This window comes from uncultured Sphingobacterium sp. (genome assembly GCF_964277905.1).
Taxonomy (GTDB): domain Bacteria; phylum Bacteroidota; class Bacteroidia; order Sphingobacteriales; family Sphingobacteriaceae; genus Sphingobacterium; species Sphingobacterium siyangense.
Map to the genome: position 1 here is coordinate 57,672 of NZ_CAXYKD010000003.1, position 57,671 is coordinate 115,342.

Genomic DNA, 57,671 nt, shown 5'->3' on the forward strand with positions numbered 1-57,671 from the left:
GTAGACAGAATGACCGTTCCTCTTGTCTAAATGCTGAAATTACCTCATGCTCTTCTGACGAAGTGTGCAACACGATCAAAGGGATACCTTCTTCTTGTTTTTTAAAGAGTTCTTTGATTTTTTCTATCGTTTCGAGCCCCGATAAGATCGGCATATGGTAGTCCATTAAAATAACATCGAAACGTTCCCCTTTCATCAGCAACTGTAAGGCTTCCATACCGTTTTCTGCGAGGACAGATTCGACGTTTTTATAGGCCAACATATGCTGCAGGATAATCCGGTTATTCGCGTTGTCATCGACAACGAGAACACGATTTAAAGGTAAAGCTGTATCTTCATCCTCCATTTCTTCACATCGAACCTCGATATCAAAATAGAAGGTCGATCCGACGCCCAGTTCGCTTTCCAGATTCAATTTACTTCCCATGTATTTCAAAAGGTTATTGGAGATTGTCAAACCGAGTCCAGTGCCGCCGTATCGTTTACTTACGGAGCTATCTTCTTGCGTAAAGGCATCAAAGATGCGTTGTTGTTTCTCTGGCGGAATTCCTATCCCGGTATCTCTAACCGCAAAACGTAAGGTTAATTTATTCTCATCATTGCGAAGTTTACTGATCTTAAATTCGATTTCGCCTTTTTCCGTAAACTTAACGGCGTTACCTAACAAATTCACCAACACTTGCTTAATACGTGCCTCATCAATCCAAACGAAAGCTGGCAGTCCCTGCTCAATGTTCAAAAGCAGTTCGACTTCTTTTCGTTGTGCTTGATAGAGAACAACATTAATAACCTGATTGGCTACATCATATACGTTATACTTATCGACAAATAGTTCGAGTTTACCCGATTCAATTTTTGAAAAGTCTAAAATGTCATTAATAATATTGAGTAAGCTATTTCCAGATTCATTGATATAGCCAAGGTATTGAACCTGTGTATCATTTAATGGTGTTTTTAACAGCAAATCAGAGAATCCAATCACACCGTTTAAAGGCGTTCGAATTTCGTGACTCATATTGGCAAGGAATTCGGACTTTGCTCTACTCGCCAGATCGGCCAGTTCCTTCGCTAACTTTAATTCATCATTTATTTTTACCGAATCCGTGATATTTTGTGTAAAAATAATGATCCCACCTATACTTCCATCCGCAAGATGCCAAGGTCTTACTTCCCAATTGAAATGTTGCGCTTCGGCAAGTCCACCAGCCTGTATGACCTCATCCATATTCTTATAAGGTATTCCCTTCAGCGCATCAAGGTAGATTTTTTTTCGATTTTCCGGGATATTTGGAAAAAGTTCAAAAAAGTTACTATTTGGCGGCAAACTTACACCCTCGTGAAAATCTTCTAACCATTGATTACTGACCGAAATATAGTTAAAGTCTCGGTCAAACATAGCAACCGAAGCAGGAACATAATCCACAAACGCACGTAACATCGATTCTTTGCGTTCCAGCTCCAAGAATAGCGATTTACTTTGATCGATATCCTGAATAATTCCAAAAACACGCTTACATACATCGTTTTCAAATTCGGGAATACCTTTTACGCGTACCCAAATTGATTCGCCATTTCGCTTTAATAGACGCAATTCGGTATCGTAAGGTGTTCTTGATGTAATGGCGTCTTCAAAAACCCTACGCAAAATAACCTGGCTTTCAGGCTCATAAAATCCGATTGCATGTTCAAAATCAGGTGTAAAATCAGGAGCCACACCATGAATTAGCTTCGTGGAGTCGGACCAATAAACCTTGTTTTCAACTAAGTTGACCTCCCATCCGCCAACCTGAGCGACAGCATTGGTCTGCTCCAGGATCTGTTTGGTATGCAAAAGATCATTTTCAAGTCGCAATCGATCCGTCATATTCAAGGCTGTACTGACAACATAAGATCGCCCATTTTCATCCGTTTCCAACATATTGTGGTATAGCCAAGAAATATCTTCACCATCTTTTGTTTGGAGAACCATCATTCCAGAATCCTCTTTATTGCTGGCAATGCGCTTGAGATATTCTTCAACCAGACCCACATGATGAGACGGAACCAATTTCTTGAGGTTAAGTCCTTTTACCTCTTCTTTGGCATACCGCAATATCTCTCTTCCTTTTTCATTGACGGATAGAATATTACCGTCCAAATCATGCATACTCATGAGGCCGATCGCATTTTCAAAAAAGCTACGAAATCTACGTTCGGAATTCTCCAACTTGAGTTTTTCTTCGCGCTCCTTTGTTACGTTTCTGCCAAAGGCCAAAATATCATGATTTATCGGATCATATTTGAAATGCCATTCAATTTCGACAACTTGACCATTTTCTATTTTAGTCCTACTCGTAGATTGAATGCCGTATTTTGTTTCCTCAACTCGACCTAAGTCCGACACCAACTCCCTTTCAGTATCGCCCAATAATGTAAAAATAGATTTTCCTAAACTATTCGATCTGGACAATCCCAAGACTTTACTAAATGCAGGGTTAACTTCTTTAACCTTGCGCGCCTCATCCAATACACAAATAATATTGTTCGTCAAGTGAAAAATTTCGGAGAAATAACCAGCCTGTACTTTTCGTTTTTTTCCCAATAATATTTTGGTCACCGCCTTGCCTAGCTCCTCCAACGAGTCTTTTTGCTTATCCGAAAGCTTTTTCGGATGGAAATCAATGACACAGATTGTTCCAAGAGCATCGCCATCATCATCCAAAAGAGGAACTCCGGCATAAAAACGGATATTTCCTTCGCGAATCAATGGATTGGAAGACGAGCGTGGATCTTCAAAAGTATCTTCAATAACAAGGACCTCCTTACTCATTATGGTGTATTGACAGACCGTATTCTTCCTTTCAACGGTATCCAGCTCCATCCCAACACAACTTTGAATGCGTTGTGTTTCTTCTTCCATCATGGCAATTAAAGCTGCAGGGCAATCTGTAATCAAACAGGCTGCCTGCGCAAAAACATCCAGCTCAGGGTCTTTCCCGAGTCCCATTAACTCATAGGACTTTAATTTTTCTATCCTTCTTAACTCATTTTCAGGAAAAACATTATTTGCCATTCACTTCTAATATTTAGATCTGGTTTATTGTGACCGTGAAGTTAATAAAAACATTGTTTAACGCCTAAACAATAAGGAAATATTGATCAGATAATGTTTTATAAAGAACAAACAACTGGTAAATTAGTTGATGCAATAAAAAGATTTACCAGACATCCTTTTCATAATTTAGTTATTTACTAAATTGAATTTTATAAAGCTTGACCTTATTAGGAAAGACAACTGTACATTTTAGGAAGTCTGTACAAACTGATCAAATAAATAGCTTAAAAACGAAAGAGCCCCGCTAGATGTGATAGCGGGGCTCTTCAATATGTCTAAATTAAAAAAGTTTTCCAATACTCTGTTCGGCATAACCCGCACTTGCTGTCATTCCCTTCCCTCCAATACCGGTTCTGACATGTATTCTTGCGCTAACGTCGATTTCAAGAATATGATCTTTGTGCTGCGAATAATAACCTGCCCAAGAAGATGAAATCCAGGTACGGTCCATTGGCATGATACGGTTGGCTTCCGCAATCATCAATTCATTGATATAGGAGCTTACTGAGAAGCCCAGTTCATCCAGTCTGTTGCCCGCTGCATATTCATGCGAATCACCGATAATAATACTACCATCCGTGGCCTGTTTAAATAGGATATGAATTCCATAATTGCGCAGCTCCTGATAGTAATCAGGCATTGGAATTGTCTGAAACGATGGACAATATTCTTCAAAACTCTCGTATCGACGAATGGTCAACCCAGTTAAGATATTCCCGGGAAGATGAATATGAGCCAAAGGCTTTGTACGCATCATTTGCAACTTACTAATTTCAAGCCCACTATTATCAAACAAGGAACGATATAAAATTTTAAACTCGTATCCATTGCAGATAAGCAATTTCTTCCCTTCAAAGTTTTCTAGCGTACTGCTCGTGACAACAACGGCATCATTTTTATCCTCGCAGGCAACAATTGTCGTATCGTATTTCAACGTATAGTCCACAAACTTATTTTGCATATAAATATGCAGCTGTCTAATCATTGACTCGGGTTCTACACTGAGTTCCTGCGGAAAAAAGATAGCTTCTTTAACATAATCAGCATTCATTACGGGATATTTCAATAAAACCTGTTCCTTTGAACAAAGTTCATGATCATATCCTTTTCCCTGATAGTGCTTAGATAGCTCGTGAAGCACCTGAACTTCATCATTATCCGAAGCAATATAGATGCTGCCGTTATTTCTAACGGATATATCCATCTCTTTCTGAATAGACTGATATATTTCAAGTCCTCGCACACCATAATCAAACCATTCGCCTGCCATCCCCGATGGCACTACTTGTCCGAAATTACGAACAGTAGATCCCACGGGGAAATTATCTTTTTCGAGTTGGAGCACGCGTAATCCCATTTGTAACGCATGATAGGCATGAAAGGTCCCTAAAATCCCCCCCCCAACAATAATTAAATCATATGTATTTGTTTTCATCTTTATAAATAGAATATCATAAAAAAGTATAGTTAACTAATTTGCACTTCTCCTTTTGTCGCATGCCAAGGAGCCAACAACTCATCGTCGCTTCCTTTCATCTGTTCCTTCTTTCGAATAAAATAGAGTAGAGAGAAGATACCCAAAATAGCTCCGATAATAGAGGCTAAAAAGACCAATTGAATGAAGTAATTTCCCCAAGTAACAGAATTTGGCATAAATTCTTTGTTTACCAATATCAGAAAACTACCCAAATAACCGATTGAGTCAGCCATATACATAACAAAGCCGATGTTACTTTTCATACGATATGTTGCGATCATTCGCTCAAAAAATATCGCATTGTAAGGGATGTATGCCATATACAAGCCCAAACCCACGAGCAACATCCAACTTAAACCGTCAATCCATTGTTGCGTAAACAAATAGGTAGAAATACCTGCAGTCAGAAAACCTATAATGATCATATAATGGATCAACTTAAATGCTTTAAGATTATTTTTAACCATGATTAGACAACTTACCAGCAGCAGTACAATCAAGGAGATAGTCCCATCAACTTTTGCAAAAATGCCCGCCCCTTTCACATGTAACATCTGCCAGATTTCAACCTCAAAATTATCGCGTACATCACGTAAAATAGTAAGCATGGTGTAAACGATAATAGTCAAAACGATACCCGGCATAAAGGTTTTAAAAAAGTGTTTTCGCATTTTACTATCCATCGCAATGCGTTCCGTCCGTAGCTTCTTGTCCTCTTCTGTTGGCCCTGGAACATTTTCCAATATCCATACACACAAAACAAAGGGCAGAAAAAACAGTAAACCCGTCAAAAATGGCATCCAAAACTCGTTAACATGAAAAGAAGACATCAACCACCGCCCAACTGTTTTTATCAGTCCTGACGCGAAAATCAAGCTCACAGACATCACTGCCCCCATAATCTCTGTAAACCGCCTTCCTTCTAAATAACTAAATACCAAGCCCCAAACCATTCCCAATGGAAAGCCATTGATAAAAAGAAAGACAACATTCCAAGGTCTCGGACAAACTGCAAATGCCAAAAGCCCTATCCATGAAATACAAATCAAACCGATTAAATACCGCCCTCTATTACGTTGTTTACTTTCAGAGATAAATTTAATGCCATAAAACTTGGACAACAAATACCCCAGCATTTGAATGACCACCATACAGACTTTATAATCGACACCAAAAATAGTATCATTTGCAAAAGCAGATGCCGTAAATGACTTTCTAAATGAATACATACTCGTGTAACATAAAAATGCTGTAACAGCCAGAACGATAGCCACAGATTTCTCATCCAGTCTATTTATGCGTCTTTTTATTCGTTGGTTTAACTCCATCATTTAAACTTGTTAACAGACCTCATTGTCCGCAATCAAAAGTAAATTTTGGAAATTAACACAAGACTAAACTTTTGTTAAGTATTTATAAACAAATATAAGCATCCCTTTGTGATAAAGAAAAGTATAAAATAAAAAAAGCATCACTGAATGACTCAATGATGCTCTGACAATTAACATGTTATCCTCTATTTCTTATTTTCAAAAAAGTATACAATTAGCATGACGGCCTTTTCACTCCCCACATTACGCGGTGTATGTGACAATCGCCCATTAAAAAAGATCGAATCACCCTCTTCTAAGCTAATTTTTTGATCATTGAAGATGTACTCAACCTGCCCGCTAATGATATATTTATATTCATAAGCTTCGGTCTCAACCATTGGTCGCTGTGCATCTGGAAGCAACTCCAAAAGAACAATGTCCATGGTCGAACTATCCATCGCAGATGTAAAAATCCTTTTATAATGGAAACCTATCGCCGACTCTTTTTCAAACGGACTATAAGTATCTTTTTTCCGAACGACCACGGGGCCTGAATCCAATTCAGAATTAAAATCTTTAAAAAACTCATTAAGATCAATATTCAGTGCATTGATGATATTAATCAACACCAGCAAGGAGGGTATTGTTCTGTTATTTTCAATCTGCGAAATAAGTCCCTTGCTTACCCCCGCTCTATCAGCAACTTCCTGTATGGTAATTCCTTTTTCTTTTCGAATTTCCTTAATCTTATTGCTAATCTTGAATATCGTATTATCTTCCATAATTTGGCCAAAAGTAAACATTTTTCCTATGTCGCGTATATTAAGTTTTTATCACCTAATCATAGGTCACCTCTAAAATTAGGATATTTCACTGTTATCAGAAAACTGCGGTTCAATAGTCGGCGATCTTTTTTATCTTTTACCCTTCCGAGAATTGGTGGAGCACTATTGGTAAACTTTAACCCAGTCAACACGCATCTCAACAGGTAGCTGGTCTTGATTTACCTCACCAACCCAGCTCCCGCCCAACTGTTGATCAATCAATAGATAAAAGGGCTGATCATAAGGCCACTGAGAAGGATCGACCCCATTAACTCTTGGATAAGTAAAGGTGTCAACACCATTCAACTGAAATACGATACGATCGGGATACCAGCTTATACCATATGTATTGTACTCTTCGGATTTGATCGAAGCGGTACCAAAATGTTTGGGATTCTCCTTTTGCCCCAGATCTAAGGTATAGTATGAATGTGTTGTCTGGTAAATGATATGATCAAAATTAAGATGTTCCATAATATCGATTTCACCATTTCTCGGATACTTTCCATACTTGTCCAACTCTGCCAACATCCACATGGCGGGCCATGCCCCTTTTGCACTTCCAAGTTTAGCTCGGATTTCTATGCGTCCGTACTGAAAAGCAAACTTTCCCTTACTCCATATCCCACCTGTCAAAAATGGTCTTGAATCTTTATTTTTGTCTGTATTTTTTATTCCTTTAAGAATTAACGCACCATTTTCCCATCCAAAACAGGCATCATCCATACTCATATGCCGGTTCCAATCAGCTCCTCCCGCTGGAATCCGGGACCATTTACTACTGTCTAGCTTAGGGGAATTAAAGTGCTCTTCCCATACTAGCTTCCATTCCTTAACCTCTCGATCTTTCTTTTGCACATATACATACGGATGATCTTTGGGACGATAATGCACACTACATGCAGAAAACAACAGATAAAAACAACTTAGGCCTAAGACTCTTTTCATGATTAAAATTAATGGTTTGCTCAGAAAAATGATTTAGGTCTAAATGTATATATAATTTACCATACCTGATAGATTCCCGAACAATTAAGAGGGACTAAAACGCAAAGGAAAAAGGAAATGCGATTTTTTGCTATCCTTAAAACATAGGATGTGCGTTTGCTGCATTTTTAGGAACATCTTGCTGTGCATCCCAATGCTCCACAATTTTACCTTTTTCTAGCCTAAATATATCAATAGTCGATTTAAAACTACCATCTGGATTCTTATTTTTTAGGTGAATGAAGACCAAATCTCCATCCGAAGCAATGTGTTGCACATCAATCTTCGTTTTAGGTTGTCCTTCAAACCATTTCGTCGCAGCGAGCTTAAATGCTGCCGCTCCATCCGCAACAGAGGGATTATGTTGGATATACTGAGGGGAAATGTACTTATCAACTGCAGAGACATCCTTATCACCAAACATTTGCTGATAAAAATCTAAAACGATTCTTTTATTCTCTTTGTTTTCGTCAAGTTGTTTTTGTGCAGCCTCCTTTGATTCATTTGTATGCGGCTGCTGACAACCCAGCGTTAGCAATAAAACAGAGAAAGTCATGACCTTAACCATTGTTCTATTTTTCATCTTTAAATCTATTTTTAATTGAAGTCTTCAATTCCCACCTCACATTAGTACAATCCAATTTACCTAAATTATACAATATATAAGGCTTTTATCTGAGATCATTTACACTATTAAATATTGGCATGATAATTGGCTTTACTGTTGTAGTATAATATTCAGAAATATACATTTCATAAATTTAGGTTAATAATTGGTTAGGTTAAACACCTGAAGTCCCCAACTTCAGGTGTTTTTTTATATATTTTCGAAAATCACTATTCCCTAAAAAACAAAATTGCCAATTATCGCTTTTATTAATCTAGTTCAATAAAATTCCCTGTTGGTCGGCGTAACTTTACATGAGTTAAGAAAATAAAATTATCAGATATGGAAAATAAAATATTAGGGTTACACCACATTACTGCGATAGCAGACAACGCAAAGCGAAATCTCGATTTTTACACGAAAGTACTGGGTGTACGCCTTGTCAAAAAAACAGTTAATTTCGACGACCCTGGCACCTACCACTTCTACTTCGGCAATGAACAGGGGGACCCCGGAACGATCCTCACTTTTTTCCCATGGGAAGGTATCGGAAAAGGTACCGCAGGAGCAGGAATGGCGACTCATATTGGCTATGCCGTACCTCAAGGGAGTTTGGATTTTTGGAAAAATCGCTTAGGGGAACATCAGATTAGTTTACAGGAAAGTGAAATTTTTGGAGAGAAGCTAATTTCATTTAATGATCCTGATGGATTACAGCTTCAGTTTATTGAAACGAAAGATGATAGAAAGACATGGACAACGACTGACATCAATAGCGAACATGCACTAAAAGGCTTCCATAATATCACGCTTTCTTTAAAAGAAGCAGATCCGACGCTAAAAGTATTGACCGATATTTTGGGTTATTCGCTCCAACAACAGCATGATAATCGTTATAGGTTAACAACGGATAGCATTGATACGGCTAACATCGTTGACATAATAGCGGATAAAAATCTACCATACGGCAAAAATGCAGCCGGTACAAACCATCATGTCGCATTTCGGGTAAAGGACGACAATGTTTTGATGGAGTATCGTGAAAAGGTGCTTTCAGCAGGGTTAGATATCACACCAAAAATAGATCGAGATTACTTTTTCTCACTCTATTTTCGTGAACCTGGTGGTGTCTTATTTGAAATCGCGACAGACAATCCCGGATTTACGGTAGACGAACCGCTATCCAGCTTAGGATCGGCACTCAAACTGCCAAAGCAATATGAAAGCTACCGTTCGCAGATTGAACAGACATTGCCAAAAATCGATTAATTAAATTATACAAACATCATTATACAAACGAGGAAGTTATGGAAAGAACTGAAATTGTATTAGACAAAAATCAACGTGGAGAGCTCCAATTATTCTCCGATGAACGCAAAGCAGGTTTGATGAGTATCGCTATCATTGACGGTAATCTCGTTGTTTACCATACAGAGGTGGACGAAGCCTATGAGGGAAGAGGATTTGCAAAAATACTATTCGAGAAATTGGTATCTCATGCGCGCGAAAACAACATGAAAATTGTTCCATTATGTCCTTATGTAAATGCGCAGTTTCATCGTCATCCAGAACTATATCAAGACGTTTGGTTTAAAAAAACGGTATAAACTACCCTACATGAAAGCATAAAATGAGTCATTCAATAAATATTAAAACAGCTGGTAAAAATTTAGAACAGGCAGAAAAAGCCATTGTCATGATCCATGGTCGTGGGGGGAGTGCAGAAGACATCCTTGGCATGTCATCCTATCTTCACGTCGATAATTTTACACTACTTGCACCGCAGGCAGAAAATCACACTTGGTACCCCTATTCTTTTATTGCTCCCGTACAAGAGAACGAACCCTGGTTGAGTTCCGCAATTGATCTGATCGATCATACAGTTAAACTAGCTTTAGACAATGGGATCCGCGCCGAAAATATCTATTTTTTTGGTTTTTCTCAGGGTGCCTGTTTAACACTAGAATATCTTGCACGCCATGGGCAGCGCTATGGTGGTGCTATAGCAATTATTGGCGGAGTAATAGGTGAAGAAATTAACAGGGATAATTACAAGGGTGACTTCGCACAAACGCCTATTTTTATTGGCACTAGCAATCCTGATTTCCATGTTCCTCTTGAACGCGTTGAAGATACAGTATCCATATTAGCACAAATGAATGCCAATGTAAAGCTCATGGTATATCAAAACGCGGGGCACTCCATCAATCGCGAGGAGATCGATCTTGCAAATGAATTTGTTCTTTAAGAAATAAAGGAGTGAATCATCAGTAAGGAATGATCCATTGGTTGTTGATTATAATAATTAATCAACAACCAATTTTAAGGCATTATACTTTTGGGTATTTATAGCCGTTATGATAAACCGAAGCTAAGTATTTATTTGCTTTCTGATCGGTAAAATGCTGTTTGTCTTTATCCCAATAGAGTTTTTGTCCAGTTCTGAATGCTATATTTCCGAGCTGAGAAAAGATGGCAATATGTGCCCCTACTTCAATTGGTGCATGAAGTACCTGTGGATTACGTTGGCGAATGGCGGCTACAAAATTTTCCATATGTTTGTCCAGTCCATTATCTAAAGAAGGTTGGATAGAGACCGCTTCCATCCTTCCTTTTTCTGGAATGACCTCCCAGCCCGATCTATTCAAGACCAGCGTACCATTGTTACCAATAAATGCGACACCGTGATTGCGGTTATAAGGTCCGAGATCAATTCCTTTGGCATGTTCCCATTGGATATTGAAGCCATCAAACTCGTACACAGCAGTCATCGTATCAGGTGTTTGGCCTGCATCGTCCGGGAACGCAAACTTACCTCCTGAGGCCATAATAGATTTTGGATCGGAAACCTTCATCCCAAGTAAAGCATAATCCAACATATGCACGCCCCAATCTGTCATCAAACCTCCTGCATAGTCCCAAAACCATCGAAAATTAAAATGGAATCGATTCGAATTAAATGGTCTTTGTTGTGCCGGACCTAGCCATTCCGTATAATGTACACCTGCGGGAACCGGTTCATCGGGCACGATGGGAATAGCACTTTTCCACCCTTGATAAGACCAAGCTTTTACCAATCTTATTTTGCCCAATTTACCGGAATGAACAAAATCAATGGCGTCCTTAAAATGTTGCTGACTTCTTTGCCATTGCCCGACTTGTACAATAGTCTTATTCTTTTTTGCTGCCTGAACCATTAATTGACATTCAACAATAGAGTTACCGATGGGCTTTTCGACATATACATGCTTTCCAGCATTTACGGCATCTACCATTTGCAGGCAATGCCAATGATCCGGAGTTGCAATAATGACCGCATCCACAATCGAGCTATTGAGCATCTTCTTATAATCTACAAACGTTTCGACCTGTATATTTCTTTTTTGAAGTTCTTCTGCTCTCTTTTTAAGAATATTTTCATCCACATCACAAAGAGCGGTACACACCAAACCATCATTCTTTAACAATGCATTCAAATCAGACCAGCCCATACCATTTACACCGATTAATCCAACCCGAATGGATTGATCTAAAAAGGTTGAACCTTTAGCATTAAAAAAAAATGACGATGCAGCTAAAACAGTGGACGTTTTGATAAAATCTTTTCTATTCATTGGATATTGGTTTAAGTTTTGTTTTTAGCGGATATCATCTAAATTCTCAATACGAAAAAGAATACACACGCTTGGATGAATGCCCTAAATAAGAATGCTTTCTTTATTATTAAAAACAAATTGCTTCGATGAAAATACAAAAATGAATCTAGGTGCTCGCAAAAAGCATTGTAAAATATATATAGACAAACCTAGCGTAACCCTATAAAAAAACGAAAAAATGGTCGAGTTAGAATCACTCGACCATACATCTACCTATGAAAAACATGCCCTTGGGAGGGGCGGTTGAAGTTAATACTAATTTCCCTAAGAACAAACATTTTAAAAAAAATATTTATCCAAATAATTAATAATAACATTACCAACAACAAGATAAGTTGATCATGTTACATTGGTTGACGAGATTGTGTTTTATTATATATTTTTGTTCGATAAATTCCTTCCTTTAACGCAGTTCCAATCAACATCTCGTTCAAAAAAAGACTCAGTTACACAACGCATTTTATAATTCATTAAAAAAAATAAAAGATTAATCATTTATTATGCCTACCTTGCCGCACTTAATTAAAAATAATGAATACAGGTAAAATTAAATTTTTCAATGAAACTAAAGGTTTTGGTTTTATTACACCAGAGGATGGTAGTGCAGATGTTTTCGTACACGTTTCTGCGCTTAAAAACCAAGTATCTGAAGGCGACGTTGTTACTTATGATGTAGAAAGAACTCCAAAGGGGATCAGCGCTACAAATGTAAAATTGGCGTAATCCAAAAAATACACTTTCTTGTTAATGGGGTAATTCTTAATGACTTATCCCATTTCTTTTTCCTATTCTTCCTTTACAATTTTTTAGCAATCTTTTACTTTTCCGTTGAAGACTTTTAGTTTTCAAATAAAAAGCATAAAAAGGATTCTCAAAGGTTTTATTTAAGACAAATTCGAACATACTATTTATGGAATTTAAACAACTCAGTTTAATCGCTCCGCTTTTAAAAGCAATAACAGAAACAGGCTATACACACCCTACTGCAATTCAACAAAAAGCCATTCCAATTGTATTGCAAGGCAACGACCTTATTGGTTGTGCACAAACGGGAACCGGTAAAACGGCCGCTTTTGCACTTCCGCTTTTACAACGTCTTGAAGAAACTAAGACATCAGGTAAACTCGTTCCCATTAGAGCTTTGATTCTTACACCAACACGTGAACTAGCCATTCAAATTGGAGACAATATCAACTTATACCGAAAATATCTAAAACTAAACTATTGCACTATTTTCGGTGGAGTAAGCCAAGAAAAGCAAGTTAAAGAAATTAAAAAAGGTGTTGATATTCTTGTTGCTACCCCAGGCCGGTTACTGGATTTAATGAATCAAAAGATAGTTTCTCTAGATAAAATCGAGATCTTGATATTGGACGAGGCGGACAACATGCTGGACATGGGCTTTATTCATGATATCAAAAAGATCCTGACCAAAGTCCCGTCAAAAAGACAGACATTATTCTTCTCGGCAACGATGCCGCCCAATATCCGTAAATTTGCACATGGCATATTACACAAGCCTATTGAAGTTGACGTCACCCCAGTAAGCTCAACAGCCGAGAAAGTAAATCAATCTGTATTTTTTGTTGAAAAGAAGGAGAAGATCAAATTATTGACGAGCATATTAAAAAAGCTGAAGCATGAGCGCACTATTGTATTCTCCCGAACAAAACACGGAGCGGATAAAATCGTCAAGTTGCTTGCAAAAAATGGCTTGAGAGCAGCGGCCATTCACGGAAATAAATCGCAAAATGCAAGACAAAAAGCTTTAGGTGAATTTAAGGACAGTCATCTTAAAATTTTGATCGCTACCGATATTGCAGCAAGAGGAATCGATATCGAACAACTACCGCTTGTGATTAATTATGATCTCCCAAATGTACCGGAAACCTATGTTCATCGTATTGGTAGAACAGGAAGAGCTGGTCAGGAAGGAAAAGCCATCTCTTTTTGCGATGTAGAAGAAAGACCGTATTTAGCTGATATTGAAAAATTGATCGGGTTAAAAATCAAGATAGAAAAGATCAATAAATAGATCTTTATAACACCATAAATAAAAAGCCCCTAAATGATTTAAATTAGGGGCTTTTTATTTATGGTTTGCGATCCGCCATCAACAATGTCGATGGCGTGAAAGGAAGCCAATGTACTTTTTTATTGACAATTTTGTTCCAGCTAGGCAGGCTGATCACCATTAAGTCCTGGTCCTGCCAGGTCTCACTGTTTAACTCTTTTTCAGTTATTGTAAGGTGGTTTGGAACAAGCTGTTCCAATTGTCTCAATTTCTCTTTGAAGCTTTCATTGGTTCTCAGCACTTCATTGAGATCCCAAACTATGATCTGAGCATCTGAATGCTGAATCAGGCGCTGTATCATTTCACATAGAAATTCATCATTTTTCAAAACAACAGGAACGATCACTCGCTTCGCCTTCACAAAGTCTTTATCAATTAAAATGCCTACCATTGCATTCACTTTGGCGTTGATCTGCTGATTTCTGTCAAATGTCGTAAAGGGAGACTCGGCATTTGTAACCGTATGGAATAACTTTTCAGGATTTACAATCCGCGTAGTAAAATCTAAAAATCGTCCCAATAAACTCCCCTCATAAATGGATTCGCTGACACCCAAAAGTAATAAATCCTGATCGCGCTCATTGGAAGTTTGAACAATCTCGCTATCGATATCACTAGAAATTTTAAATACTGTCTGAATAGGCTGTTCGAGTTGCTGAGCGACCTGCTTGATTTCACGAAAACTATCCAGTTCCTGGGTTTCCACCTCATAATGATGTAATTCGTTTGAAGGTTCAATATGTAATGCAGTAATTTCAGCATTCTTTTTCGATTTCAACGTTAACGCATCAGCTAGATACAGTAGCGAAATCCCAGTATTACTTTTCGCAAAAGACAATAGAATCTTAAATTTCGATTTATCCTGGATGTCTTCCTGTAATAAACTCTTCTTTGGTCGATAGAGAAAATTGATGAGATCTAAGGATGGCCCTGTCATAAAGGTGGTCACCAAGGCCATAACGACCATCATCGAAAATAATTCAGCGCTTAAAACGCCAAGATCGTATCCAATATTGAGGACGATAAGTTCCATCAAACCCCGCGTATTCATTAACGCGCCGATACTCAAACTATCTTTCCAGCTTTGACCGACAAAACGCGCCGCCAACGTACTACCTGCAAATTTCCCAATAACCGCGACCAAAATAATACCAATGGTAATCATCCATAACTGAGGATCATTAAGTAGACCGATCTGCGTACGAAGTCCAGTATAGACAAAAAATAAAGGCAATAACAACAAAGTAGAGACATCGTCGATTTTTTCGATAAATGCTGTTCGGAATCGACTTCCTTCGGGCATGATTGCTCCTGCCATAAATGCACCAAAAAGCGCATGGATACCGATAACTTCGGTCGCATAAGCTGACAATAACAGCACAATAAAGAAAATAGCAACAACAGGTTTACTCAAAGCTTCCTTACTCCCTTTTACCTCTCCAACGCGCATCAAAAATGGACGAACAATCTTAATCATAATGAGCACATATGCTACAGCAAGCCCGATTGTATACAATGCACTGGCGAAATCACCGGCCTTGACGATTGCAATTACGACAGCGAGTATACACCATGCCGTAATATCGTCCGCAGCCGCGCAGGTAATCGCCATTGCACCTAGCTTACTTTTTTGCAACCCCCTTTCCTGTATAATTCTAGCAAGTACAGGAAATGCTGTGATACTCATGGAAATACCAATAAACAAGCTATAGGATAGAAACTCTACATTTGTAGGTGGATGGAATAGGTATAAAAAATAAGCCAATGAAATTCCCAACGTAAATGGGATCACAATGCTTGCATGAGAAATGACAACGGCATCATGCGCTTTATTTCGCAGCACATTTAAATCTAGCTCCATTCCAATGATAAACATAAATAAGATTAGCCCAATTTGACTCAAAAACTGCAAATTACTGAGCGATTCTACAGGAAAAAGTGTATGCGAAAATTCCGGAAAATAGAGCCCCAGCAATGATGGTCCCAATATGATACCTGCGAGCATCTCTCCGATTACCACAGGCTGCTTAATCTTAATGCAAATCCATCCCATAATACGTGCCGCGATAATGATCGTCACGATTTGTGCCAATAATATCGCTAGCGGATGCTGCAGACTATGGAATAAAGTTGATGTAAAATCCTTCCAGGCACCTTGACTTGTTTTCTCCCCACGCAGTAGTTCTGGAGCCTCTAGCTGTGCCCCCAAATGAATCACCCAATACATCACCCCAAGTAATGTACCAACTAAAACTACATAGAAAATTGTATTCCTATATTTCCTCATCTTCAATAGCAATTAAAATAAATATAATGACAATAGCATACTAAGTCCCGACCAATATTCTCTAAACAAGGAGGGATAAAATACAGTCTCAACAAAAATATAATTCTGTAAGAGTTTTAGTGCTTTTTAGCTGCTAGGTGGAAGGAAATATGTAATGAAACAAAAAAATTTTGTAATCAACTGAATTTCTCGAAAAACATTTTCTTGTACGATTCCCCCAAATTAAACAAAAGAGGCATATCTTGTTCGTCAAACAAGTTGCTCGTCATTTGATCAGCGGAGAAAAATTTAACGATCTTGGTTGCAATGATCTCTTTTTTATTGATGCGTATAAAGTCATGCTCAGGCAAAATCTCCATCAACTTATCGAAGCTTATATTTTTCAACAAAATGAACGAACCATCAGCCAAATAAACTGTTTTATCGCGGCTGTCTACTTCAGCTATTTGAACATAGTTAATCTGATCGAAATACAATACCGTTTTTCCTTTATTGGTATTAAACTGTGCAAACGAGACAATTTCAGCTTTATTATTGATTATTTGTTCTACTTTCGCAATGGCCTGCTGGAGACGTTGCAGGGATATTGGTTTACGCATGTAATCTACTGCATTAATATCAAAAGCATCGCTCGCATATTGTTTATATGCGGTAGAAAACACAATCGGAAAATCCTTGAGTTCTCTGGCTACATCAAATCCATTAAATTCCGGCATTTCGATATCCAGAATACAAAAATCAAAACTTAGTGAACGGTATTCTCTCAACAATGCTGCTGGTTCATTAAAGGTTTTCACCACCTCTACCCCTGGAATTTGCTCACAGAGCATTTTCAAGAACCTCAAGCTTGGTATTTCATCATCCAGAAGAACACATTTCAAACTTCTTTCAATCCGCATACAATCTGATTTGAAGGTGGGCACTATATACATCATTTTCTACAAACCTGCGCAGTTGATGTCTACCTGGATAGTACAACATGAGCCGCTCTTCCAACGTTTTGCTGCCTATTCCACTTTTGGCCTTTTGTAGGGGCGAACGTTTTGAAATTCGATTGCTCACAATGAGCTCCAGCAAACCATTCTTAAAGGTCAGCATGATAGAAATAAAAGAATCAGGGCCATGGAAATCTGCATGTTTAAATGCGTTTTCAATTAAATCCACAGACATCAAAGGAACCAATGAAGGTGTATTCAACAAGGAACTATTTAGTTCATCAATATCAAACTTAACGCGTATATCAAATAAGGGACTCAGTTTTACCTTATTAATCTCAATGAGATTACGCGCAAACTCAATCTCTGCTTTAGGTGAAACGAGTTCATCTTCACTTTCATACAAAACGTAGTCCAATACCATGGCCAACTTGTCCATGGTATAATAAGTTTGATAGGCATGTGAAAGTATTCCGTTCAATGAATTTTTAAGCAAGTGGGGATTTAATTGGGCCCGATGGAAATCGTCAATCTTCTGATTGTCCATACGATTAAAAAGCTCCTTTTGTCGTTTATTTTCTACCTCAAGTTTTCTATACTTTTGTCTTAACAAGAGGTACAAACCCGATATTAAAGCAACAATTGCCAGCAATAACAGAATGATTATATTCGAGGTCTCAGTCGTCATGTTCATTTCAAACTTACTTAAAATTTCAATACCAATGAAAACGTAGTATTAGAAAATCCAAAATCCACATATAAACTTGTTCGATTACAATAAAATGAAATCCGGCATTTTAAAGGCAATCTAACGACTATAAAATTTCTATATATTTATTACAAAAATTAACAGTTTCATTACAATTTAGTCATTTCAAAGCATTAATTTAAGATTATTATCCTTATATTGAGACTATTGTAATTAGCCGATCAAATGATTGTCTACGCTATTTTGGTTAAACCCGCCTGATTTCTAATCAGGCCTAATATGAAACACTATGGAAAAGCTCATTTTCGAAACTAATGCACAACACCCCAGTCTTGTAGACAAAATCAAACAAGCTGTTGAAAAACTGAATGGCATCCACGAATGGAAGATCGACTTGGATTCTATTTATAATCTGTTAACCATAGAGGGCATTCGACTCAACCCAACGGAAATCGAATCAGAACTGGCGCTCCATGGTGTCGAGGCAAGCCGTCTATATGAGGAGTAGAAGTACGACCTTGTATAAATAAAATAAGTTTCCTGGAAGCTATGTGGTTAAAAACACCCGAATTCAATAAGCGTGAGCTTCTTCCAGATAAAATTAAAGCAATCTTATCTGGAAGAAGCATCAAATCTTTTTAATAATCATTGCAGAGGCACCACCGCCACCATTACATATCGCTGCCAGCCCTACTGATCCCCCCTCCTGTCTTAAGATGCTGCTTAGTGTTACAACAATTCTAGCGCCCGAACATCCCAATGGGTGCCCCAAAGATACCGCTCCTCCATAAACATTTACTTTGTTCATGGGTAAACCCAAAATTTGTGCATTCACTAAAGCTACGACGGAAAAAGCTTCATTATATTCAAAATAATCAATGTCTTCTAGTCTCAATCCCGCTTTTTTTAACACCTTTTCCGTGGCTACACTTGGTGTAGTCGTAAACCATTCCGGAGCCTGTTCAGCATCAGCATAAGCAATAATCTCTGCTAAGGGGACAAGTCCAAGTTCTTCTAATTTCTCGCCAGACATGAGCAGCACCGCAGCAGCCCCATCACTTATTGTCGATGCATTTGCGGCAGTTACAGTCCCCTCTTTTTTAAAGGCAGGCTTAAGCTCGGGTATCTTATCAAAATTGACCTGCGAAAACTCTTCGTCGCGCGAAACGACGACGTCTCCTTTACGACTTTGTATCGTTAGAGGTTGAACCTCGTTTAAAAACTTATTTTTTTGCCAAGCGTCCAGGCTTCTTTTATAGGAACTTATCGCATAACCATCCTGTTCTTCACGGCTAATATGATATTTCTCGGCACACAACTCTGCAAACATTCCCATTGCATCATTCGAATAAGCATCGCTCAAACCATCACGTTGTAAACCATCAACCAGACTCTGAGCTCCAAATTTGGCTCCCCAACGCATACTATTCGTATAATATGGCACCCTACTCATGCTCTCCATCCCACCAGCAATCACTATATCAGCATCTCCCAATAGAATACTTTGCGCAGCAACAGCTATTGCTTTCATTCCACTAGCACATACTTTATTAAGGGTAGTTGCAGCGGTATGATCCGACAAACCTGCTAACCGGGCTACCTGCCGGGCAGGCGCTTGTCCCAAATCAGCTTGCAAAACAGCACCAATAATAATCTCATCCACTATATCGCGGGAAATACCCGCCTCATCAACTACAGCCCCAACAACCTGGGCCGCAAGACTTGGTGCCGAAATAGATGACAAGGCACCACCAAAACTTCCAATTGGTGTGCGTTTCGCTGCAACGATAAATACACTCTTTGACATGATATAAAAAGTTTATAATTGTTCTGCTAAAATTTTGGAGGCTTATCGCTAGCATATCCCCAACAACCCTTCCTAATCTTAAAGATAAAAAATATAACAGATAACCCACAACAAGTTGGTTTTATTTTTTTTTATCAAAACAGAATAAATAGAAAAAAAATAATGCAAAAACTTCCCTACTTAACCAATTGAACGAAAAATAAAGAATAAAAATTTGCAAAAAGCCAAGGCTTTTCGTTAAATTCGTTTAGATAACATCCTACTAGATGGTCATTCAAAAGACCGCCTTACATAAGATAACCAAAAGCAAGATAAACGATTATGCAGACAATCAAGTTTACAGCTGAACATCAGATTTTTCGCGATACACTTCGCGCATTTATTCGAAAAGAAATTACACCTTACGTCGATGATTGGGAAAAACGCGGCGAGATCGACCGAAATGTATGGAAGAAAATGGGTGATATGGGATTGATGGGACTCAATTACCCAGAAGTGTATGGTGGACTAGAGCTTGATTTTTATTATTCCTTGATACTCTGCGAAGAATTATCGTATTGTTTTTCTGGAGGATTTACCATTTCCGCACTTGTCATTCAGTTTATGTCGGCTCCATACCTATTGAAATATGGATCAGAAGATCTGAAAATACGCTATCTTAAACCAGTTATTGCCGGTGATATGGTCAGTGCTGTTGCTATTACTGAACCCGGGGCTGGTTCTGACGTAAAGCAGATCAAAACAACAGCTGTCCGGGATGGCGATTTTTATATTGTCAATGGATCTAAAACATTTATTACCAACGGTTATTACGGTGATTTCTTCATTACAGCAGTCAAAACTGCTTCTGACCAGGGAACAAAGGGTATAAGCTTATTACTTATTGACAGAAATGCAACTGGAGTCTCGTCAAGCAAAATCAATAAATTAGGCTGGCACGCCTCTGATACCGCCGAGCTAGGGTTTAATAACGTACGAGTCCCTATTTCTCATCTCATCGGCATGGAGGGAGAAGGATTTCGCTATTTAATGGATGGACTTCAATTGGAAAGGCTTACCGCAGCTATTCATAGTCTCGCTACCGCAGAATCCGCATTTCAGTATACACTTGATTATATCGCACAACGTGAAGCCTTTGGAAAAAAAATCCAGGAATTTCAAACAATACGGCACCGAATCGCACAAATGGCAGCAGATATCGCTACCACGAAAGCCTTTGTCTACATTGTTGTGACCTCCAGGACCAAAACGAATACGCAGTCCAAGAATGTTCCATAGCGAAGCTACAAGCAAGTGAGCTCGCCGTCAATGTCGTAAACCAATGTCTCCAATTATTTGGTGGTTATGGGTTTACAGAAGATTATAAAATCGCACGTTTATATCGCGATGTCCGTGTCGGCACCATTATCGGGGGAACCTCAGAAATAATGCTTGAAATTATCGCGAAAATGACAATAGATCATGTGACTTATCAATCAGGAAAGTCAAAACAATAGAAAGCTTTTTAAAAATTATCACCAAGTACAATGGATGAAAATAAATCTTATATGACCCACACGCTCTTTCGTGTAGAACAGGATAATCATCACATCATTACAATCCATCCGCTATCGACAGCAGCTCCCGAGCAGTTGGACATTATAGACTATCTCACGCAATTTGTTGATTTGGTTACGTTCATTCTCGAACGGGAAGATACCATAGGTGTCGTATATAGCTGCCCGATTCAAGACAAAGAAATCGAATATACGCAATTATTTGAGCAGTTTTCTTCAAGCCGCTCAAGACCTTCGGACTTATACAAGCTTACATCAAAAGTATTGCATTGGGAAACGTTTAAAAAACCCATTGTATCTATTATTTCAGACAATTGTACAGCTATGGCCCTAGCGACGATGCTATGGTCTAATTGTCGTATCGCCTCCGAAAAACTTCAGTTTGGCTTTCCGGAGAGTAAGTATGGTTTGTTTACAGCTTTTGGTACAACGATCTATTTACCAGCATTGATAGGTACTGAAAATGCCCTAAATCTGCTGACACAAAGCAAACTTCTGAGCAGTGAAGAAGCGTATAAACTTGGGTTAATCAATGAATTGACGCAGAAGCCAAGCGACAGCCTATCATTAGCAATAAACTGGATACTTAATCTACCCAACACCAATGCTGGCCATCACACGAAACAAACTGACGAACTGAAGCCTGAAGCAATTCTTACTATCCAAAAAAAAGCACGCGGTTTGTACCCCGGCACAAACGCAGTTATTGAATTACTAAGAAAAAACCCGTCATCTACAGCGGTTGAAGCTAGTGAGAGAGAAGCAATTTTATACCTGGAAGTCTTAAATCGCCCCGAACCACTCAGCATGGTCCGTACACTTCACTATGCTGTCCAATTGGCAAAATCACCGAATAGAATAAAACATATCGACAACTATAAGTTAAATAAAATAGGTGTACTGGGTGCTGGGATGATGGGCTCGGGGATTGCTTATGAGGCCGCCCGGGCAGGAATAGAAGTTGCTTTAAAAGACGTTACACTTCCCCAAGCCGAACGGGGCAAAGCCTATTCTAGCCAGGTTTGTGAAAAATCATTGGCTTTAGGGGCCATGAGCCCATCACAACGGGAGCAATTGCTTGCACGCATAAAACCAACTGACCAAGTCGATGACCTTAATGGATCTGACTGCATTATAGAAGCTGTATTTGAAGATTTCCACCTAAAGGCTGAGGTTACAAAAGAAAGCCTACCCTATTTAAACGAAAATGGCTTTTTCGCTACAAATACCACTTCATTGCCTATTACTGAGCTTGCTAAAGCAACCAATGATCCTAAAAAATTTATAGGAATGCATTTCTTTTCGCCTGTTGACCGCATGCCCCTTGTCGAAATCATCTGCGGTAAACAAACCGAGCAAAAAACCTTAGAGAAAGCACTTATCACAGCTTTACGCCTCAATAAAATTCCAATAGTCGTGCAGGATGGTCCGGGTTTTTTCACCTCACGTATTTTCTTCAATTATTTACTCGAAGGTATTACAATGGTACTGGAAGGCATCTCACCGACACTGGTCGAAGAGGAAGCGATGGCTGCAGGATTTGCCGTGGGCCCATTGGCAGTATTGGATGAGATATCATTGGAATTGATGCTACACGTTTATGATCAATTACCCGGTCTGCATGCCAGCCAAAAACGTGCATATACCTACCTCAAAGGAATGGTCGATCAGGAACGAAAAGGGAAAAAATCGGGCGCTGGATTTTACGATTATGACGTTGAAACCAAAAAGAAAACCATTTGGAAAAACCCTGTAATTGCATCTGCAAAGGAAAATGTAACACCTTCAATTATCCGGAAACGTTTGTTGCATGTCATGGCATTGGATAGCTATCGATGTCTCGCAGAAGGCGTACTCAACCAACCCATCGATGGCGATATTGGTTCTATTTTAGGTGTAGGGTATGCATCCTATACAGGTGGAGTATTTGGACATATCGACCGTACAACGCTTCCTACTTTCATTGCTGAATGCGAAGACTTTCAGGCCAAAGGTGAGCAATGGGATATACCAGAATCTTTAAGAGAACTGGCAAAAAAGAATTTCAGATTTTATAGTGGTTTTGACTCAAATTGGCGATAGATTAGCCAATCTATGTTCTTTCGTCTAAAGAAGCGTGCATAAGCTGTTTAAGTGCACTAAAGTACAGGTAATCATAAAAAAAACAAAAGGTTGCGACCTTAAAAAGAATATTCGGTGTAGTTTAACGCTGTAATAGAAACGAAAGCAGGGGTGACAAAACAAATAGTTTGATCACCCCGTCCTCTCTATATCATTAGCGTACAAAAAGATCCATCAGCTGCGAGACATCCTGTTCGAGAAAAGTATCGTAGTCCAAAGTAGCTGTAAGTATTTCCTTTTGCTGTTTTTCAGAAAATACCCGAGCAAGATTTGTTTTGTATTTTTCGATTAATTTAGGAATTCCCTCTGCCCTCCTTCTTGGATGGCCTATCGGATATTCAACGACCAATTCAGGCAATATTGTACCGTCAACCAGTTCAATTGTCAAAGCATTTGATATGGCACGTTTCTGTGGGTCGTGATAGTCAGCGGTGAATTGAGCATCTTCCACGCAGGAGATCTTATCGCGCAGTATATCAATTCTTGGATCCGAAGCAATATGATTTTCATAGTCATCAGCCGTCAAACGTCCAAAGATTAGAGGCACAGCAACCATATATTGAATACAGTGATCACGGTCGGCAGGATTATGCAAAGGCCCCTTTTTATCAATAATCCGGATAGCCGCTTCATGTGTACGAATGGTTACACGGGCGATATCTGAACTGCTTTTTCCAAATTCTTTCAGTTGTTGATGAAGTTGCATAGCCGCTTCGGCAGCTGTCTGTGCATGGAATTCTGCGGGAAATGAAATTTTGAAGAGAATATTTTCCATCACATAAGATCCATATCCCCGCTGAAACTTAAATGGATTCCCCTTAAAAGACACATCATAAAATCCCCATATTGGTGCTGTCAAAACAGATGGATAGCCCATTTCTCCAGTTTTTGCGATCAAGGCCAATCGGACAGCACGCGAAGTTGCATCGCCGGCTGCCCATGATTTTCGGCTACCGGTATTTGGCGCATGCCGATAAGTCCGTAGGGCTTGTCCATCAACAAAAGCCAAAGAAACCGCGTTGAGCAGCTCTTCTCTTGTGAGACCAATGAGCCTACCTACGACCGCTGTTGAAGCTACCTTCACCAAGATAACATGGTCTAGCCCCACTTTATTAAACGAGTTCTCAAGTGCTAAGACACCTTGTATCTCATGGGCCATAATCATTGCCTCAAGAACCGTCCTAGCTTTCAGCGGTTTTTGCCCGTTCGCAATATTCGTTCGGCTCAACCAATCTGCCACCGCTAAAATTCCCCCTAGATTATCGGATGGATGTCCCCATTCTGCTGCCAGCCAGGTATCATTAAAATCCAACCATCGAACAATCGTGCCGATATTGAATGCTGCCTGAACGGGATCCAATTGAAAATCTGTACCCGGTACCCGAGCACCGTTCGGCACAATGGTCCCAGCCACAACTGGCCCCAACAATTTGGTGCAGGCAGGATAGGTCAATGCTTCCAAGCCGCAGCCAATGGTGTCAAGAAAACAGTAAAACGCCGTATTCCAAGCGACTTTTTCCTCAATTTTATAATTTAGGACATAGTCCACAATGTCCACTAAAACCTGATCCGGTTGTGGTCTTTCATTTGATATTGTTGAACTCATTCGTTTATTTCGTATAAGACTCTCGTTCTATTTATTAATATAATTCGTTTTTTCCTGCGCTAAATTCTTCCTCAGAGCCCCCTGTTCAAAAAGCACCTTTTAACGCCTTTTCCCGACCCGAATTTACCGTTCGGAAAGAGGTACAAACGGTCTGTCCTCAGGACCAACATAGTTTGCACTCGGCCGGATAATTTTTCCATCTTGACGCTGTTCGAAAACATGCGCTGACCAGCCAGTAATACGCGAGAGAACAAATAATGGCGTAAACATCTCCGTTGGAATGCCCATAATATGATAGGACACCGCAGAATACCAGTCCAGGTTCGGAAACATTTTCTTTTCCTCCCACATGACTTTTTCCAGCCGCTCAGCGATCAGGTAGAGCGTCATGTCTCCTGCTTCTTCCGACAGCTCTCTTGCAACTTGTTTAATCACTTGATTTCTTGGATCCGAGATTGTGTATACAGGGTGGCCAAAACCAATAATGACTTCTTTGTTTGCCAATCGCTTCCGGATATCCGCTTCCGCCTCATCAGCATTTGCATAACGACTCTGAATTTCGAAAGCGACCTCATTAGCTCCGCCATGCTTAGGTCCGCGTAGCGCACCTATTGCGCCAGCGATGCAGGAATACATATCTGATCCTGTACCGGCAATTACCCGAGCTGTAAATGTAGATGCATTAAACTCATGTTCGGCATATAAATTGAGTGAAATCTGCATCGCTCTTACCCAAGAAGACGACGGCGATTTTCCGTGTAGCAGATGCAAAAAATGCCCGCCCAACGTTGCATCTGATGTCTCTACCTGCACCTCACGTCCATGCTGACTAAAATGATACCAGTACAACAGTGCTGAGGCCATCGAAGCCATCAGGCGAGTTGCAATGTCACGGGCACCAGCAATGGGATGACTGTCTTTCTCGGGCGAAACACTGCCGAAAAAAGAAACATAAGTCCGTAAAACATCCATGGCATGTGCCGTCGATGGCAACTGCTTGAGGACCTGTTGAACAGTAATAGGCAGACCACGTTGACTGATCAGCTGACTTTGATAAGTGACAAGCTGTGCCTGTGTTGGTAGACTTCCATAAATAAGTAAATAAGCGACCTCTTCAAAACTTGCCTGATGCGCCAGATCTAAAATATCATAACCCCTATAATGCAGATCATTACCACTTTTTCCGACAGTACTCAAAGCCGTATTACCAGCTGCTACACCAGAGAGTGCTACACTTTTTTTGGGCTTAAAACCTGTGCTGTTTGTCTCTTCCATCTGAATATAATTATTTGTTAAACAATTGATCCAATCGATTTTCATAGGCATAATAATCGATACTTCTGTATAACTCTTCTCTCGTCTGCATGTCGTCGATTACATTAACCTGCCCACCGTCTTCCCGAATGTGACGATAAACATTTGTAGCCGCTTTATTAGCTGCGCGGAAAGCAGAGAGTGGATAAAGAACAATAGAAACATCGGCTTGACGTAGTTCATTCAGGCTAAACAACGGTGTTTGTCCAAATTCGGTGATATTCGCCAAAATAGGAAGACCTGTTGCCGCACTAAATTGAACGTATTGCTCCAAATGATGTACTGCTTCAGCAAAAATAAAGTCCGCTCCAGCTTCTTTATAAGCCACCGCTCTTTCCAAAGCAAGTTCAAGGCCTTCAGAAGCAAGTGCATCCGTACGTGCACCAATGGCAAAATGCTCGTCCGTTCGTGCATCCACGGCCGCCTTTAGGCGGTCAACCATTTCAGATCGAGAGACGAGCTCTTTCCCAGGCCGGTGACCACAACGTTTAGCACCAACCTGATCCTCCATGTGAACTGCCGCCGCGCCCACTTTAATTAAAGACTTTATTGTACGTGCCACATTGAATGCCGAAGGACCGAAGCCAGTATCAATATCCACCAGCAAAGGAAGCTTACACACATTTGTAATGCGATCCACATCAATCAAAACATCCTGAAGTGTTGTAATCCCAAGATCTGGAATTCCAAGTGAACCTGCTGCAACACCACCTCCAGAAAGATAAATAGCTTTAAAACCAGCCTGTTCAGCCAAAAGTGCATGATTAGCATTAATCGCTCCAACAATTTGTAATGGTTTTTCATTCTTGATCGCTTCCTTAAAAAGGAAGCCGGGGGATTTTATCATAATATCGAATTTGAAATTCCAAGCCCTATAGCCTTCTCTAGATGCAGGCTACAGCGACTACTTAAGTTTACTTAGTCTGAAGAACTCATTTTTAGACCCTTCCTCTTAAAGATAGGAATTATCAATGCAATAAAACAAATTATTTTCTACATTCAAGGTAAATCACAGAAGAAAATACGGCTAAAAAAACAAAACCAGCATATCCCCAAATTCAAGGGGCCTTGAATTTATAGTTCAAAGCCCCTATCAAAACCCAATTGATTTCATGGATTGCCAATTGGGATCCAATGCTCAAGAAATATTATTTTTCGACAAAATTACATCCAACAAAGACCCGTTTCGCCTGTCCCCGAGTCACCTCGATTTGGTTTTTCCATTTTTGCTCTTTGGCCATATTTAACTCAACGCTTTCCAAATCCCGCAGACGTGCAGCCAAGCGCAGCATTGCGATTTCTTTATTCTGCAATTGCGATCTCGTATCCATCACCTGAACACTTATCCCTGTCGGAGCATGCGTCGCTCTAACGCCAGAACTTACTTTATTGACATGCTGTCCACCTGCACCGCTACTTCGCATCGTTTGGAAATATACATCCTTCACATCCAACACCTTTTCCTTTTTACCCAGATGATACGTTTTAACTTCGACAAACCAATTCTTCCGTTTGTGTAAAGGACGAAAAGGGCTTTTACACACCCAACAGATTGTGCCAATCCAATGATCAATCAATTGATCCATATCTTTTCCTCTCAATCTGACGATTAACGAACAAGGAAGTCCATCAACTTCTTCTGTTTCTATTTCCGTGACCTCAACTCCTACTCTACTACCTTCAGAAGAGATTCTGTCGACTACCAACCTAACGGCCATATTACATTCCTTAGGACCTCGTCCCGAAGAAATTTGTAAATACCTTTCTTTCATAACCTTATTTGTCCATACGTACAATCTTCGGAGTAAACGTTCCGAGAACAGTTACCAACTCCTGTTGTAATTTCATTACCCGATGAATATCTTTATACGCACGTGGTGATTCATCCAATGCGCCGCCAATCAATTCCACACCATGTGCTTCCAGATCTTTCAGCATAGCACTTTTTGTCAAATTATTTTTGCAGGCAGATCTCGACATGACACGCCCAGCTCCATGGGATGCAGACTGTAAACTTAAGAGGTTTCCCGTTCCCTCCACAATGAACCCTGGTGCTGTCATCGAGCCGGGAATCACCCCCAGCACGCCCTTGCCTGCAGGTGTTGCTCCCTTCCGATGAACGATGCATTCCTCCCCATTCACGAATTCCTTCCATGCGAAATTATGATGATTTTCGATCGTTACCACGGGATTACAGCCAAGTGCTTTAGCCAAACGTCGGTGGATGTCTGCATGACAGGCCTGGGCATACTCTCCAGCCAAATTCATTGCCATCCAGTATTCTTGTCCTTCTTGGCTTGCTAAATCCAACCAGGCCAAATGTTGGACATGACGCGGTAATGGACATTGTTGCGCCGCAAGGCTTGTGTAATGCTTAGCGATATTCGCCCCCAAGCCCCGAGAGCCACTATGGGATAAAATCCCCACATACTGTCCTGGATTTATTCCCCATTCCTCCCGCACGGTTTGAAGCTCAACAATGCCCAATTCGACAAAGTGATTTCCACTACCGGAAGTCCCAAATTGTCTGTAAGCTTTACCCAACAGGGATTTTAATAGTGGGATTTCCTGAAATTCAGTTCTACTGAAAACAACATGGTCATGCTTATCACGATGTGTGTCATTTAAACCAAATTTGGTGTTTTCCTTCAATATATTTTTCAGTTGGAATTCCCTCCCTTGGAAATAACTGCCTGGTAAGTCGAATATCGACAGGCTCATCCGACAACCAATATCTACTCCTACACCATAGGGTATAACGGCATTTTCTGTGGCCAGTACCCCGCCGATGGGAAGTCCATAACCTGTATGTGCATCCGGCATCAGTGCACCTTGCCTTGAAATAGGCAATCTCAGTGCATCATACAACTGTCTTTTTGCCTGCTCATCAATTTCATTTTCACCAAATATGCTAAATGGAGCACAATGTGAATGAAGCTCCTGCATGCGTACTTCAACAGGTTTAACAAGTCCTTCAGAGACCTTTCCCCATATTTTATGCCCCATAAATCGCTCTGGAGCTTCTATCAATTCAGCAAGTTCAAGAAGAATGGTTTCTTTATTTTCCTTCTTTCGATACCTTGTGATCAGCCCTAAAGCTGTATTAACTATATTATTTTGTGGAAAACCTATTTTTACGAGATCTTTTCCAGCTAATTTACTTCCCATTTTTATAAAAAATATAAATAATTGGCCATCAATTTCCTCTTGGAAATCGGCAGCCTTTTTGAAAAAATTTCGGGAATATTCTTTTGGGGATTACGATTCTATTAAGCATTTTTTCTTAATGCACAGTCAATTACTCCTATAGAGTCGAACGCACCTGTTTTTCAAAAACGCTGCAGCCCTGAAGAGCTTTGACTGTCTAAATAGAAACGAAAATCCGGAAAATTAAAAAGCCCGAATGAACTTCGGCTTTTTCATCTGTATAAATTGGTTTTTCAAAAGAAGTAAAGCGACCTGATTATTCACTCCAACGGATTGAACAAACATGATGGCTCCTATTTCGAAGAATATCTTAAATAGGACGAAAAGCACGAAGATTGCTTTCGGCAAATCCATTTGCCTTAAAAGCTTGCTGTGTTATTATTCTAGCGACCAACATATCTTCTCGTGTTTAAATTATTAAAATATTATTATCAAGTGCAAATATAAGTAAGTTCAGTTTAAAATAGCAAAATTCGCGAAAATTTAATCCGAGTTAAATGGAAGCGGATCCTTTAACACAAATTTAAAATCGAGTGTCTTCTCGCCCCTGGTCACTCGAAAATGCATTTCCTTTCCCTCTTCTGATTTAAAAAGATTGTGAATTGACTCCAGGGAAAATGACGATGCAGATCTACCATTGATCCGTACAACCTTATCTCCGGGTATTAGTCCTGCGATTGCCGCAGGCGAACCATCACGAACAGTCGCAACTTTGTACATATTTCGAAGTACAAAGCGATACTGTACGCTGTTACCCATTCTTACCTCTGTACCGCCATCTTTTTGCAGAACGACAGGTATTTCTTCTTTTTCGTATTTAATACCATCATGTATAATCTCCAAGCCACTCATATTCAGATAATAAAAGCGATCAAAATCTTTATTCTTATGAAGGTATATCGACTTGTTGGGATAATCGAATACGACCTTAAATCGGCGTAACAACTCGTTTCCAATGGAACCTATTCTTTCGCTCACAAATGTTGCATGCTGTAACGAACTCAATTCGGGATAGGCTACCAGGGGATAGTTCATTGTAAACGGCCCAAGTTCGAGCGATCGGATTCGATTTCTTTTTCCATAAATCTCACCGTTAAACCCCTGCCCAATGTAGTCATCAATAAATGGAGGCTTAATATCAAAATTATTTAGCTTTGAAGGAATTAGCATTAAGGCATCGCTATTTCCCATATCAATCAATACGCGACCATCAATAGAAACATTCCCCTGTTTAAAAGCAACCGCAGTATAGGGACGACTATTTAAAATATCCAGCGGCAAACGCTGCATCTTGTCAAGTCCCTTAGGCCGGTTAGCCTTGGCATATAAGGTGATACGATGTTTTTGAAAATCCATTTCTATCATTTGGTTTTCAAAAAAGCGACTTCCCATAATTCCATTAACTTCCACTCCTATCCGGGTAGAGATATCAATATGCGCATTTTGAAGAATATAGATCGGTTGGTCTAAATCTTCATATACCCCAGCAATATTCACCTGATTATGTATGGATAAATAGCCATCCAACCCCTCTTCCCTGCCCAATCCCTGAAATTTATTAACAAAAACAGCGCTATCAATTGACTTTAATGTTTCGCCAAATATCATGGTTTCTTTAACCCCCGTATCCAACAGGAAGTTCATCATATATCCATTTACCTGTACAGGTATAATCACCAGGTTATGTACGAAAAGAAAAGGAATTTTAACATTCTTTTTCCCGTTTAAGACAAACCCTACTTGCCCATGAGTAATGAAAAAACACAGCAGTGCCAGCGATAAAAAAACTGTTTTCATCCAAGTTTATATTTGGTATTTCCAATTTAAACAAGAATATTCAGATTAAAGAACGTTTATAAAAAAAAGCCCATTTCTTATTGCCATTTCGACGGTAGTTAATTTATCCTTCTTATCTACAAGTCTGGTTCAAGATTACACCTACTTTACCGTTTCTGTGCTATTTCTTTGCTGTTTTATTGCTGTTTTATCGTTAAAATACCAAAGAAACACCAAAGAAATACCAAAGAAATACCAAAGAAATACCAAAGAAACGGCAAACGAATACCGAGGAAGGTGTAATGAAAGTAGCTACAATAAGCGAAGAAACAGCAAAGGACAAGCATTAGCTGCAGCACCTTAGAATCAAATCGTGACCAAGTTAGATCTTAAGACAGTGCTTATTCAGTGCTTGCTCAGTGCTCGTTCAGTGATTGTTCAGTGATCATTCAGTACAAACTGAATAAGCACTGACTGATCACTGTCTAAAGATTGATTGAAAATTGTTATTAGATATAAGTTGATAGTAGGATGTATCTGTTTTAGTACCTACCTTGATTAGCTATAATCCGGAACTTGAGGCAATCTTCAGGTCAGATGCAGCATAGGCGCACAAAAAAAGCCTCTTTACAGTAAGTAAAGAGGCTTTTAGTACCCGGAGCCGGAGTCGAACCGGCACGGTTTCCCACTGGTGTTTGAGACCAGCGCGTCTACCAATTCCGCCATCCGGGCATATCCGTTTGGGATGATGCAAAAGTAGGTTTTTTATTGAAAAGGAGAAAACTTTTTAAACAAATTTTCAATGAAAACCAATATAGAACTGAAATTCAGTCGAATAATTTTTCATTAGTTACTCAAAAAACTTGCTTTAACCGTGATATTAGCTGTTTTTTTTCTCGAGGTTGTATTAAATGCACCGCCAGAAGAGTACTCTTCGTTGTCGTTTTGTCCTGTTATCTGAAAAATTCCGAGATCAGCCTTTACCAGATTACCTAATCCGGCATTCGATTCCTTTGCAATATTATCTGCACGTTGATGTGCATTTTTTGAAGCCTGTGAAATAAGTTCCAATTTCAGATCCTCTAGCTTGGAGTAATAATAATTGGGGGTGCTGGAGCTAAGTTCTATCCCTTTGGAAATTAATGTCGATATTTCTCGTGAGGCATTGTCTACTTTATTTAAGTCTTTTGATTCGACACTTACGGCCTGCGATAATGTATAACCGGAAAAAGTATTATAACCATTCCCCTTTCCATCTGTATGATATTCGAAATCTTTGGCAATATTAACGGCCTCGAAACGGATTTCGTCGGCTTTAACCCCCTGTTGCACTAAAAAATCCCGCACCAAATCACGATCTGTGGCCAGTTGTGCTGAAGCAGCACTCAATTCATAATTCTTTCGGCTAAAGGTAGCACTCCATTTGACTAGATCAGATTCGAAATCTTTTTTGGCATTACCATTAACAGTGATTGTCTGCGTCGATTTAAACTTATAGCGATAAGCTGTACCCAATATCCAGGTGCCAAGCAAGAGCACAGCGCCCATTATAATCGAAATAATAACAGCGGATGATGATTTCATAACCAGTTTTTTATGTTTACGTAACAATGAATATACCAAAAAATCGATGTTTATTTATTTTTTATGAATAAATTGCGACAAAAAGGTTTAAAATATGAATATGAAAAGTATCTGTATTCCATTTTGTTTTCTGGCAGCATTCGCTGCCCATGCACAAAAGAAACCATTGGATCATACGGTATATGATAGTTGGCAAAGCGTATCATCGCCCTATATCAGTAAATCGGGAAAATTTGTCCTGTTCCAGGTCGTACCACAAGAAGGCGATAATCAGCTTTTTCTCAAAACCAAAGAAAACAAAGAACTCATTCAAATTCCCCGTGGATATAATGGAAAACTGACAGATACCGAAAACCATCTGCTAAGTTTGGTCAAAGCGCCATTTGCCGTAACCCGAGAAGCCAAAATCAAAAAGAAGAAAGCCGAAGAACTCCCAAAAGATTCATTGGCGATCTACAATTTAACAACTTCATCCCTTGTCAAATTTGCGCAGGTAAAATCATACAAAATTGCCGATCAAAACAACAATTTCGTCTCTTTTCTTTTCGACAAGGAAATAAATGAAAAATCTGAAGCAAAAACGGCTAATGATGCCACATCAGCAAAGAAAAGCAGCGATAAAAAGAAAAAAACGGTTGCAACGCTTGCTTTATATGATTTAAATTCCGGTGATTCAGTACAATTTTCATCGGTAGATCAATATGAATGGAATAAAAACGGATCGAAAATTGTTTTTTCAAAAAAAACGGATTCAAAAGATAGCCTGTCAAAAGAATCTGGAGTCTACCTCTACGAAATAGCAACTAAAAAGCTCAAAAAGATATCAAATGGAAAAGGCAATTATAAAAATTTCAAATTTGATGAATCAGGCAACCAGCTCGCGTACCTAGGGGATCTCTCCAATGAAAAGGCATTGCTGAAAAATTATAATTTATATTACTATTCAAATGGTATAGATACAGCCCAATATCTCGCAACAAAAACCAGCAATGGTATACCTAAAAACTGGGCTGTTAGCGGGGATGGGGATATCCGTTTCAGCAAAAATGGAGAGAAGTTATTTTTCGGCATAGCACCAATACCGCGTGTTAAAGACACCACTTTGGTTGATTTTGAGCATGCTAAAGTAGACGTTTGGAACTGGCAAGACGATTATTTACAACCCATGCAGTTGGTAAATTTAAAGAAAGACCTTGCAAGAAACTTCTTAGCGGTCACTTACCCTAAATTCAATCGTAACATTATCCCCCTGACGGATCAAACATTCAACTCCACCGCACTTACACCGGACGGAAATGAAGAGTATATCTTAGCGCGTACTGATTTTGGCAAGCGCATCGCAAGCCAATGGGAAGGTAGTACAAGAGATGACATCTATTTAGTTTCGACAAAAACAGGAAATAAAGAGTTAATCCTTTCAAACTTTTCAGGAAATGCAATCTTAAGTCCTGACGCAAAATACATCGTATATTTCGACCAAGATAAAGGAACCTGGAATTCCTATCAGGTTAGTTCAAAGAAAAAGACAGTTCTAAACGACGGTATACCTGCGTCCTTTGCCGACGAAGAAAATGATATGCCTACCTCAGCACAAGGATACGGCATGGCAGCATGGAGCCCAGACTTTAAAGGGATTTACGTCAATTCGAGATATGATATCTGGTATTTTAACTTGGACGGTTCCAGCAAATCCATTTTGACGAACGGCTATGGAGCTGCATCACAGACAACTTTCCGCTACTTGCCTTTAAAAAGAGAAGAGGATCGCGAACAAGCCACTACACTTGACTATAAAAAGGGTGGTTTTCTAACGTCTTTTGACAATAAAACCAAAGAGTCTGGTTTCTACCAGTTCAAGGGACAGCATAGCGATCCAAAAAGTCTTTTGGTAGAGGCAAAAGCGTTCAAGAATATCAGCTCTTCTGCAGATCAACAAACGATACTGTACAGTAAAGAGGATTATATGAATTCACCTAATATCTATACCAATACCATCAAGTTCAAAGACGAATTACAGCTATCCAATATTAACCCCCAACAGGCTAATTACAATTGGGGTACAGCAGAACTTGTTCATTGGACAACGCCTGAAGGAAATCAGGCTGAGGGAATTCTTTATAAACCAGAAAATTTTGATCCTGCAAAAAAATATCCCATTATAGCTTACTTCTATGAAAAGCTTTCCGATGGATTATATACATATCAACCTCCTGCTCCTACGCCATCACGTTTGAACATCCCCTATTTTGTAAGTAACGAATACCTTGTATTTGCACCAAATATAAGCTACAAAACAGGTCACCCTGGTCAGTCAGCCGAAGAATACATCAATTCGGGGATGAGATACCTCGCTCAGAATGCATGGGTTGATAGTACGAAGATGGGAATACAGGGTCAAAGTTGGGGCGGCTATCAAGTTGCTCACCTCATTACACGGACCAATATGTATGCTGCAGCTTGGACTGGTGCTCCTGTTGTCAACATGACATCTGCCTATGGCGGAATACGCTGGCAGACCGGTATGTCGCGTCAATTCCAATACGAACATACACAGAGCCGCATCGGAAAAACGCTATGGGAAGCTCCGGAACTGTACATCGAAAATTCACCTTTATTCCATTTAGATAAAGTTAAAACTCCTGTTGTCATTATGGCCAATGACAATGACGGGGCCGTGCCATGGTATCAAGGCATTGAAATGTTTACTGCATTGCGCCGATTAAACAAACCCGTATGGATGCTGAATTATAATGGTGATGAACATAACCTCATACTCCGACAAAACCGCAAGGATATACAAATTCGCGAGCAGCAATTCTTCGATCATTTCTTAAAAGGTGCCCCCGCCCCTGCCTGGATGAAGAAGGGAGTACCTGCCACCGAAAAAGGAATAGACTGGGGATTCGAATTATAATACAAAACAATAAAAAAGGTGTGATTTATACAAATCACACCTTTTTTATTAGCCAAAAACCATAATTTTTGAATTATTTCACAAAAAACATCAAAAAAAATTTCAGTTTTCAATAAAAACACAATATTTTTGAAAAACAAAATCAACAAAACTGTAATTTAACTACAAAATACAAATGTCGAACCTAAGATTCAAAGCAGTAGAAGCAGCAGGCTCACGCCAAATTGCTTCATTTGAAAAAGTTGAAACTAAAAAAGCAACTGACATCTACGGAAAGAATGTTTTTTCCGTAAACAAAATGAAAGACTACCTTCCTAAAAATTCATACAAGGAGTTAGTTGCATCCATTGAAGAGGGACAGATTATTTCAAGAGATTTGGCTGAACACATTTCACAGGCCATGAAAACTTGGGCACTTAACCACGGCGTTTCTCACTACACACACTGGTTTCAACCGCTGACAGGTTCGACTGCTGAAAAACATGATGCTTTTTTTGAGCCAGACGAAAACGGTGAAGCAATTGAAAAATTTACAGCTGACGCATTAGTTCAACAAGAACCCGATGCATCTTCTTTCCCAAATGGTGGTATCCGTAATACGTTCGAAGCTAGAGGTTATACAGCTTGGGATCCATCTTCTCCTGCCTTCATTTACGAAACAGGCGCTGGTAAAACATTATGTATTCCAACAGTTTTTGTTTCCTATACGGGTGAATCATTAGACTATAAAGCTCCTTTATTGAAAGCAATCAACGCAGTAGATAAAGCTGCAACAGATGTTGCTCAATATTTTGATAAATCGGTCACTAAAGTAAACGCTTCTCTTGGTATTGAACAAGAGTATTTCTTGGTTGACCTTTCCTTATATAATGCTCGTCCAGATCTTCAGTTAACTGGCCGTACGTTATTTGGCCATATGTCGGCAAAAGGCCAACAATTGGAAGACCACTATTTTGGTGCTATTCCAGAGCGCGTATTAGCTTACATGGTGGATTTGGAAAATGAGGCTTTAAAATTAGGTATTCCGTTAAAGACTCGTCACAATGAAGTTGCACCTTCTCAATTTGAATGTGCTCCAATGTACGAAGAAATCAACTTGGCTATCGATCACAACCAATTGTTGATGAATGTCATGGAACAAGTTGCTTTAAGACACAACTTCAAAGTATTGTTGCATGAAAAACCATACTCTGGTGTCAACGGATCTGGTAAACACAACAACTGGTCTTTAATCACAAATACCGGTGTAAATTTATTATCTCCTGGAAAAACACCTAAAAACAATTTGATGTTCTTGACTTTCTTTGTCAATACCATTAAAGCTGTTTATGAATATGCTGATTTGATGCGCGCTTCTATCGCTAGTGCAAGCAACGATCACCGTCTAGGTGCAAATGAGGCTCCACCAGCAATTATTTCAATTTTCTTAGGCTCTCAATTGGATGAGCTTTTGGAAGAAGTTGAATCTGCTCGTGTTGCTAAAAAAGTAAAAGCAGAGGCAAACTTATGGCATGGTATCCCTAAAGTTCCTGAGTTAAAATTGGACAATACAGACCGGAACCGTACCTCACCATTTGCTTTTACTGGTAACAAGTTTGAATTCCGTGCTGTTGGTTCTTCTGCAAACTCTGCTTTACCGATGACCGTGTTGAATGCAATCGTTGCAGCACAATTGATCGAGTTCAAAACGGAAGTAGATAAACAAATCAAAAAAGGCATTAAAAAGGATCTTGCGATCTTAAATGTTGTCCGCAAATACATCAAAGATTCAAAAGCAATCCGTTTCGAAGGCAATGGATATAGCGAAGAGTGGGAAAAAGAAGCTGAGGCACGTGGTCTTTCTAACATCAAATCTACGCCTAAAGCATTAGATGTTTATGTAAAAGAAGAATCTTTAGCCCTGTTTGAATCACTAGGTATTTATACTAAACGTGAATCAGAAGCTCGCCACGAAATCTTGCTTGAAAACTTCTATAAAAAATTACAAATTGAGGCGCGTGTCATCGAAGAGATGGTTAACAACCAAATTGCTCCTGCATGTTTCATTTATCAAAACGAATTGATTGAAAACGTCAAAGGATTAAAAGACCTTGGTCTAGCACAGGCAGCATTCAGCTCTCAATTGAACTTTGTAGAACGTATTTCAACACACGTAAATACCATCTTGGAGCAAGCTGAAGCAATGCGTCAAGAACGTAAAAAAGCAAATCAAATTGATGACGTACGTGAAAGATCAATCGCTTACGATGAATCGGTTAAACCATATTTCGATGTGATCCGTTATCATGTCAACAAATTGGAGAAAATTGTTGATGACAAAAAATGGCCTCTTCCAAAATTAAGAGAGATCTTATTTTTAAGTTAAGATAACTTCCCTAAAACAAAAAGAGCCTGCGATATCGCAGGCTCTTTTTGTTTCAGGGAAACGTTCGCTATCTCTCGCTCCTTCTCTCCCCATACAACAGTAGCTCCTATTTTTTTAATCGATTATCTTCATCATTATTACCAGCCTTCTTATTGACTGACTTAATATTCATATTACCAAAACGATAAGAAACTGACAATCGGATAACCCGACTATCATATCCATTTCGTATACGATAGTATCCATTTTCCTGATAACTCGACAATCTGCGCTGACCTCTTGTATTCAACACATCATTTACAGCCAACTTCACATTCAATTTTTTATCAAGAAATGTTTTTCCAGCCCCTAGATCGATACCATAGTAAGACTGAAAACTAAATACCCCATAAACTGCTGGCGAAAAATAATTGGCTGTCAGCTCCAGATTTGTTGTTTCCCCAATTCGAATATCATGATTGGAACTTACCTGGAAAGATAACTTTTCCAATTGGCGTTGCGCTCCGGAGTGCTCATCAAAACTAAACTTATTATAAAAAGCGCTGGCATTGTTAGAAATACTCCACCATTTAAAAAGCTTAACTGGTATATTGACATTCACGTTGTAATAATCAAAATAAGCCAGATTTCGGTCTGTCTGTGCAATAGCTTTGGTCTCCGAATTGCTTTCTATGACCTGAGTGATGGCATCGTTGGTCCTCTTGTAGCCCAAACTCAATAAATAGCGATCTTTAAAAGTATAATTTACTTCATACGAATTAGTATATTGTGGATTTAAATAAGGGTTACCATACTGATACGTGTATTGATCCAAATAATACACAAAGGGATTCAATGACCCATAATCAGGGCGGTCAATACGTCTGCTATAACTCGCACCAAGCTTGTGATTATCATTAATCTGTTGCTGTACAAATATTGATGGGAAAAAATCGGTATAGGTCCGTTTTGTTTGTTGCCCTAGCGTTACCGAATTTCCCAGGGAGCTCGTATTTTCAACACGCAGTCCAGTTTGTACCGAAAACTTTCCGAACGATTTATTTAGGCTGAAATAAGCTGCAGCTATATTTTCATTATATAAAAACTGATTACTTTGACCATTATTTTGCACAAACTCGCCTTGCTGATCCTGATCTTCGTACAACAAATTATTATCTGTTTTTACGCGGCTATATTTTAAGCCCGCCTCAAGTTTCGTCGTTTTATTAAAAGGATGCACAAAATCGGTTTTAAAAACTAATATTTTTGTCTTAGAAAGCATATCATTCCGAAAAATATTCGGTGATTTAAATTCCTCCCAATTTGCGTCCAAAAAACGGTTTCCAACAGTGCTATTGTCATTATTTTTCGAATATGAATAATCCCCATTAACGGTCAATTCAGTCCCTAAGGTATCAAATGTCTTTTTATAGTTAAGATTATAAGTGAGGTAATGGTATTTAAAATCTGACAAATTGCTTCCTAATACAATCGAATCAAGCTTTCCTTTTTGAGAGGCGATCAGATTGCTTCCCTCGCGTGTTGAATGGCCATTACTTACGTTACCATTAACCACAAATCCAATGACCTCCTCTTTCCCCAGGTTAAAATCTGCCGCAAATTTGAAATTATGGCCTCGATAACGGAATTTCGAATAAGAATCCGAATTAAAAAAAGTCGTCCCGGTTTTGGTATCTACAGCTCTATCGATATCTAAATCATTAAATCCTAAGGCATTTGCGTAGTTATAAGAAGAAAATAAGTTTACCCAATTGTTACGATGGTTTATTAAAAAGCCACCATCCGCCTTTGTATATTTACCTTGCCCTAAATTGAGGTTTAAACTAACATTACTTCCAAATTGCGTATTCTTCTTTGTCTTAATATTAATAATTCCTGCATTCCCTGCGGCATCGTATTTTGCGGGTGGATTGGTCAGTACTTCGATCGACGCTATTGCATTGGAAGCCGTATTTTCCAATAATCGCGATACTTCATCAGCAGAAAGATAAGTAGGCTTACCATCAATCATGATAATCACATTACTTTTTCCACGTAGATTGATCTTTTTGTTGTCTAAAGTTACTCCTGGAACCTTTTGCAGGAGCTCCAATGCGTTATTCCCTGTTGCCAAAATACTGTTTTCGACATTGAGGACAACTTTATCGAGATGACTTTCAATCAATGGCTTCTTACCGATCACCTGCGCCTCACTCAACACTTTACTTTCCACTTGTAAACGAATCGTATCCAGCACCTTGAGATCTCCCGTATTTACGACCATTTCAGCAGAACGATAAACAGCATACCCTACCGTGGACACCTGTAGGCTATACTTGCCCTCGGGGATCGCAGATAACACAATTTCTCCATTTTCGTTGGATAAAGTTCCTTTTAACAAGATATCATTGGGCTTCCGAAATAGTGAAATATTTGCAGCCACAATAGGCTGGTTGTCTTGTCCAACAACGACTGTACGTAATCTTCCCCCGTCAGACTGTGCTGAAACGGGTCCGGCAATAGAAAACAGGAATAAAATAAGAGAAAATAAGAGCAATTTAATTTTTTGTGGTTTCATAATGTAATTTCTTTAGGCTATCGATTAGATAGTCAACTTCATAATAATGACAACAAACCTCGTGTATTCATTACACGTTGACTAGTAGAAATAGATAGATCGTCCGATTCACTCGGTAGACAACCAAATAACATCGGTAAACCATATCCTTCACTGATCGATGCTAAAGCCGGTAAAATCATCCCAGCTAATCTTGAATCTCCAAAAAGCACAGCTCAAGAAAAGTACATCGAATCAAAATAAAAATTCAAAAAACAAACAAAAATCAAAACAAATAAATTGTATACAAAAAATATTAAGCATAATATTTGTATTTTTGCACAGAAAATTAGTAAACTGATTAATGAGCACTGTATCATTGAAGAAAAGATTCTACCGTATTTATATCCTTATGATACGATTTATGCATGGCGAGCATTCTGGAGACGCATTACGTAATGTTTCCATCAGCATCTTGCCAAGTTTAGCGATCTACTTATTGGGAGCGCAAGCGAGCACGGCAATTGGAATCGGTGTCGGATCGTTGTTAACAACACTCACAGATCCTCCTGGAAACAGAAAAGATAAACTTTCTTCTGCTCTCGTATGTATTCCCACCTTTTTCGTTGCATCATTGTTTACAGCGATTGTATTTCCGTATCATTGGCCCTTGGTTATATTGCTAGCGGCGGCCGGTTTTATATGTACGTTATACGGTATTTTTGGAGCTCGTTATGCTGCAATTGGAAACATGACATTGATTCTCATGAGTTTTGTGATCGGAATGGCCCCGCAACCCCCTCTTGCAGTTAGTTTACAGATTACAACAGGATCCATTATATATTACTTTTTTAGCCTTTTACAGGCCTATATACAACCTTATCGCTCGCTAAAACATGCGATGGCCAATGGTTTTCATGGATTATCCCAATTTCTATTGATACGATCCCAGTCTTACGATCCCGATATTCCTTTGAATATTACGTACAGTCGCGTAGGCAAAATTCATGGCCAGATCAGCGAACAACAGGAACAAATCAGGTCCCTTCTTTTTCGAGAAAAAAAAATCATAAGCCAACAGTGGCATAAAAGCAATTATTGGCTCAGTCAAGTTTATGGGTTAATTGACCTCCATGAGTTAATTATTGCACTTGATCACGATTATGATGCGATTCGCAAAAACCTTGCAGACACAGGCAGCCTCCCTTTAATTCGTCAAACAATCAAATTATTAGCTTTAGAAATTGATAGCTTTTCACAACCTAACAAGCGGTTTCGGTATGCACATCAATTATATCACAATAACTTTAAAATTAATGCCCTCTTACAGGATTTAAAAGAAATTCAAGAAGAGCAGGCCGGTCAAGCAAAAAGTATATTATGTTCGATCATAAGCAACATCGAAGCAATTATTGAAGTACTCAACCGAATTCAGGTGGCTTTTTATCAAAATCAGGAAATCCAGGATAAGATTGACAGCAGTGAGTACCAACAATTTATCAATCGACCTTTGTGCAATTTCGCTGATCTAAAAAGTAAACTCCATCTGAATAACCCGCTTTTTCGATTTGCCGTTCGGATGGCTCTTCTTTTTGGAACAGGCGCATTGATCGGTATTTTATTTTTGGATTTTAAATATACCTATTGGATCTTACTGACGATCGCTATTGTTGCCAGACCAGCATTTTCAATGACAAAAAAGCGTAATATAGAGCGTATTGTAGGCACATTCTCGGGTATAATCGTTGGCATATTCTGCTTAATTGCTATTCATTTTCTCCCGGCTCTCCTTACCATAGCTGCATTAGGTCTTTTCGGATTCTTTTTATTCAATCGATCTAATTATATGGTCAGTGTCATCTTTATTACCTTGGGAATTGTAATTGCGCTCAATTTGTTTGAAGGCAATATCAATCTCATTTTAGGCAGCCGAATACTTTTCACACTCATTGGAGCATTCTTAGCTATAGCAGGTTATTTCTTGATCCCCGTACGCCAGAGCACAGGCATGGTTCAGCTGGCAAAAGAAGTATCCCTTTACAACGAACATTATTTCCAGATCATCAATAACCGTCTGTCGGACGAGAGACAAAGTTCGTTTGATATACGGCTGGCTCGCAAAAAAGCGCAGACTGCCATGGCCCTGTTTTCAGACGCTATCAATCAAATGAAAAAAGAACCCGAACACAAATGGATGGATTGGTCACATATCCACCATTTTCAGGCACTCTCTTATCAGGTCAACTCCCATTTGGTGGGTCTTTCGCTATCGTTAAGCAAAAAGACGAATCGCCACCTGACGTATGATATCCATAGTAGAATTGATGCACTTAAACCTCTTTTAACAGATTTAAATCAAATTGCAGAACGGATCAACTTAAAGAAATCATAATATCCGATTGGCAGTTACTTATCAAGTTTCATCGGACAATATGCGATCCGATGCGTATGTTATTCAAAATTCCTTTAACTAAAAAACAGCTTTTCTTTTGCTTTAATAAAAAAAGAGTTTATATTTGTATCGTCTTCGAAAGAAGATTTCTAATCAACACCTCCCTTAATCAGTAGGTCTTGATTTATAAAGAAGTGGCGAGAGACTGGCTCAATGACCCACTGGCAACCTTCAATTTGTTTGAAAAGGTGCCAATTCCTGTCCAAAACAATATCGTTTTGGAGCATATAAATAACATAAGACAATGATTATTAAACTACTGAAGTCCATTAAAAATTCAGGTTCAACACAAGTGAGCCGCACGATAAGCGAAAGTGTAAGCCATCATACAACTGTATTGATGCGAATGCGTATGCATATGCACTTCCATGCTTGTTAAAAATCATTTCCTTTTTCTTGGATAAAGATTTAACAGACCCTTCAAGGAGGTGTGTATGCTTCTCTTTTTACTTAGCAATTTCTTTTTGAACCCTTAAAATCTGATATATTATGTCTTCAAACAAAAATTTAAAATTCGAAACTCTTCAGGTTCACGCTGGCCAAGTCGCTGACCCTACTACGGGATCTAGAGCAGTTCCTATATATCAAACAACATCTTTTGTATTTGAAAATGCCGAACACGGCGCAAACTTATTTGCATTAAAGCAGTTCGGCAATATTTATACACGGATTATGAATCCTACTACGGATGTTTTCGAACAACGTATTGCGGCACTTGAAGGTGGAGTCGCGGCTGTTGCTGTTGCGTCTGGCCAGGCGGCACAGTTTATTGCATTAAATAATATCTTGGAAAGTGGTGACAATTTTGTTGCCGGATCCAACTTATACGGCGGTACATTCAACCAGTTTAAAGTTTCTTTTAAACGCCTGGGCATCGAAGCTCGATTTGCAACGGACGCCGAGGCAGATAAAATTGAAGCCCTCATTGATGATAAAACAAAGGCCATCTATGTTGAAACAATTGGAAACCCAAGTTTCAATATTCCAGACTTTGAGAAAATTGCTGCAGTAGCAAAAAAATATGACTTACCGTTAATCGTCGATAATACTTTTGGAGCTGGGGGTTATTTATTTAAACCTTTGGAGTATGGTGCAAATGTGGTTGTTGAATCGGCAACTAAATGGATCGGTGGACATGGCACAAGCATTGGAGGTGTCATCGTCGACGGCGGAAACTACAATTGGGGCAACGGAAAATACCCTCAATTTTCCGAACCATCTGAAGGCTATCATGGCTTAGTTTTTTCCGAAGTTTTCGGTGAAGGCGGACCGTTTGGAAATATTCAATTTGCCATTCGGGCACGTGTGGAAGGGCTTCGGGATTTCGGACCAGCACTCTCCCCTTTCAATTCATTCTTATTATTACAAGGCCTTGAAACCCTGTCTTTGCGGGTGCAACGCCATGTAGACAACACTTTAGAGGTAGCTAAATGGCTTGAGGCGCATCCACAGGTAGAAAAAGTAAACTATCCGGGCTTAAAAAGCTCTCCGAGCTTCGCTAACGCACAAAAATACCTTAAAAATGGCTATGGTGCAGTACTTTCTTTCCAACTCAAAGGTGACGCAGCACAGAAGGCCAATAGCTTTATCGACAGTTTAGAATTGATCAGTCACCTGGCCAATGTTGGCGATACGAAGTCATTGATTATCCATCCAGCAGCGACTACTCACCAACAATTAAGTGATGAAGATCAAGCCAATGCTGGAGTGTTCAAAGGTTTATTACGTCTTTCTGTCGGAATAGAACATATTGATGACATCAAAGCTGATTTACAACAAGCTTTTGATAAAATTAAATAATCAGATTTTTTCGGCCTAAACTTAAACGTAAAATGAGTAAGCATATTTATCTGCACCCGGAGCCTTTTGTATTTGAAAATGGAAGAGAGCTTACTGATTTACAAATCAGTTATGAAACATTTGGCAAACCCAATGCAGATCGCAGTAATGTGATCTGGGTTTGCCATGCACTAACGGCCAATGCAGATGTACTGGATTGGTGGTCAGGTCTTTTTGGAACAGGTGAATTATTTGATTCAAACGATTATTATATTATCTGCGCCAATGTCATAGGATCAGCATATAATAGCAGTAATCCGCTATCTGTAAACCCAGCTACTGGACAGCCTTATTACCTATCTTTTCCTGAATTTACAGTAAGAGATTTGATCAATGCACATCAATTTCTTGCAGACCACCTGGATATCAAACAAATAGAGATCCTTATTGGGGGCTCATTGGGCGGTCAACAAGCATTGGAATGGGCTGTATCGCACAGTATAGCCATCAACCATCTAATCGTTGTTGGAACAAATGCCGTCCATTCACCATGGGGTATTGCATTCAATGAAAGTCAACGTCTTGCCATTACAACTGATCGAACCTTTTACGCCAATCATCCCGACGGCGGAGCTAAGGGTTTAAAAGTTGCACGCGCTATGGCACTGTTGTCTTACCGCAACTATACAACGTATGCCAACACACAAAAGGAGGATGATAACGAAAAACTCGATCATTATAAAGCATCCTCCTATCAAAACTATCAGGGTGAAAAATTGGTAAAACGCTATAATGCGTACAGCTATTACTTCCTAACCAAAGCAATGGACAGCCATAATTTAGGTCGTGGGAGACGATCTATCGAATCCGCTCTAGCGAGCATCGACTGTCCAACTTTAGTGCTGAGCGTCAATACAGATTTGTTGTTTCCTCCACAAGAGCAACAATTCATCGCTCAACATATTCCGAATGCCCACTATCAGGAGATTGAGTCTACTTATGGCCACGATGGATTTTTGATCGAAACAAAAAAACTCACTAAAATCATCAGCAGCTTTCTGCGGGAACAAAAAGAATACATCAACGAATTAGTATAAGAGAATAAATAATATATAAGAGAATTTAAGAAGAGATATGAGTAATAAATTAACAATAGGGATGTTTGGGTTTGGTGTAGTAGGCCAAGGTCTTTACGATATCATCAAAACCAAAAACCTTAATCTGGAGATCAAGAAATTTGTCATTAAAAACGGAGATAAAAAGCGCTCGTTACCAGCAGATCTATTTTCTACCGATGCCGAAACAATTTTAGGTGACCCAGAAATTAATACTGTTGTCGAACTGATAGATGATGCCGAAGCGGCCTATCAACTAACTGTTCGTGCCTTGAAATCGGGAAAAAATGTGGTATCTGCCAATAAAAAAATGATTGCAAGCCATTTGGAAGAGCTGGTTGATATCCAACATGAATATGGCACCAGTTTATTGTATGAAGGTGCCGTTTGCGGAAGTATTCCCATTATACGGAATTTAGAAGAGTACTATGACAATGAATTACTTCATTCTGTCAGCGGTATTTTTAATGGATCTTCCAACTATATTTTATCTAAAGTTTTCAATGAAAACCAGCAATATACAGACGCTTTAAAGAAAGCGCAAGAACTTGGTTTTGCAGAGACAGATCCTACCCTTGATGTAGGTGGATTTGACCCAAAATTTAAAGTATGTATTGTTGCTTCCCATGCGTACGGGATCTATGTCAAACCAGACGATGTATTTAATATTGGTATTGACAAATTGGGACAGCAAGATATTCGTTTTGCTAAAGAAAAGAACCTCAAGATCAAATTGATACCAACAGCAAAAGAGATCGACGGCAACAAAGTTGTACTTTATGTATTACCACGCCTAGTAGGCAAAGACAGCATGCTGTATAATGTAGAAAATGAGAACAATGGTGTATTGGTAAAAGCGGCCTTTGCAGACGAACAATTTTTCTATGGTAAAGGAGCCGGTGGCCACCCTACGGGCTCTGCTGTACTATCGGATATCGCTGCCCTTCGCTATGGATACCGTTATGAATATAAAAAACATTTAGAATCCAGCACATTAAATTATAGCCAAGATTATTTAATTAAGGTTTATTTGAGATACACCGATGATACGCTGATTGAAAAGTTAAATTTCAGTGAAATCACAGAACGATATTACGCACCAGATTTCAAATATGTCATTGGACATATTAATCTTCAACAAATCGCAGCTCACAAAGCCGATTTGGATCAAGAGGGCAATTTTATTGCTGAAATCGCGTAGGCAATCAACAAACCAACCTACCTTGAAAATAGCCCCGAATGGGGCTATTTTTCTATTGCTTAAATTTAGTTGTCTTTCAACTTGAGGTCTAAAATCCCACCTTCTACCAGGCGTTCAAAAGGAAGCTGCCAACCTTTCCACAGGCGGTTATTCAACCGAACCTGATCAACCATATAACTATTGGGCTGCTCCTTCTTCACCTGAATGATAAATTTATTTTTTCTTAATTTCTCTGGCAATTGTATCGTTACCCGATCGAAAAGTGGTGCGCCAATCTGAAGCGCGGGCTTCTCGGTGGTGAGACTTCGTACATCGAATAGACCGATACTCGACAAGACATACCATGCTCCAAGCTGTCCTTGGTCTTCGTCTTGTCCGTAGCCATAGCCGTGTATTGCATCATTACCATAAAACTCATTGCAAATTGCCCGTACCCATTTCTGACTTAAATCAGGTCTACCAGAAAAATAGAATAGCCAAGAGATATGCAGGTTCGGTTGATTACCATGATTATAAAGACTTTCAATCCCTGCGAAAGCGTCAATTTGTGTACCGCCTCCAAACACATTCTTCTGCGACACCGTAAAAATACTATCCAACCGCTGATTGAACAGGTCCTTTCCAACCAGTTTAACCAATTCTTGTGGGGCATGCGGAACATAGAAGGTATACTGCCAAGCATTTCCCTCCTGAAATCCACGCCATGGTTCATAAGGGTTAAAATTTGAAATAAATCGTCCAGTACTGTCCTTTGGTCGCATAAACTTCGTCGTGGTATCGTACAGATTGCGCCATCCATCGGATAATCCCTGAAATTTAATGTAGTCTTTTTGATGCCCCAATGATTTTGCAAATTGTGCGGCGGCAGCAGCAGAAAAAGCATATTCCAAGGTATGCGAAGCACCAAAAGGAGATCCATTGGTCATTAATTCGGGACTACCATTATCATCTTTTATATAGGGTGAATAGCCCTTGCGAACGAAAACTCCTACATCTAATTTTCCTGCCCCAGGCAGGCGGTCCTTCGCTTCCAATTCATTTTTACGCACCGCAGCATAGGCAAGATTCACATCATAGTCACGAATACCCACATTATACGCCGCTGCAATTGCCAAACCTGTGAAATTAGTCCCTACACCCGAAACGTATTTACTGTTGGCGATACCGTCTCCTAACCAACCGGCATCGCGATAGACCAACAATTGACTCTGAATCCAGTCGTTGTAATAGTCTGGATAAGCAATGGACCACAACTGTGTCAAATTCCAAAATGCGCCCCAGATCGCATCGGTATTATAATGATGATGAATAGGCTGCCCTTGTTTATTTAGGGCAATCTGCCCTACCGAGCCATTATTTTTAGGATATGCACCATTTACGTCGCTTGCAAGCCCACGACCAAGTAAAGCATGATACAATCCAGTATAAAATTTAATGCGGTCGTCCACTTTGCCCCCTTCCACCAAGATTCTTCCCAGTTCACTATTCCAGGTTTGCAAGGCATTTTTCTTTGCCACATCAAACGACATATCCTTTGCTTCTTTAAGCAAATTCAGTTGCGCATTTTCTACAGATGTATAAGACAAACCGGTCTTGACTTCGATAGATTCCCCTGCCTGGGTATCAAATTTCAGGAACAAGCCAGCCCCTTTTCCCTTTATACGGCTGTGTTGATCGAAAGTCGTGGAATCTCTAAATGTTCCAAAAGATTTAGGCTGTTTGTTTATCTCCGCGAAGAAAAACATCTTAACGTGAGCACCCTGCTGATATTTTTGTACGTATACAGGATTGGTAACCACATATCCCCAGACGTGCTGTTTGTCATAATTCACTTCAGCATCAACGACTGGGCCACTTTCCCCCATAACATGGCCAATATCGAAAATAAGATTGGCTTCTTGAGTTTTTGGAAAAGTATACCGATGAAAACCGACGCGCTTGGTTGCAGTGAGCTCCGCAAGTATATTATAATCTTTTAACTTGACGCGGTAATAGCCAGAAGTAGCAAACTCATCTTTCTTATCGAAGGCAGAACGATAGCCGCTTTGTGGACGATCAAGTTGACCAGGAGTTGTCTTCAATTTTCCAACGGATGGTGCAAATACCACTCCGCCTACTTGGAATTCGTGAAAATTAGCGAATCCTTCTATTGACCCATGCCTATCATCGTACCCCACAGCTTCCCAGCCTGACTTGTTCCCATAGCTTCCATTTGTGCTCGGAGCGAGCTTAGCCATTCCAAAAGGTACTGCTGCTGGTGTATAAAAGAAATACCGGCTATGAACGGATCCAATATTAGGTTTTACAAAAACGGTCAAATCTGTTTTCTGCTGTGCAAAGACAGCTGCCGTACTAACAAATAAACTACAAAAATAATAAATGATACGCTTTACCATTGTTTTCAATTAGGTTCTACAGCAAACTTACAAAAAAAATGACCATGTATAAACATGAGCTCTATTTTCTTACGCGATTTAACTACGGAAAAGGCCTCACCATAATGCCTAAATTTGTAAAATTTTAAATACTAACCAAATAAAACGTTATTAAAGCTTAAATACTGACATTTTTCCATAACTTTGATTGTACATACATACTAAAATATAACCAGTAAATAAATTCAAAAAAAATACACATCAGACGGCTGATCTTCGATCAAAAGCCCTGAAGTAGATGAAAATTAATCCTGAAATAGATACAAATTATTGACAGATACACTTGTCAAGCCTAATTAATTACAATAAAACCACAATGAAAAAAAACACCCCATTTTTTAGTCTAATACTTCTGTTACTCGGAACCCAACTATCAGCACAACAAACAAAACCCGACGGTATAACTCAACTTAAGTTGGCAAAAAGCATTCTAGCGGATCAAAACTTAAAATATGTCGACAGCCTTGCCCGAGAGGTCATCAAAGAAGGTTTCAATGCTGGAAGTGGCTACTCACAGATTTGGGCCAGGGATCTCAATACATTTATTGAAACCGCCTTGGAAGAGCGGTCCCAAGCGGACATTAGGGGGGCCATTTTAGTATTCTTTCAAATGCAACAGCCCAATGGTGAAATGGTAGACGGCTATGTCCTTAAGAAGGATTTTACCTGGCACGATGACACACCTTATTATTCAGAAAATGCGCCCGGCCATGTTGGATTTAAAAATACAGTAGAAACAGACCAGGAAACGTCACTCATCCAACTGCTCGGTAAATATATCCGGAAAACAAAGGATTACAGTATCCTGGAGGAGTCTATTGGTGGAATTTACGTCAAAGATCGAATCCAACTCATGTTGGATTATTTGAAAAGAGAACGGTTCAACCACAAGTATCAATTGCTTTGGGGTGCGATGACCGCAGATTGGGGAGATGTACAACCTAACGATAGCTTTGGTTGTGACTGGAATGAGCTCTCCAATGAGGCGATCGATATTTATGACAATGCGATGTTTATTATTGCATTGCAGACATTGATTGATATCCAGCCCAACTCTCCGAAGGTGACAGAATGGAAGGGATTAAAAAAGAGTCTCGAAACAAACAGCAGACGTTATTTATGGGATAAGAAAAAACAAAAATTCATCCCTCATATCTACCCTAAGACATCTCCTATACCAAAAGGATTTGATGAAAATACGATTCATTATCATGGGGGCACCGCCATCGCGATAGAAGCCGGGTTGCTTTCCGCTTCAGAAATAAAAACAGTTAATACGCAAATGCTGGAAAACGTGCGGTTATCTGGCATGCCGAGTATTGGATTGACCTTATACCCGACCTATCCGGTTGGATTTTTCATCGGAGGAATGGCTCAGCCTTACCAATACCAAAATGGCGGTGATTGGACTTGGTTCGGCGGGCGGATGATCCAGCAACTCGTTTTAAACGGCTTTTATCAAGAAGCCTATGCAGAACTTCAACCGATGATCGATCGGGTTGTGAAAAACAAAGGATTTTACGAATGGTATGGTCAAAATAACGTCCCTAGCGGATCAGGGAAATTCAAAGGTTCAGCAGGAGTGCTCAGTAAAGCAATAGCGCTCCTAGAAAGCTGGGCAGAAACTACCGTAGAAAAGAATCATTAAAAGAAAAGAATAAATAAATGAGCTATTCACTCATCCTATCATCCTTTTTGAATGGATAATAGGATGAGTGAATTACTTAATAATCTCTTCTGCTTTCAACAGTATAGGTAAAACTTTCCGCACGGTAGAATCCTAAATTATATTCAATTGGCTTTCCAGATTGGTCAAATACAAACCGCTTGCGCGACAAAATAGGATCACCGATATTAATCTCCAATTTATCAGCTATAAATTTATTTGCAGCCATTGCATCCAACTCTTCCTGAGAAAGATCTGCAACGACATGATAATCTGCTTCTAAGATTTCATATAGAGGCCGCTTAAAATCTTCATCGCCGTTTAAACCTATACGCGGATGGAAATAAGAGATAAAATAAACAAATGGGTCATCTTTCTTTCCTCTCAGACGTTCTAGTTTTAACAGCTTCTGATCCTCATCTACATTAAAAAACTTCGAAACAGCTTTATCCGGAACAACCCAGCTGACGTGAAGTTCAAAATTCTTCACCTCAATCCCACGATTTTTCATCTCTTGTGAGAAACTCAACCAATTTTTGGATTTTGAACTGAATTTAGAACTAGCCACCTTCGTTCCTATCCCCTTCTTTCTAATTAGCAGCTCCTCATATACCAGTTTATTGATCGCTAAACGCAAAGTAGAACGGGAAATTGCCAATCTTTTTGCTAATTCAATTTCATTGGGTAATAATTTCCCCTCTATATATTCAGGCTGCTTAATTAATTCGCGTAACAAATTCTCAGCTTGTATATGCAGCGGAACAGGACTTTTATGATCTATTTTTAAATTCATCATTTGGATTGCTTGTGCTAAAATAAGATTTTTTGCATAATTAAAAAAATAGATATATGTTTGTATGTATATACATATTAATATAAACCGCAGATGTCAAAGAAATTTATCATCATTTTATGTATCGTTTCACTTGGAGGACTCCTTTTCGGTTTCGATATGGCTGTAATTGCAGGTGCTTTGCCATTGGTGAAGCAATTTTTCGGACTATCTCCTGCTCAAGAGGGCGTTTTCGTCAGTTCAGCCTTGCTAGGCTGTATTGTTGGTGTATTTTTCACAGGACCATTAACAGATAAATACGGCCGAAAACCCGCCTTTGTTACTGCGGCCCTGCTTTTTTTATTCTCAGCAATTGGCTGTGGATTCAGTCCTTCTTACAGCATATTGATTGCGAGTAGAAGCATTGGGGGCCTGGGTGTTGGAATAGCCTCAATTGTTGTACCCTTATATCTCGCGGAAATATCGCCAAGCAAATTTAGAGGAAGATCAGTCACCTGTTACCAGCTCGCTATTACATTCGGTATCTTATTTGCCTATATCAGCAATTACCTGATTCTTGAATATACCTCCGCCCAGCAAAATGAACTGTGGCGAACTATGTTTTTAGTTGGCGCAATACCGGCTTTATTGTTATGCATTGGAGTTTACTTTATTCCTGAAAGTCCGCGTTGGCTTTCTAAAAATGGACGAAACACTGAAGTTGCAGCGATCAGTGCCACATTAGGACTATCGGATATACAAGAGGTCAGCCATGTTTCCTCGAAAGGAAATCTACGTGATCTGTTCTCTCCTATTTATCGCAAGGCCTTTCTATTGGGCTTATTCCTCCCTTTATTTTCACAGCTCAGTGGAATCAACGCAATTGTTTATTATGGTCCGAGCATATTGCTTGAATCAGGTATTTCATTAAACAATTCCTATCATGCCCAGTTATTCTTTGGAGCCGCCAATGTGCTATTTACTTTCTTCGCAATCTGGAAGGTTGATAATTGGGGCAGACGTCCCTTATATCTTTTGGGAACTGTAGGTGCTACCGTGAGTTTGCTGGTTACTGGTTATCTTTTTAATCAAGGTCAAGTCAATAATATCGCATTGATTATCGCGATACTTTCCTTCTTATTTTTCTTTGCTTTTTCCATTGGCCCACTAAAATTTGTCGTCGCAGCCGAAATCTTCCCTAATGCCATCCGGGCTCGTGCCATGGGTATCAGTATTATGGTGATGTGGATTTCCGATGCGATCGTGGGCCAACTAACGCCTATTCTTCTCGCTTCCTGGGGCGCCCGCTATACGTTCTGGTTGTTTGCATTTTTCTGTGCCATCGCATTCCTTGTTGTACTTGGATTTCTTCCAGAAACGAAGGGCAAACCTTTGGAGGAGATCGAAAAATTCTGGATTGAAAAACACAACAAAAAATCAACAGACAAGTAAACAAAAAGCTATTTATTCAACATCATTCATTTGCAATAAAAATTACATCAATATGTATTCTAATACTCAAACAAAACCTTTTCAGTACGAAATCGCTCCGACGTTTCCAGTCCAAGGAAACTTATCAAATTCTTACCAAGATCTTGTTGCACATCTCATTACGCATAATATACATAGCATTGATGGTTTTGTAGGTGTTAACTGGGACACAATCATCCCCAACCTAAAGCAAGAATTTGAAAAACAGGGCATAGCCACACGATTTATTGCGATGGATTCTGCCTTAAAATCGGAATCAGCCATCCAGGATATTGTCTCCCCCTACCTAGGCGGCAATGACCCATTGTTCGGAAAAAAGGCAGGGATTCAGCTCATTGAATACTTTGATACTAAAAAGCTAACAGATTTTCAAACAATACTAGCGAACTCCAATTCAAAACAAGGTGAATATACCATCTTTTATGGTCCTGGAGCATCATTAGTTGATACGTCTAGTCAACTGATGTTTATTGATCTGCCCAAAAATGTGCTTATTCAACGCATGCGTGCAGGCGAAGCTTTAAATTTAGGCTGTTCAACACAAACCAATCAAAAGGAAACCTATAAGCGTTATTATTTTGTCGACTGGGAAATATTGAACCGACATAAAAGATCCATCTTGTCCCGTGTCGAAATTCTTGCTGATCAACAATCGCCCCACAGCTTACCATGGATTACGGGGAAGGATCTACGCGATACATTGCAAACCATGTCCCAAAATTACTTCCGCGTACGACCAACTTTTGAACCCGGAGTATGGGGTGGACAGTGGATGAAAGAGCACCTTACGGGCATCGATCAGGATGTCAAAAACTATGCGTGGTCCTTCGAAATGATTGTCCCCGAGAACGGTATTTTGCTCGAAGCAGATGGACATATACTCGAAATTTCATTCGATCAATTGATGTTTCAAGAAAGTGCCAATGTACTCGGTCATGCACAGCAACGTTTCGATGTTGAATTCCCAATACGCTTCAATTTCCTGGATACCTTTGATGGCGGCAACCTATCCATTCAATGTCACCCCAGTCCAGCTTATGCAAAAGCAGAATTTGGAGAAAACTTCACACAGGACGAATCATACTATATCGTTGATAGAAAAGAGGATGCGCAAGTGTATCTAGGCTTTCAGCAAACAATTGATACAGACAAATTTCGCTCAGCTTTAGAAGAGAGCTTCCATAGCGGAATAGCTATGGATATCGAGCAATACGTTCAAAAATTCGAATCCAAGAAACACCAGTTATATTTGATTCCACATGGTACCGTACATTCTTCCGGCGTGAACAATCTCGTGCTCGAAATCAGTGCAACACCTTATAATTATACCTTTAAAATGTACGACTGGGTGCGTCCCGATTTAGATGGGAAACCACGTCCGTTAAATATCGATAGAGCATTCGCTAACCTCAATTTTAGCCGGAAAGGTGATGTCGTAAAAAACACACTGCTATCTCAGCCCAGTGAAAAAATCCTTGATGCGCAAACAACAAGAATACATTTGCCAACACATGAAGATCATTTCTACGATGTTTTTAGATACGAATTCGATCAGAATGTTTCGATTGAAACGCAGGGACAGTGTCATATCATGATGCTTGTCGAGGGCGAGGCAATTGAGCTGACGACAGCAAATGGCATGAAGAGGGTCTTCCATTATGCCGAGACTTTTGCCGTTCCTGCTGCTGCTGGGTCCTATACATTGCGTAATTTAGGAAACGGTAAGGCAAAGGTTATCCAATCTTTTGTAAAAGAATCCAAATGTTAATCAAACCATTTATTATAAACAAACAGCACAATGAGAACTATATTTTTTGCATTATCTTCATCGCTCCTATTACTGTCCTGCCAAAACGCGGGCAGTAAAGCATCTACGAACAATTTACAAGACAGCATCCAAAAAGATAGCAGCTTCCATATTGTCAAAGATATGGCGACGAACATCATCAAAAGCGGATTCAATGCGGGGGATGGATACAGTGAGGTATGGATTAGAGACTACAATACATTTATCACCTTAGCAACAAAAGTACATCCCCATGAACAGATCAAAGATCAATTGGCTTTGTTCTTTAAACTACAAGGTTCTGATGGTAATATTGCCGATGGTTTTGTCAAAAAATCCAGCTTAAAAAATGGCGTATCGGACTATTACACAATCACCAGCTCCTTGGCTCCTGATTATGCTGCACATAAAAACACCGTTGAAACAGACCAGGAATCTTCTTTAATTCAAGCGGTACACAAATATATCGTTGCTACTAAAGATAAGGCTTTTCTCAATGAAAAAATTGGTGATGCAACTGTAAAGGATCGCATGGAACATGCTTTGCAATTTTTATTGGACAAACGTTATAATAATACTTATGGTTTACTTTGGGGTGCAACCACGGTTGATTGGGGCGACGTTCAACCCGAGCATGACTGGGGTGTCCATCTAGATGAAAATTCGCATATTGCTTTGGACATCTACGACAATGCGATGTTTTTGATCGCCCTTGACAACTACATGGATCTACTTCCTGAGAAAAAAGAAAAATGGGGAAAAATCAGAGCTTCCATAGCAAGTAACACCATGAAACACCTTTGGGATGAAAAGAACCAGAAGTTTATTCCCCATATTTATATCAAAGGCTCTCCATTTTCGGCTGATTTTGATGAAACTCAAATCTATTATCATGGAGGAACAGCTATCGCTATTGAGGCAAATTTACTCAGCAAAGAGCAAATAAAAGTTTCATTGGATAAAATGATTAAAAATGTAAAAGACGCTGGTGCGGCAACAATTGGACTTACCGTGTACCCAACTTATCCTGCAGGTTCATTTAAAAACAAAGGCATGTATCCGTATGGTTATCAAAATGGTGGGGACTGGACCTGGTTCGGTGGGCGTATGATTCAGCAGCTCATTAAAAATGGTTTTCAACAGGAAGCCTATGAGCAAATACAGCCGATGCTTGCCCGTGTTATCAAAAATAAAGGTTTTTATGAATGGTACACAAAAGATAATAAACCAGAAGGTTCAGGAACTTTTAGAGGTGAAGCAGGTGTGCTTTACGATGCTATCGAATTACTAGAACATGCTGGCACGAAATAAAAACAGCTTATCGCGATGTAAAAAGAGCAGCAGGAAATTTCTGCTGCTCTTTTTTCTAAAAGTGTCTAATCTTATTGGCCAGAAAGAACCTTCAGTTTGCTTTCATTGCTCTTGGTGTCTACGAAGTCATGAAGGTTTTATTTGAAATCGTCACCTTAGCATTCCTATTTTATATTACGCTAAAGCCTTTTCCGCATTCTCCTTTGTATACTCGTTTCCTATCCGCTAAAATATCCTGTTTATTTTCCTTAAATTACTTGTCCATGTCGCCAAGTTGTTAAATTGTACAAGAGCATTCCTTTGGATCGCGGATTTTCATCGTGTTGCCAACAGGTCTAATAACAGCTCAAAACCTGATTGTATCGGTTTCAATAAAAGGCAAACTATAATTACCGGTATCTGCCTCAATCTTAGCATTCAACTGCTTTATTGCAGCGACTTCCTGATTTACCGTCTTATAGAGATAGACGTTCTTTAAACTCGGAAGCTCGTTCAGTTTTGATAGACCTTTTGATGTAACTTTTGTGCCTGTCAGATTCAAATACGTTAATTTTGACAGGCCTTTTAGCTGGCTCAATCCAGCATCGGAAATTTTTGTATTTTCCAAATGCAGACGGGAAAGAATGGGCATTGCCGAAAGTGTTGAAAAAGCAAGATCTGTAATAGCCGTATTTCCTAATTTCAGCTGTACAATATTATCCTTAATGGCTAACAATTCCTGTAGGTCCTTATCATTAAATTGAGGATAATTAATCGCATTAACCAACACGAAGTTATTATCTCTTGCAACTTGGATGATCTTAATACCCTTAGCCTGCCAAGCATCAACTTTATCTTTTGGCAAAGCTGGTGCAGCTGGTAGATCAGCATACAATACAGCAGACTCCTCTTTTTCCCCTGTTTCCAATTTTTTC

39 protein-coding genes, 1 tRNA gene, 1 pseudogene and 1 riboswitch (2 of these 42 cut by a window edge) are annotated in these 57,671 nt (G+C 39.4%); of the genes and pseudogenes, 18 read left to right on the top strand and 23 right to left on the bottom strand.

Translation table 11 applies throughout. The annotated features are described in order from the left end of the window. The 6 genes from ACHWSC_RS02255 to ACHWSC_RS02280 form a co-directional block, all read right to left on the bottom strand. Nucleotides 1-3,052: the 5' portion of a response regulator gene (locus ACHWSC_RS02255; protein WP_394675665.1), read on the bottom strand. It extends 869 nt beyond the left edge of the window; 3,052 of the gene's 3,921 nt are visible here — the first part of the coding sequence; it begins with the start codon at nucleotides 3,050-3,052; its stop codon lies beyond the left edge, outside the window. A gap of 322 nt (nucleotides 3,053-3,374) precedes the next feature. After that, the gene (locus tag ACHWSC_RS02260) at nucleotides 3,375-4,529 is read right to left on the bottom strand and encodes a TIGR03364 family FAD-dependent oxidoreductase (protein WP_394675666.1); all 1,155 of its coding nucleotides are present in this window, start codon (nucleotides 4,527-4,529) and stop codon (nucleotides 3,375-3,377) included. Nucleotides 4,530-4,561: 32 nt separating this feature from the next. Continuing rightward, nucleotides 4,562-5,902, bottom strand: coding sequence for a DUF5690 family protein (locus tag ACHWSC_RS02265; protein WP_394675667.1), 1,341 nt, complete (start codon nucleotides 5,900-5,902; stop codon nucleotides 4,562-4,564). 185 nt (nucleotides 5,903-6,087) lie between these two features. After that, entirely contained in the window at nucleotides 6,088-6,666 is a 579-nt protein-coding gene (locus tag ACHWSC_RS02270; protein ID WP_075994857.1) for a helix-turn-helix domain-containing protein, read from the bottom strand. Between the two features lie 165 nt (nucleotides 6,667-6,831). Further along, nucleotides 6,832-7,656, bottom strand: coding sequence for a glycoside hydrolase family 16 protein (locus tag ACHWSC_RS02275; protein WP_394675668.1), 825 nt, complete (start codon nucleotides 7,654-7,656; stop codon nucleotides 6,832-6,834). A 136-nt stretch (nucleotides 7,657-7,792) separates the two neighbouring features. Further along, nucleotides 7,793-8,278 (bottom strand): ester cyclase, encoded by a 486-nt coding sequence (locus ACHWSC_RS02280; RefSeq protein WP_394675669.1) that lies wholly within the window; start codon nucleotides 8,276-8,278, stop codon nucleotides 7,793-7,795. Between the two features lie 366 nt (nucleotides 8,279-8,644). Between ACHWSC_RS02280 and ACHWSC_RS02285 the strand changes: the two genes are divergently transcribed. Genes ACHWSC_RS02285 through ACHWSC_RS02295 form a run of 3 tightly spaced genes read left to right on the top strand, consistent with a single transcriptional unit; the run spans nucleotide 8,645 to nucleotide 10,550 of the window. Next, nucleotides 8,645-9,571, top strand: a complete 927-nt coding sequence (locus tag ACHWSC_RS02285) for a ring-cleaving dioxygenase (RefSeq protein ID WP_201669106.1) — start codon at nucleotides 8,645-8,647, stop codon at nucleotides 9,569-9,571. Continuing rightward, the gene (locus ACHWSC_RS02290; protein WP_394675793.1) at nucleotides 9,571-9,909 is read left to right on the top strand and encodes a GNAT family N-acetyltransferase; all 339 of its coding nucleotides are present in this window, start codon (nucleotides 9,571-9,573) and stop codon (nucleotides 9,907-9,909) included. The genes ACHWSC_RS02285 and ACHWSC_RS02290 overlap by 1 nt, the downstream gene beginning before the upstream one ends. A gap of 23 nt (nucleotides 9,910-9,932) precedes the next feature. Next, nucleotides 9,933-10,550 (top strand): alpha/beta hydrolase, encoded by a 618-nt coding sequence (locus tag ACHWSC_RS02295; RefSeq protein WP_394675670.1) that lies wholly within the window; start codon nucleotides 9,933-9,935, stop codon nucleotides 10,548-10,550. 82 nt (nucleotides 10,551-10,632) lie between these two features. On the opposite strand, the gene ACHWSC_RS02300 is transcribed toward ACHWSC_RS02295, so the two are convergent. After that, nucleotides 10,633-11,916 carry a Gfo/Idh/MocA family protein gene (locus tag ACHWSC_RS02300; RefSeq protein WP_394675671.1) on the bottom strand — a complete coding sequence of 428 codons (1,284 nt, stop codon included), beginning with the start codon at nucleotides 11,914-11,916 and terminating at the stop codon, nucleotides 10,633-10,635. Nucleotides 11,917-12,489: 573 nt separating this feature from the next. On the opposite strand from ACHWSC_RS02300, the gene ACHWSC_RS02305 reads away from it, so the two are divergent. Further along, on the top strand, nucleotides 12,490-12,681 hold the full coding sequence (locus tag ACHWSC_RS02305; protein ID WP_046672944.1) for a cold-shock protein: 192 nt from the start codon (nucleotides 12,490-12,492) through the stop codon (nucleotides 12,679-12,681). 187 nt (nucleotides 12,682-12,868) lie between these two features. Continuing rightward, the gene (locus tag ACHWSC_RS02310) at nucleotides 12,869-13,993 is read left to right on the top strand and encodes a DEAD/DEAH box helicase (RefSeq protein WP_120332793.1); all 1,125 of its coding nucleotides are present in this window, start codon (nucleotides 12,869-12,871) and stop codon (nucleotides 13,991-13,993) included. A 58-nt stretch (nucleotides 13,994-14,051) separates the two neighbouring features. On the opposite strand, the gene ACHWSC_RS02315 is transcribed toward ACHWSC_RS02310, so the two are convergent. From ACHWSC_RS02315 to ACHWSC_RS02325, 3 genes are all read right to left on the bottom strand, one after another. Beyond that, complete coding sequence (locus ACHWSC_RS02315) at nucleotides 14,052-16,319, bottom strand: cation:proton antiporter (protein ID WP_394675672.1); 2,268 nt, start codon at nucleotides 16,317-16,319, stop codon at nucleotides 14,052-14,054. Between the two features lie 176 nt (nucleotides 16,320-16,495). Next, a complete protein-coding gene (locus tag ACHWSC_RS02320; protein ID WP_183043842.1) occupies nucleotides 16,496-17,218 on the bottom strand; it encodes a LytTR family DNA-binding domain-containing protein in 723 nt (240 codons plus the stop codon). Next, nucleotides 17,208-17,948, bottom strand: a complete 741-nt coding sequence (locus tag ACHWSC_RS02325; protein ID WP_120332790.1) for a histidine kinase — start codon at nucleotides 17,946-17,948, stop codon at nucleotides 17,208-17,210. The genes ACHWSC_RS02320 and ACHWSC_RS02325 overlap by 11 nt, the downstream gene beginning before the upstream one ends. Nucleotides 17,949-18,252: 304 nt before the next feature. Between ACHWSC_RS02325 and ACHWSC_RS02330 the strand changes: the two genes are divergently transcribed. Then, complete coding sequence (locus tag ACHWSC_RS02330) at nucleotides 18,253-18,471, top strand: hypothetical protein (protein ID WP_046672939.1); 219 nt, start codon at nucleotides 18,253-18,255, stop codon at nucleotides 18,469-18,471. 120 nt (nucleotides 18,472-18,591) lie between these two features. On the opposite strand, the gene ACHWSC_RS02335 is transcribed toward ACHWSC_RS02330, so the two are convergent. After that, entirely contained in the window at nucleotides 18,592-19,770 is a 1,179-nt protein-coding gene (locus ACHWSC_RS02335) for a thiolase family protein (RefSeq protein WP_394675673.1), read from the bottom strand. A gap of 321 nt (nucleotides 19,771-20,091) precedes the next feature. Between ACHWSC_RS02335 and ACHWSC_RS02340 the strand changes: the two are divergent. Together ACHWSC_RS02340 and ACHWSC_RS02345 are read left to right on the top strand one after the other, a co-directional pair. Then, a pseudogene (locus ACHWSC_RS02340) lies at nucleotides 20,092-21,266 on the top strand (acyl-CoA dehydrogenase family protein). A 30-nt stretch (nucleotides 21,267-21,296) separates the two neighbouring features. Then, nucleotides 21,297-23,408, top strand: a complete 2,112-nt coding sequence (locus ACHWSC_RS02345; protein ID WP_394675674.1) for a 3-hydroxyacyl-CoA dehydrogenase NAD-binding domain-containing protein — start codon at nucleotides 21,297-21,299, stop codon at nucleotides 23,406-23,408. Nucleotides 23,409-23,601: 193 nt separating this feature from the next. On the opposite strand, the gene ACHWSC_RS02350 is transcribed toward ACHWSC_RS02345, so the two are convergent. The 8 genes from ACHWSC_RS02350 to ACHWSC_RS02385 form a co-directional block, all read right to left on the bottom strand. Continuing rightward, nucleotides 23,602-25,053, bottom strand: coding sequence for a bifunctional 2-methylcitrate dehydratase/aconitate hydratase (locus tag ACHWSC_RS02350; RefSeq protein WP_394675675.1), 1,452 nt, complete (start codon nucleotides 25,051-25,053; stop codon nucleotides 23,602-23,604). 123 nt (nucleotides 25,054-25,176) lie between these two features. Further along, a complete protein-coding gene (gene prpC / locus ACHWSC_RS02355) occupies nucleotides 25,177-26,328 on the bottom strand; it encodes a 2-methylcitrate synthase (protein ID WP_394675676.1) in 1,152 nt (383 codons plus the stop codon). A gap of 10 nt (nucleotides 26,329-26,338) precedes the next feature. After that, a complete protein-coding gene (gene prpB / locus ACHWSC_RS02360) occupies nucleotides 26,339-27,214 on the bottom strand; it encodes a methylisocitrate lyase (RefSeq protein WP_341831900.1) in 876 nt (291 codons plus the stop codon). A 301-nt stretch (nucleotides 27,215-27,515) separates the two neighbouring features. Next, on the bottom strand, nucleotides 27,516-28,139 hold the full coding sequence (gene prfH / locus ACHWSC_RS02365) for a peptide chain release factor H (protein ID WP_394675677.1): 624 nt from the start codon (nucleotides 28,137-28,139) through the stop codon (nucleotides 27,516-27,518). Nucleotides 28,140-28,143: 4 nt separating this feature from the next. Further along, nucleotides 28,144-29,535 carry an RtcB family protein gene (locus ACHWSC_RS02370; RefSeq protein WP_394675678.1) on the bottom strand — a complete coding sequence of 464 codons (1,392 nt, stop codon included), beginning with the start codon at nucleotides 29,533-29,535 and terminating at the stop codon, nucleotides 28,144-28,146. A gap of 522 nt (nucleotides 29,536-30,057) precedes the next feature. Beyond that, nucleotides 30,058-31,371 (bottom strand): PDZ domain-containing protein, encoded by a 1,314-nt coding sequence (locus ACHWSC_RS02375; RefSeq protein ID WP_394675679.1) that lies wholly within the window; start codon nucleotides 31,369-31,371, stop codon nucleotides 30,058-30,060. Nucleotides 31,372-32,002: 631 nt separating this feature from the next. Continuing rightward, a tRNA-Leu gene (locus ACHWSC_RS02380) sits at nucleotides 32,003-32,082 on the bottom strand. A gap of 114 nt (nucleotides 32,083-32,196) precedes the next feature. Beyond that, complete coding sequence (locus tag ACHWSC_RS02385) at nucleotides 32,197-32,934, bottom strand: SIMPL domain-containing protein (protein WP_120332779.1); 738 nt, start codon at nucleotides 32,932-32,934, stop codon at nucleotides 32,197-32,199. 94 nt (nucleotides 32,935-33,028) lie between these two features. On the opposite strand from ACHWSC_RS02385, the gene ACHWSC_RS02390 reads away from it, so the two are divergent. Both ACHWSC_RS02390 and ACHWSC_RS02395 read left to right on the top strand, forming a co-directional pair. Next, entirely contained in the window at nucleotides 33,029-35,848 is a 2,820-nt protein-coding gene (locus ACHWSC_RS02390; protein WP_394675680.1) for a prolyl oligopeptidase family serine peptidase, read from the top strand. Nucleotides 35,849-36,023: 175 nt separating this feature from the next. Then, the gene (locus ACHWSC_RS02395; RefSeq protein WP_088162032.1) at nucleotides 36,024-38,213 is read left to right on the top strand and encodes a glutamine synthetase III; all 2,190 of its coding nucleotides are present in this window, start codon (nucleotides 36,024-36,026) and stop codon (nucleotides 38,211-38,213) included. Between the two features lie 106 nt (nucleotides 38,214-38,319). On the opposite strand, the gene ACHWSC_RS02400 is transcribed toward ACHWSC_RS02395, so the two are convergent. Beyond that, nucleotides 38,320-40,770, bottom strand: coding sequence for a TonB-dependent receptor domain-containing protein (locus ACHWSC_RS02400; protein WP_394675681.1), 2,451 nt, complete (start codon nucleotides 40,768-40,770; stop codon nucleotides 38,320-38,322). Between the two features lie 343 nt (nucleotides 40,771-41,113). Between ACHWSC_RS02400 and ACHWSC_RS02405 the strand changes: the two genes are divergently transcribed. From ACHWSC_RS02405 to ACHWSC_RS02420, 4 genes are all read left to right on the top strand, one after another. Continuing rightward, complete coding sequence (locus tag ACHWSC_RS02405) at nucleotides 41,114-43,141, top strand: FUSC family membrane protein (protein ID WP_394675682.1); 2,028 nt, start codon at nucleotides 41,114-41,116, stop codon at nucleotides 43,139-43,141. Between the two features lie 181 nt (nucleotides 43,142-43,322). Continuing rightward, nucleotides 43,323-43,435, top strand: a riboswitch (SAM riboswitch). Nucleotides 43,436-43,690: 255 nt separating this feature from the next. Continuing rightward, complete coding sequence (locus ACHWSC_RS02410) at nucleotides 43,691-45,001, top strand: O-acetylhomoserine aminocarboxypropyltransferase/cysteine synthase family protein (RefSeq protein WP_075993185.1); 1,311 nt, start codon at nucleotides 43,691-43,693, stop codon at nucleotides 44,999-45,001. 32 nt (nucleotides 45,002-45,033) lie between these two features. After that, nucleotides 45,034-46,077, top strand: a complete 1,044-nt coding sequence (gene metX, locus ACHWSC_RS02415) for a homoserine O-acetyltransferase (protein WP_394675683.1) — start codon at nucleotides 45,034-45,036, stop codon at nucleotides 46,075-46,077. A 37-nt stretch (nucleotides 46,078-46,114) separates the two neighbouring features. Further along, nucleotides 46,115-47,296: a homoserine dehydrogenase gene (locus tag ACHWSC_RS02420; protein WP_088162037.1), complete on the top strand. Its 1,182-nt coding sequence runs from the start codon at nucleotides 46,115-46,117 to the stop codon at nucleotides 47,294-47,296. Nucleotides 47,297-47,361: 65 nt separating this feature from the next. On the opposite strand, the gene ACHWSC_RS02425 is transcribed toward ACHWSC_RS02420, so the two are convergent. Continuing rightward, nucleotides 47,362-49,692, bottom strand: coding sequence for a GH92 family glycosyl hydrolase (locus ACHWSC_RS02425; RefSeq protein WP_394675684.1), 2,331 nt, complete (start codon nucleotides 49,690-49,692; stop codon nucleotides 47,362-47,364). A gap of 355 nt (nucleotides 49,693-50,047) precedes the next feature. Here ACHWSC_RS02425 and ACHWSC_RS02430 point away from each other — a divergent pair, with 355 nt between their 5' ends. Further along, nucleotides 50,048-51,379, top strand: a complete 1,332-nt coding sequence (locus tag ACHWSC_RS02430; protein WP_240199754.1) for a hypothetical protein — start codon at nucleotides 50,048-50,050, stop codon at nucleotides 51,377-51,379. Between the two features lie 76 nt (nucleotides 51,380-51,455). On the opposite strand, the gene ACHWSC_RS02435 is transcribed toward ACHWSC_RS02430, so the two are convergent. Then, the gene (locus tag ACHWSC_RS02435; RefSeq protein WP_232475551.1) at nucleotides 51,456-52,193 is read right to left on the bottom strand and encodes a GntR family transcriptional regulator; all 738 of its coding nucleotides are present in this window, start codon (nucleotides 52,191-52,193) and stop codon (nucleotides 51,456-51,458) included. Between the two features lie 90 nt (nucleotides 52,194-52,283). Between ACHWSC_RS02435 and ACHWSC_RS02440 the strand changes: the two genes are divergently transcribed. The 3 genes from ACHWSC_RS02440 to ACHWSC_RS02450 are packed head-to-tail and all read left to right on the top strand — an operon-like array spanning nucleotide 52,284 to nucleotide 56,757. Continuing rightward, nucleotides 52,284-53,621: a sugar porter family MFS transporter gene (locus ACHWSC_RS02440; RefSeq protein WP_394675685.1), complete on the top strand. Its 1,338-nt coding sequence runs from the start codon at nucleotides 52,284-52,286 to the stop codon at nucleotides 53,619-53,621. Nucleotides 53,622-53,673: 52 nt separating this feature from the next. After that, nucleotides 53,674-55,428 (top strand): class I mannose-6-phosphate isomerase, encoded by a 1,755-nt coding sequence (locus tag ACHWSC_RS02445; protein WP_394675686.1) that lies wholly within the window; start codon nucleotides 53,674-53,676, stop codon nucleotides 55,426-55,428. A 30-nt stretch (nucleotides 55,429-55,458) separates the two neighbouring features. Then, nucleotides 55,459-56,757 carry an amylo-alpha-1,6-glucosidase gene (locus ACHWSC_RS02450; protein WP_394675687.1) on the top strand — a complete coding sequence of 433 codons (1,299 nt, stop codon included), beginning with the start codon at nucleotides 55,459-55,461 and terminating at the stop codon, nucleotides 56,755-56,757. 346 nt (nucleotides 56,758-57,103) lie between these two features. Here ACHWSC_RS02450 and ACHWSC_RS02455 read toward each other — a convergent pair whose 3' ends face one another. After that, nucleotides 57,104-57,671 carry the 3' portion of a c-type cytochrome domain-containing protein gene (locus tag ACHWSC_RS02455; RefSeq protein ID WP_394675688.1) on the bottom strand. 845 nt of this gene lie beyond the right edge of the window, so the window shows 568 of its 1,413 coding nt (coding positions 846-1,413); its start codon lies beyond the right edge, outside the window; it ends in the stop codon at nucleotides 57,104-57,106.

Excerpts from the sequence above, each read along its gene's own strand:
- ACHWSC_RS02260 (WP_394675666.1), bottom strand. The coding sequence starts at position 4,529 with ATGAAAACAAATACATATGATTTAATTATTGTTGGGGGGGGGATTTTA.
- ACHWSC_RS02265 (WP_394675667.1), bottom strand. The coding sequence starts at position 5,902 with ATGATGGAGTTAAACCAACGAATAAAAAGACGCATAAATAGACTGGAT.
- ACHWSC_RS02270 (WP_075994857.1), bottom strand. The coding sequence starts at position 6,666 with ATGGAAGATAATACGATATTCAAGATTAGCAATAAGATTAAGGAAATT.
- ACHWSC_RS02275 (WP_394675668.1), bottom strand. The coding sequence starts at position 7,656 with ATGAAAAGAGTCTTAGGCCTAAGTTGTTTTTATCTGTTGTTTTCTGCA.
- ACHWSC_RS02280 (WP_394675669.1), bottom strand. The coding sequence starts at position 8,278 with ATGAAAAATAGAACAATGGTTAAGGTCATGACTTTCTCTGTTTTATTG.
- ACHWSC_RS02285 (WP_201669106.1), top strand. The coding sequence starts at position 8,645 with ATGGAAAATAAAATATTAGGGTTACACCACATTACTGCGATAGCAGAC.
- ACHWSC_RS02295 (WP_394675670.1), top strand. The coding sequence starts at position 9,933 with ATGAGTCATTCAATAAATATTAAAACAGCTGGTAAAAATTTAGAACAG.
- ACHWSC_RS02300 (WP_394675671.1), bottom strand. The coding sequence starts at position 11,916 with ATGAATAGAAAAGATTTTATCAAAACGTCCACTGTTTTAGCTGCATCG.
- ACHWSC_RS02305 (WP_046672944.1), top strand. The coding sequence starts at position 12,490 with ATGAATACAGGTAAAATTAAATTTTTCAATGAAACTAAAGGTTTTGGT.
- ACHWSC_RS02310 (WP_120332793.1), top strand. The coding sequence starts at position 12,869 with ATGGAATTTAAACAACTCAGTTTAATCGCTCCGCTTTTAAAAGCAATA.
- ACHWSC_RS02315 (WP_394675672.1), bottom strand. The coding sequence starts at position 16,319 with ATGAGGAAATATAGGAATACAATTTTCTATGTAGTTTTAGTTGGTACA.
- ACHWSC_RS02320 (WP_183043842.1), bottom strand. The coding sequence starts at position 17,218 with ATGCGGATTGAAAGAAGTTTGAAATGTGTTCTTCTGGATGATGAAATA.
- ACHWSC_RS02325 (WP_120332790.1), bottom strand. The coding sequence starts at position 17,948 with ATGAACATGACGACTGAGACCTCGAATATAATCATTCTGTTATTGCTG.
- ACHWSC_RS02330 (WP_046672939.1), top strand. The coding sequence starts at position 18,253 with ATGGAAAAGCTCATTTTCGAAACTAATGCACAACACCCCAGTCTTGTA.
- ACHWSC_RS02335 (WP_394675673.1), bottom strand. The coding sequence starts at position 19,770 with ATGTCAAAGAGTGTATTTATCGTTGCAGCGAAACGCACACCAATTGGA.
- ACHWSC_RS02345 (WP_394675674.1), top strand. The coding sequence starts at position 21,297 with ATGGATGAAAATAAATCTTATATGACCCACACGCTCTTTCGTGTAGAA.
- ACHWSC_RS02350 (WP_394675675.1), bottom strand. The coding sequence starts at position 25,053 with ATGAGTTCAACAATATCAAATGAAAGACCACAACCGGATCAGGTTTTA.
- prpC (WP_394675676.1), bottom strand. The coding sequence starts at position 26,328 with ATGGAAGAGACAAACAGCACAGGTTTTAAGCCCAAAAAAAGTGTAGCA.
- prpB (WP_341831900.1), bottom strand. The coding sequence starts at position 27,214 with ATGATAAAATCCCCCGGCTTCCTTTTTAAGGAAGCGATCAAGAATGAA.
- prfH (WP_394675677.1), bottom strand. The coding sequence starts at position 28,139 with ATGAAAGAAAGGTATTTACAAATTTCTTCGGGACGAGGTCCTAAGGAA.
- ACHWSC_RS02370 (WP_394675678.1), bottom strand. The coding sequence starts at position 29,535 with ATGGGAAGTAAATTAGCTGGAAAAGATCTCGTAAAAATAGGTTTTCCA.
- ACHWSC_RS02375 (WP_394675679.1), bottom strand. The coding sequence starts at position 31,371 with ATGAAAACAGTTTTTTTATCGCTGGCACTGCTGTGTTTTTTCATTACT.
- ACHWSC_RS02385 (WP_120332779.1), bottom strand. The coding sequence starts at position 32,934 with ATGAAATCATCATCCGCTGTTATTATTTCGATTATAATGGGCGCTGTG.
- ACHWSC_RS02390 (WP_394675680.1), top strand. The coding sequence starts at position 33,029 with ATGAATATGAAAAGTATCTGTATTCCATTTTGTTTTCTGGCAGCATTC.
- ACHWSC_RS02395 (WP_088162032.1), top strand. The coding sequence starts at position 36,024 with ATGTCGAACCTAAGATTCAAAGCAGTAGAAGCAGCAGGCTCACGCCAA.
- ACHWSC_RS02400 (WP_394675681.1), bottom strand. The coding sequence starts at position 40,770 with ATGAAACCACAAAAAATTAAATTGCTCTTATTTTCTCTTATTTTATTC.
- ACHWSC_RS02405 (WP_394675682.1), top strand. The coding sequence starts at position 41,114 with ATGAGCACTGTATCATTGAAGAAAAGATTCTACCGTATTTATATCCTT.
- ACHWSC_RS02410 (WP_075993185.1), top strand. The coding sequence starts at position 43,691 with ATGTCTTCAAACAAAAATTTAAAATTCGAAACTCTTCAGGTTCACGCT.
- metX (WP_394675683.1), top strand. The coding sequence starts at position 45,034 with ATGAGTAAGCATATTTATCTGCACCCGGAGCCTTTTGTATTTGAAAAT.
- ACHWSC_RS02420 (WP_088162037.1), top strand. The coding sequence starts at position 46,115 with ATGAGTAATAAATTAACAATAGGGATGTTTGGGTTTGGTGTAGTAGGC.
- ACHWSC_RS02425 (WP_394675684.1), bottom strand. The coding sequence starts at position 49,692 with ATGGTAAAGCGTATCATTTATTATTTTTGTAGTTTATTTGTTAGTACG.
- ACHWSC_RS02430 (WP_240199754.1), top strand. The coding sequence starts at position 50,048 with ATGAAAAAAAACACCCCATTTTTTAGTCTAATACTTCTGTTACTCGGA.
- ACHWSC_RS02435 (WP_232475551.1), bottom strand. The coding sequence starts at position 52,193 with ATGATGAATTTAAAAATAGATCATAAAAGTCCTGTTCCGCTGCATATA.
- ACHWSC_RS02440 (WP_394675685.1), top strand. The coding sequence starts at position 52,284 with ATGTCAAAGAAATTTATCATCATTTTATGTATCGTTTCACTTGGAGGA.
- ACHWSC_RS02445 (WP_394675686.1), top strand. The coding sequence starts at position 53,674 with ATGTATTCTAATACTCAAACAAAACCTTTTCAGTACGAAATCGCTCCG.
- ACHWSC_RS02450 (WP_394675687.1), top strand. The coding sequence starts at position 55,459 with ATGAGAACTATATTTTTTGCATTATCTTCATCGCTCCTATTACTGTCC.